Genomic DNA, 56,667 nt, shown 5'->3' with positions numbered 1-56,667 from the left:
GTCCGGCGGGGTGGCCGGTGTAGTCCCAGAGGCTGACCACCCCGACGCCGAGCCGGACGGAGAGGTCCTCGGCGAGCGGGACCGACTCGTCGGGCTGCGTCGCCGCCTCCGAGTCCGGACCGAAGACGGCCGCCATCTCCGCGCGGTGGGCCTCGGTGTCGCGCAGCACGTAGCGGACGCCGCCGCCGTCCGCGGGGAACACGACGACGGTGACCTCCTCGTTGAGCACGTAGACGTGCTCGGGGTCGGGCACCTCGTCAGACATCGACCATCACCTGGTCGTGCCGGGCGTAGAACGCCGTCATCTCCTCCGGCGAGGGGCGGCGGCCGCTGCGCCGCAGCTCGGCCATCTCCGCGAAGAACTCCTCCCGGGCGATGCCGGGGGTGAACAGGATGAGGAAGGTCGCCGGCTCGTCGGAGTCGTTGCGGAAGCCGTGCACCCCCCTCTCGTGCGCCAGCGCGAAGTCACCGGCGCGGCACGGCTGCCAGCGGTCCCCGGCGAAGAGCGTCAGTTCCCCCGAGACGACGTAGAACGACTCGGAGAACGTCTGGTGGTAGTGCGGAGCCGCGCCACCGGTGCGCGGGGCGAGGCGGTACTCGACCAGTCCGAAGCGGCCGGCCGTCACCGCGCCGGGGGCGACCATGCGCAGCGCCGCCGAGCCGGCCTCGACCATCGGGTGGTCGGCCAGGGTGCGGACGTCGACGAGGGCGGGATCCAGGAGCGTCACGGGTCCACCCTGCCCCCGATCGGGTCCCCCGCCCACCCCTCGGGGCGACATCCGGCGACGGCCGGCCCCCGCGGACCGGGGCCGGTACGGCATCCTCCACACCGTGACGGGGCGGGGGCCGGACGGCGGAGCACGGGATCGGACGACGGCCGGAGCCGGCCTCTGGCGGTCCGACCGCCCGGTCGCGGCGCTGACCATCGCCGTCCTGCTGATGACCGGCGCCGTCATGGGCTCGGTCAACCTCCTGCTGGCCGACGTCATCCGCCCCGCGGCGCGACCGGTGTACGTCGCCACCATGGTGCTGCTGGCCGTCGTCTCCACGGCGCTGTTCCTGCGCCCGCGGATCTCCCGCTGGACGATCTTCGGCCTGGTGATGCTGGGCGACCTCATCTACCTCGTGGTGGCGCTGTCCATCCAGGACCCGCTGCGCTACGCGACGCCGCTGATGATGCTGTTCGCCGCGTTCGTCGCCGCGTGGTTCCTCGACGGCTGGATGTTCGCCCTGCACCTGCTGGTGACGCCGGTGATCGTCGCCGTCGTGCTGGTCGGGAGCTACGACAACGTGCCGGGGCTGATCGTCCAGGTGTGCGTCGACTCCGGCGTGCTGGACCTCGCGGCCGCCGGCGTCTTCCTCCTGCGCCGCCGGATCGAGCGGCTGCTCGCGGCCACCCAGGAGCAGTCCCTGCGCGACCCGCTCACCGGTCTGAGCAACCGCCGGCACCTCGAGGAGCAGGCCGCCCGCGTGTGGCGGCAGGCGCGCCGCGACGGCGTCCGGGTGACGGCGATGGTGCTCGACCTGGACCACTTCAAGCAGCTCAACGACACCCACGGCCACGCCGCCGGCGACGCCGTCCTCCGGGCCGTCTCCCAGGCGCTGGCCACGACCGTGCGTCCCCAGGACGTGCTGGCCCGGCTCGGCGGCGAGGAGCTGGCGGTGCTGGGCATGGTGGGCGACGCCGGCGAGGCACACCGGCTGGCGGAGCGGCTGCGCGCCGCCGTCGCAGGCGCCCGGACCGAGACCGGTCAGGCGGTGACCGCCTCCATCGGGATCGCCGTGGCCCGGCCGGTGGACGGCGAGGACCCGGTGGACAGCCTCTGGCGGCTCCTCGACGGCGCCGACGCCGCGATGTACCAGGCGAAGCAGGCCGGGCGCGACCGTGTCGTCGCGGTGCTGACCCCGCGCCCCCGTCCGGCGCCGGCGGTGGAGGCCGCGGCCGAGCCGGAGACACGGGCCGGATAGGCCGGACTCCCGGTTCGCCGGGTGCCGCGGGCGGTTCTCTGCTTCCCTGTCCGTGTGGTCCGTGACCTCCTGCCCGCCCGGAGCGGGGACGTCGCACGCACGGTGCCCCTGCCGTTGCGCGAGCAGGCCGACGTCCGGGACCGCTGGCTGACCGAGCGGCTGCTGGAGCTGCTGCCCGACCTGATGGACGAGGCCGGCATCGACCTCTGGCTGGTCTCCGGGCGCGAGAACGCAGAGGACCCCGTGCTCGGCACGTTGCTGCCCGCGACCTGGCTCTCCGCCCGGCGCCGCACGATCCTCGTCCTGCACCGCAGCGACGACGGGGTCACGCCGGTCGCGGTCTCGCGCTACCCGGTGGGCCAGTTCCTGCCCGCCTGGTCTGCCGACGAGGTGCCGGGGCAGTCCGCCGAGCAGTCGCAGTGGGCCGCGGTGCGGCGCTTCGTCGACCAGGCCGCGCCCCGGGCGATCGGGATCGACGTCTCCCCCGGCTGCGCCGCAGCCGACGGCCTCTCCCACTCCGACCACGGGCAGCTGGTCGAGGCCCTCGGCCCGTGGGCCGACCGGCTGGTGTCGGCCGAGACGCTCGTCGTCCGCTGGCTGGAGACCCGGTTGCCGGAGGAGGTGACGGCCCTGCGGGCGCTGGACGCCCGGATCCAGGACGTCGTCGCGGAGGCCTACTCCCCCGCCGTCCTCCGGGTCGGCGAGACCTCGGCGGCGGATCTGGCCTGGTGGCTGCGGCAGCGCCTCACCGATCTGGGGCTGGCGCCCTGGTTCCACCCGGTCGTGGACCTGCAGCGGGCCGGCGTGCCACCGGTGGCCGCACGCGGCACGCTGCTCCCGGCCGTGCCCTACGACGAGCCGGTGCAGCCCGGTGACCTGGTGCACTGCGACGTCGGTGCGTCCACCCTCGGCCTCACCGGGGACCTGCAGCGGTCGGCGTACGTGTTGCGGCCCGGGGAGACGGCGGCCCCCGCCGGGCTGGCCGACGCCTTCGCGCTGGGCACGCGGCTGCAGGACCTCACCACCGGGCAGATGCGGCCCGGCCGCACCGGCGACGAGGTCCTCGCCGCCACCCGCGCCGCCGCCGCCGCCGAGTGCATCGACGGCGAGGTCTACTCGCACCCCATCGGCGTGCACGGCCACGGCGCGGGTCCGGAGATCGGCCTGTGGGACGAGCAGGACGGCGTCCCCGGTCCGGGCGGGCACCCGCTGCGCCCGGACACGGCGTTCGCGCTCGAGCTGTGCGTGCGCGCGCCGATCCCCGAGTGGGGCGGGCAGTGCGTCCGCATGGGACTGGAGGAGGGCGTGCTCCTCACCGCCGACGGGGTGGAGTACCTGGGCGGCCGGCAGGAGGAGCTGCTGCTCCTCCCCGCCGGCTGAGCGCCCGGGCTACTTCTTCTTCGCGGAGGACTTCGCGGAGGACTTCGACGACTTCTTCTTCCGCGCCGCCGCCGTCTCCTTGGTGTTGGCCTTCTGGATGGCGTCGACCAGTTCCTTCTTCTTCATGTCCGAGCGGCCGCGGATGTCCAGCTTCTTGGCCAGCTTCAGCAGGTGCTCCTTGGTGGCGTTGGCGTCGACGCCGCCCTTGGTCTTCTTGCCGGTGCCGCGACCGCCGGCGGCCTGGGCGTCGGAGGGGCCCTTCTTGCCGCCCTCCTTGGGCTCCCAGTGGTCGCCGACCTTCTCGTGGGTGTGCTTGACCGCCGACCACGCCGTCCGGTTGGCCCGCTCCTCGTCGCCGTAGGAGTCCAGCGCGGAGTCGTGCGCCTTGGCGAAGGTCCGCTGCGCCTTCTGGTCCGACCGCTTCAGGGTGCTCGGGATCTCGCTCTTCTTCGCGGTCCCGCTCTTCGTCGTCTTCGGCATGCGCGTTCCCTACCCCGCCCGGCCCGCGGGGATCACATGTCACCCAGGAAGGGGACCAGCGCCGCGACCAGCTCGTCGGGCGCCTCCTCGGCCACGTGGTGGCCGCTGTCGATCGCGTGCCCGCCACGGAGGTCGTCGGTCCAGTCCCGCCAGATCGCGCGGGGGTCGCCGTGCAGGTCCTCGAGGTCGTCGCGGGCCGACCACAGCACCAGGGTGGGGCAGCGCACCCGACGGCCCTCGGCCCGGTCCGCCTCCTCGTGCTCCCGGTCGACGGTGAGGCCGGCGCGGTAGTCCTCGAGCATCGCCCGGACGGTGTCCGGGTCCCGGATGGCGGCGAGGAAGTCGGCGTGGTTCTGGGGTCCCATCGCCTCGGCCTTCCCGGGCGCGTGTGCGCCGTACCAGGCCTCGGGATCGGCGCCGATCGCCTGCTCGGGCTTGCCCGGCTGGGCGAAGAAGAACCAGTGCCACCACGCCGTCGCGAAGCGTGCGTCGGCGCGGTCGAGGTGCTCGACGATCGGGACGCAGTCGACGACGGCGAGGTGGGTGACCGCCTCGGGGTGGTCCAGGGCGAGCCGCAGGGCGACGTAGCTGCCCCGGTCGTGCCCGACGACGGCGAACCGCTCGGAGCCCAGCTCCCGCATGAGGGTCACCACGTCCGCGGCCATCGCTCGCTTGGACGCCTGCGCGTGGTCCGGCCGCGGCGCGGGCGCGCTCGACCGGCCGTAGCCGCGCAGGTCGGGGCAGACGACGGTGTGCCCGGCCGCCACGAGCAGCGGCGCGACCCGGTGCCAGGTCGTGTGCGTGCGCGGGTGACCGTGCAGCAGCACGACGGGCGGGCCGTCGCCGCCGACCCGCACCCTGAGGGTGACGTCGTCGGCGACGGCGACCCGCCGCTCGTCGAACTCCGCGGAGAAGCTCACGCCTGGAAGCCGCTCCAGTACGCACGTTCGGCCTCCGTGAGGGGCCGGCTGGCGTCGGTGGCGAAGTCGAACAGCACCATCACGGCGTCGGCCCGGATGGCCACCTCGCCGTCCTGGGTCAGCTCCTGGCGCACGGTGAACGACTTCGTGCCCAGCCGGAGCACCCGGGTGCGCACGCACAACCGCTCCCCCACCCGGTAGCGCAGCTGGCGGAGGTAGTCGACCTCCAGCCGCGCCAGGATGATGTCCGGCTCGCGGCCGGCCACCGTCCCCGGGCTGCCCTGTGCCATGGCCAGCCGCGCGTCCTCGAGCGGGCCCAGCGCGCGGGCGTGGTTGACGTGCCCGTAGGCGTCGGCGTCACCCCAGCGCAGCTGGACCTCGTGCTCGTGGACGCGGTGCTCGGACGGCCCGCTCAGGGCAGGTCCGCCGTCTCCTCGGAGGTGCGGTGTGCGCCCTGGGCGTCGTCGGGGTCGGCGTGCACGGTGCGCTCCTCCGACTCGGCGAGGATGACCTCGGCGGCCACCTCCTCCATGCCGCTGCCCTTCAGCGCCTCCTCCTCGGGCAGCAACTGGGCGCGGGTCTCGACGTTGTGCTCGGTGACGTTCGCCAGCGCCTCGGGGCTGGGCTCCTTCATGGTGACCACGGCGTCCTCCTCAGAAGCGCTGCTGCTCGGTGCCCAGGCCCAGGGCCTCGGCGACCTCCTGCACGTTCTCGAACGTGCGGCCGGCGGGGAGTCGCTGCAGGTCGGCGAGCACCCGGTCGGAAGGAGTGCCCTCCTGGGCCTTGGCCACCAGGGCGTCGCGGTCGGCCGGCCACACCTCCTTGCCGAGTGCCTCGGCGATGGCGGCGCGGCGATCGATGCTGCCCTGGTCGGTGCCGGGGGACGTGGCGGCCTGGTGCGGGTCGGTCACGGGGTTCCTCTCGTTCGTGGGGACGGGGGTCACTGAGCCGACGGCGTGGAGTCGTCGGTGTAGCGCAGGATGGCGGCGACCGGGATGTCGCCGGGCATGGCCGCACGCGGGACGACGACGACCGCGGCGGCCGACGCCACGGCCGCGGCGATGAGCGCGCGGTCGGCCGGGACGGCGGTCCCGTGCGTGCCGAGGGCGTCCATGTCGGTCTGGCCGACGCCGAGGACGGTGGGCGAGTCGCCGACGAGGAGCTGCTCGTCGTCGGGCCGGTCGGCCAGCACGAGCGTCTCCACCTGGCCCTTGCGCAGTGCCTCGACGACCGACGCCGTCCCGGTCACCGCGAGGCCGTGGGCGCCCGCGGAGGCGATCTTCTCCACGGTCTCGGCCTCCTCGTGGGCCTCGTGCTCGGCGACCAGCTCGGCGGCGCGGCGGTCGACCGGCTCGCGGTCGGCGCCGGCAGCGCGGCCGCCCTCGTCGATCGAGACGACGAGGTCCTTCCACGAGTCACCGGCCAGGTCGGTGAGGATCTGCCGGGCCCGGACGTCGCCGGCGACCAGCACGAAACGGGCGCCGGTACGCCGGGCGAGGGACGTGACCTCGTCGGCGACCTTGCCGGCGTTCTCCTCCCACTGGTTCTCGGCGGTGTGCATGTACGTGTTGTGGGCCCAGCCGCCGACCTTGACCTTCCGCATGTGGAAGCTGTCGCCGTCCACCTGCTCCTCCTCGTCGGGGAGGCCGCGCAGGCCGGAGACCGTGATGTCCGCACCCACCCGGTCGGCCACGACGACGAGGTGGGGCACCCGGCCGGAGGACTGCCGGAGCACCGGCAGCAGGTCCGGGGACGGCGCGTACTCGGCGACCTCCTGGCGCGGGGAGTCGGCCAGGGCCTGGTCCAGCACCACGCTGCCGTCCGCGGCCACGACCAGCGCCCGGCCCCGCAGGGTGGCGACGTCGCCGCCGTCGTTGGCCTCGAGCAGCCGGCTCCGGACCACCTCGACGACCGATTCCGGCGCGCCCTGCTCCGTGAGCCGCTCGGCGATGGCCCGGACGCGGAGGCCGAGCTCGGTGTCGGCGTTCTCGGTCGTGTGCGTGACGTCGGCGCAGACCGTGGCGAAGGGCCCGGCGGCGGTGATCACCGGCTGCAGGAAGGACACGTCCATGACGGTGGGGCAACTCCTCGGTAGCACGAGTCCGGGCGGCCGCAGGGGCTGAGCGGCGCATCCCTCGTACGAGCCGCCTACCCACCGACCTGGGCCTCACACCCCGGTGTCGTCCCCGCCGGGCCGGGGTAGGCGCCGGACATGCCGCAGCACGACGAACTGCCGATCCCCGACTACGACCACCTGCAGACCGGAGCGCTGGTCTCCCGCATCCGCACGCTGGACGCGGCGGGTCTGCAGACCCTGCTGACCTACGAGCAGGGTCACGCCAACCGCATCCAGGTGGTCCAGGCCATGAAGCACCGGCTGTCGTCGCTCGAGGCCGGAGTGCAGCCCTCCGGTGGCGACCCGGCCGCGACCGGCGCCGACGATCCGGTCGCGGCCAGCACCGGCTCGAAGGTCTCGGAGGCCACGAGTGGGCCGCCGGTCAACCCGCCGTCCCACGGCGACCCGACCAACCCCGCGCAGCCCCGCTGACCGCACCTCTCTCCCACCGACGCGTTCGAGCGCCCGGCTCAGGCGGCGCGCGTCTCCCGAAGGGAGGCGAAGACGACGACGTTGTCCTCGTAGCTCCGGGCCGAGTTGTCGAAGTCGCCGCCGCAGGTGATCAGGCGCAGCTGCGGGTCCGGGGTGTTGCCGTAGACCTCGATGGTCGGGAACTCGTCCTTGGGGTGGACCTCGACCCGGTCCACCGTGAAGACCGCCACGGTCCCGTCGGCGCGCGAGACCTCGATCGGGTCACCGGGGGTCAGCGCCCCGAGGTCGTAGAAGACGCCCGGTCCGTACTCGGCGGAGTCGACGTGACCGAGGATCACGGCCGGGCCGACGGCGCCGGGCTCCGGGCCGGGCTCGTACCAGCCGGCGCGGTCGTCCCGCTCCAGCGGGGGGACCTCGACGGTGCCGTCGGGGTTCAGGCCGAGGTCCATCAGGTCGCTGGTGACGCCGATGGTCGGGACCGCCACCGACACTGGCGCCGCGACCGGTGCGGCCTCCGCGGTCGGCGTGCCGTCGGGTGACGGCGGAGGGGGCGCGGGGTCGTCCTCGCCCGGGGATGCCGCCGAGGAGCTCGTGCCGCCCGCCGCCGGCGACGGCTGCGGCGGGGACTGCTGCCCGGTGACCAGCACGACCAGGGCGACGACCCCGATCACCGCCAGGGCGAGAGCGGCGAGGAGCCAGGTGCGAGACGAACGGCGTGCGGTCACGGGGTCCTCCGGAGGCTGGGGAGCCGGCCGGGCCGTGCCGCGCGGGAGGAGGCTCCGCGCGACACGGCGTCCGGATCAGGCCTGGTCGGTGGCCTGGCGACGGCGGTAGGCGACGGCACCGGCCGCAGCCGCGCCGACGAGCGCGGCGGCACCGACGCCCATGGCGACCTGCTGCTCCATGCCGGCGGTGCTGCCGCCACCGGTCTCCGCGCCACCCGTGGGCGCGGTGCCCATCTGGGCGGCGTCGAAGGACCCGCAGGCGGCCGGAGCGGTGGCCTCCATGGGCAGCGACGGGTCGAGGTCGCTCATGACGTCGCCGTCGTAGGTGCCGCTGCCGTCCTTGTCGACGCCGTGCAGGACCAGCACCGCGGTGCCGGCCTCGAACGACGCGGCGACGTCGGGGGTGACCTCGAAGGTGCGCTCGTAGGCGATGGTGCCGTCGGTCGGGAACCGGTCGATCGCCAGGCCGCTGTCGGGGCTGGTGTCACCCGTGGTGGTCAGCGACGAGCCGATGGCCCCGTAGTAGGGCACGCCCTCGGAGACGCTGACGAAGCCGTCGCCGTTGGTGTCGTCGGCCTCGGTCGGACACGCGCCCTGGGCACCGATGTGGAAGTGCTGCGCGTGCGGCGCACCGGCCAGCAGACCGGAGGCGTTGATCATGACCGTGGCGGTGGTGCCGTCGATGGTCACCATGCCGGTGCCGCTGACGCCGGACTCGTTGAGCGCACCGAGGTCCGCCTGGTAGCTGTGCGCGCCCTCGTGGGCGGAGGCGCCGGTCATCGTCAGGAGCGGGAACGCCGCCGCGGCCAGGGCGACGGTGGGGAGTGCGAGTGCCTTGCGCATGGACTTCTCCTGGGGTTGAGAGGTGTGCACCGACGTCGCAGGGACGAGGGCGGTCCCGGCGCGGGCTGTTGCCGCGACCGGTCGGTCCGGCCGGCGCGTGGGGTGCGTCGACCGCGGTTCGGGCCCGGGGAAGGGGCCGGACGGCGACTCCGGCCCGGGGGCTCGACTGCCGTCTCTGCGGGGTCTTCGGCGACCGGGTCGGGATCGGTTCACCGCGACGTGTCCCCTGGTCCCCGCAGCACCGCCGAACCGGCGGGCCGTCGGCGTGCGAAGGCCGGACATGAGCCGACGACCCCCCGCCCCGGGAACACCTCTCCGGCGACTGCTGTCGACGCTCGCGCTCGGCACCGCGCTCTCCGTGGTGCTGGTCGGACTCGGCATCCCCGCCGCCTCGGCGCACGACGCGCTCACCGGCGCCACGCCGGCGGACGGCTCGTCGGTGACCACCGCGCCGGCGGAGGTGGCGCTGGAGTTCTCCGGTGTCGTCCAGGAGCTGGGCGCGGAGGTGGCCGTGACCGGACCGGACGGCACGGATGCGACCCGGGGAGCGGCCGAGGTCGTCGGCACGACCCTGACCCAGCCCCTCACCGCCGACCTGCCCGCCGGCGCCTACTCCGTCGCCTGGCGGGTGACCTCCGCCGACGGTCACCCCGTCTCCGGGACGCTGTCCTTCACCGTGGCCGGGGACCCGACCGGCACCCCGGCGCCGGTCAGCGAGGCCTCGGCCGGGCAGCCGGCCGGCTCGTCGTCGTCCGGCCTGGTCATCGGCCTCGGCGCCGCGGCGGTGCTCCTGCTCGCCCTCGTCCTGGGCGCCCGGCAGCTGCGCGGCCGCCGGTGACCGCCCTCCTCCCCGCGCCCGTCGTCGAGGGGACGGCGCCGGCGCGGCGGTCGACCGCGGGGCTGGGTGCCGCCGCCGGGCTCGGCCTGGGTGCCGTCCTGGTCCTCGCGCTCGTCGTGGGCGGCGCCGCCCCCACCTCGCCCGCCCCCGGCCTCTCCGCGCCCGGGCCGCTGGTCGACTGGGGTCTGCCGGTCGTGACGCTCGCCGTCCGGATCGCCGCGCTGGGCACGGTCGGCGCGCTGCTGTTCGCCGCCGTGCTGCTGCCCGGCCGGGTGCTGCCGGGCGCGTCGCGGCGCGCCGTCCGCGCCGCCTCCTGGTGGGCCGCCGCCTGGGGCGTGGCCGCCGTCGTGCAGGCCGTCCTGGCCCTCGCCCGGCTGGTGGGGGTGCCGCCGGGCCGGCTGACCGCGGAGTCGGCCCGGGTGTTCCTGGCCTCCGCGCCGGCCGGTGACGCCCTGTTCGGCTCGGTCGCCGCGGCCGTCGTCGTCGCGGTCGGGGCCCGGCGGTGCACCGGCTCCGGGACCGCCGGGGTGCTGCTGGTCGTCGCCGCCGCGGCGGGCCTGGTCTTCCCGACCGTGCTGACCGGTCACTCCGCCGCGGCCGAGGACCACCTGCTGACGACGGCCACGCTCGCCGTGCACGTGGTGGCCGCCTGCGTCTGGGTCAGCGGGCTGCTGGCCGTCCTGCTCCACGGGCGCGACGGCGCGGTCCTCCCCCGCGTCGCCGGCCGGTTCAGCGCCGTGGCGCTGGTCGCCGCGACCGCCGTCGGCGGCTCGGGCCTGCTCGCCGGCTGGCTGGTTCTCGCCGAGGGTGCCGGCCTCCTGGCCGGGCTCGCCTCGGGCTACGGCGTGCTGCTCGTCGGCAAGACGCTCGCCCTGGCGGCGCTGCTCGCCCTCGGCCGGCACCACCGCCGGCGCACGCTGCCCCGGCTCGCGGGGGGCGCGACCGGGAGCTTCCGCCGGTTCGCCGCCGTCGAGGTCGCCGTCATGCTGGCGACGGTCGCGCTGGCCGTCGCGCTCGCGGCCTCCCCGCCCCCTGCCGCGGCCGCGCCGCCGGCGGGGACCGCCGCGGCGGCGACCGGTCCGGCGCCGGCCGCGGACCCGGCGGAGGAGTTCAGCCCGCCGCCCGGGCACGACCACGGCGACCTGGTCGTGCCGGTCCTGGTCGACCCCGGTGGCTTCACCGTGACCGAGCCGGTGACGGCCGGCGCCGTGGTGACCGTGCACAACCCGACCGACACCGACGTCACCCTCACCGCCGAGGACGGCTCGTTCGACGCCGTCATCCCCTCCGGGTCCCTGACCTCGTTCCCGGCACCGGGGACACCGGGCAGCTACCCCTTCACCAGCCGGCACTCGGCGGAGTTCACCGGCGTCCTCGAGGTCCGCTGACGCCGGTCAGCCGACCGGCACGCCGGCGAGTCCGGCGGCGAGGCCGACGAGGGCGCAGACGCCGAGGGTGCGCAGCACCGACCAGCGCAGCCGGAACAGCAGCACCGCGGCCAGGACGGCGATCGCGACGGCCAGCCACCGCACCGAACCGGGCTCCGGCAGCTCCAGGCCCAGCGGGCCCCACTCGAGGCGCGAGCTGTCGCCGAAGAGCGTGTGGACGGCGAAGTAGACGCCGAGGTTCGCGATGACCCCGACGACGGCGGCGGTGATGCCGGTCAGCGCCGCCGACAGCGACCGGTTGCCCCGGAGCCGCTCCATGTAGGGGGCGCCGAGCAGCACGAACAGGAAGCTCGGCACGAACGTCACCCAGGTGACCAGCAGCGAGGCCAGGACGGCGGCCGCCCACGGGTCGAGCGAGCCCGGATCCCGGTAGGCACCCAGGAACGCGACGAACTGGACGACCATGATCAGCGGCCCCGGCGTGGTCTCCGCCAGCGCGAGACCGCGGACCATCTCCCCCGGCGCCAGCCAGCCGTACACCGACACCGCCTGCTGGGCGACGTAGGCGAGCACCGCGTAGGCACCGCCGAAGGTCACCACCGCCGTGCCCGAGAAGAACAGCGCCTGCTCGGTGAGGACGCCGCCGGTGCCGAGCAGCGCGACGAGCCCGATCGGCAGGCCCCACAGCAGCAGCCCGGCGAGCAGCACGCGCAGGGTCCGGCGGGTCGAGGGCGCCTCGGTGTGCAGGACGTCGTCCGAGACGACCGGCGGCGGACCGGAGTCGGTGGCCTCCGCCGCCCGCTCGGGCAGCGCGTCCGGCCGGAGCCGGCCCAGCGTCCAGCCGGCGAGCCCGGCCACCGCGACGACGACCGGGAAGGGCACCCCGAACAGAGCCAGCGCGAGGAAGGACGCGACGGCGATGGCGACGAGCGCTGGGCCGTTCAGCGCCTTCTTCGCCACCCGGACCACCGCCTGGACGACGATCGCGACCACGGCGGGCGCGAGGCCGGCGAAGAGCGCGAGGACCGCGGTCGTCGTCCCGAAGGCGACGTAGACCGCCGAGAGGGCGAGCAGGGCGACCACACCGGGGAGCACGAACAGTCCGCCGGCGACCAGCCCGCCCCGGGTGCCGTGCAGCAGCCAGCCGACGTAGGTGGCCAGCTGCTGGGCCTCCGGGCCGGGCAGCAGCATGCAGTAGTTCATGGCGTGCAGGAACCGGCGCTGCCCGATCCAGCGCTTCTCGTCGACGAGCGTGCGCTGCATGACCGCGATCTGGCCGGCCGGTCCGCCGAAGGTCTGCAGCGAGATCAGGAACCAGGCGCGGACGGCGGTGCGGAAGGGGATCACCGGTGCGGGCACCACCTGGTCGCTCATCGCGGGCAGCGTAGGCAGCGGAGGTGAACGGAGGGTGGCCGCCCCCGCGCGGGCAGCGCCGGGCCGGGGAGCGGAGCTCTGAACCCGGACCGGTGCCTGGCCGAGGAGTTCCCCCTCCACCCGGTCAGGCGTGGCGCTGCGCCACCGCGGTGACGTCCCGTCGATGGTCCACCCGGCGCGCGGAGCGCGCATCCCGAGGGCCGGCGCGCGGACCCCGGCGGGGGCGACGGACGAGTCGGCCTGTACGCCGGGAACGGTACGTCGACGTTCTGCCGAATATGGAGATCGACGGATTTGTGCGCTGAGCTGCGGTTTTCCAGTTGGACGCCGTTGGCGGGGGATGGTCTGAGTCGGAGAAGTTGCGGACAATCTGCGGACTGGCTGCGGGCTCAGGACTCCTGGGCGAGGGGCGATCCCGACGGCGTTGGTGACGGCGACCCCGCTCCACAGCCGGCCGAGGATGCCGGCTTCGACGGGTCGCCGGAAGGGCGCTGCGCGTCCCTGCGGGATGGGCCTGCGGCCCACCCTTCCCCCGACCCGTCGCAGCCGGATGAGAGCCGGTTGTGGGGAACGGCCAGGAGACTGTGGACTGTGATGACCTGACCGGTTACTCCGGGTCACTCAAAGCTCCGGGATCACCAGTCAGGTCATCACCACCCGGGGATCGCCGCGCGGGACGCGTACAAGGGGATCCCCAACTGGCAATGGCGGAACTCGGCCGCAAGCTGGTCAGCAAGAGCCAGCGGTCACCGATGGCCGTTCGCCTAGCGGACGGCGGTTCAAGTCGCCGACCGCGTCGAATCGCCCACCAAAGACGCAGCGGCTGATCACGCGGTCGTCGTCGGCGGGGCAACTCTGCACAATCCGCTTTCCCGGAGACTGTCGGAGGCCTGCGACAAGATGGATGACATGGACAGCGAGGACGCTCCGGAGGTCGCGGACCCCGTGGAAGCCCTGAATGCCTCGGTCGACCGGCCCGAGGGGCCGTGGGTCATGCCACGCGAGTACGACATCGGCGGGGTGCGCTGGTTCAGCGACGCTTCGCGGGAACTGGCCCGCGCTCTCCACCCGCTGCTGGCGCAGGTGACCCGCGAGGAATTGGCTGAGGGGCCACCGCCGCAGACCGAGGGCGCTCCGCTCCCGGAAGAGGCGTCGTCGCTCTACCGCCCGATGGCCATCCGGCACGAGTGGACGGTGTCGATCGAGGACGTGGCGGCGTTCAACCGGGACCAGTTTCTGGCAGACCTGTACGCGCTTGCCGACTCGATGGGCGGGCAGATGGTCCGCGGCATGCTGAGCACATCTCCGCCGTGACCGAGGAGCACGGCAACACCATCGACGCCGGGGGCCGTGACTTCTTCGACGTGGTCGCCGAAACCCTGGAGACGATTGAAATGACCTTCGATGACGAGGGTCGCCCCAACCTCACGATCGTCATGCACCCGGATCAGGCCGAGAAGTTGCGCGACAAGCAACCCACGCCCGAGCAGGAAGCGCGCCTCGACGCGATCCTGGAACGACGAAAGGAGGAGTGGCTTGCTTCGCGACGTCGTCGGGACCTTCCTTGACACCCTCACCGAGCGCGAGTTCGACGGCCCTCTGCTGGCACTCCTCCACGCTCGCGGCTTCACCGACATCCACTTCATCCACGGTGCCTTTGAGTTTGGGAAGGACGTCCTGGCCAAGAAGACCGACCCGGAAACGGGCGAGACACGGCAGTACGTCATCCAGTCCAAGGCCGGGGACATCGGCCAGCCGGAGTGGCGCGCGGTCCGCCCGCAGTTGGAGGAGTGCGAGTACAACACCGTCGGGCACCCGTCCTTCGATCCTGACCTCCCGCGCGTCGCGGTGCTGGTCACGACTGGCCGCCTGAAGGGCGCAGCCCCAACCGACGTCACCGAGTACCGCAAGTCGGTGGAGGCCAGGGGTCTCGCAGACCTGGAGATCTGGGAGAAGCCCGACCTCGTTGAGTGCCTGTGCGACGACCCGATCGTTGACGTGGCCGGAGACGAGGTACAGGCCGACCTCATGGGGATGCTGACGTCCGTGCGGGACGGCGGAGTCACCGACCGGCGCATCGAGATGTACACGCGGCGCTGGCTCCCGCCGACGGGCGCCGCCCCGCGCGCGTCGGTTGAGGCCGCGATCCTCGTCAATGCGCTGCTGCGGACCAAGCGGCTCGACCTAGCGATGAGCGTCGGCCTCCAGCTCGTCCGCGCGACCGAGCACGATCCTGCTGCTTCCGGCGACGCGAAATCGGCGGCGAAGCGGTTGGTTCTCGGACTGGCCTTGCAGATCTGCGACCAGACCGAGCCCTTGCTAAAGGACCCGCTCGACTTCGTTCGTTCAACGGTGAGCCAGTTGGCCATGTTGACGTACCCGGTGATCTGCTGCCGGGTGGCGGAAGCCCTCGCCCTCGGGCTGGCGCTGGCTCGAGAGGACGGGGACGGCGACGCGGCTACCCGGTTCGAGGAGGCGCTGCGCGGCTTGGCCAAGCAGCCCGGCGCCGCCCGGCCAGTTGGTGACCTCTTCGCGCCCTCGGTCGTCGCCGTCACCGTGATGCTCGCAACCTTCGACCCCATGGCGGCCAAGGCGTACCTCGGTCGGGTGGCGCGCTGGTTACTCGATCGATACGACGAGGATCTGGCCGGCCTCGGGTTGGCGTCTCTCGCTGAGGATGAGGAAAAGACCGCAGAGCGTCTGCTTGCGGGCTCGCTCGCGAGCACGACGATGGAGCGCCGGACGTCGAGTTACCTCGCCACCGTCGTCCTGGACCTCGCTCGCCACCTTGGAGACAAGGACTTGTACGAGGGTGTGCGCGACAACATCAACGCACTTCGCGTCGTTCCGCAGGCGACGAGCGCCGACGAGGGCAAGGCCCGGTGGAAACGGGGTGGCACAGACGTGTGGCCGCTGCCACGGGTCGAGTTCGAGCCGTGGGGTGTGCAGAGCGCGAGGTCACTCTTGAGCGCGCCAGTAGAGCCGGTGTTGTCCCTGATATTGGCATCAGCCTGTCGCTCGCGACACTACCCCGGTGGCTGGAGTGGCTTGACGTGATTGCCGCCGCGGGTTGGCAACAAGGATGTGCCCCCGGTCATCTCACACCTACGTTGACGCTCAATCTCGCGGAGGGAGTCTTCTTTGAGTTCGGAGGAGTCCGACATCGATCCGTCATGGTGGGCGGAAGCGTTTGCCAACTCGGACGATGACGGTCCCCGTCGCGTCGTTGAGCTTGCGAGCATGCGAATCGCAGACCTGGCGAAGGCCGCGCCTGCCGACAGCCTCCAGCGTGCCGTCCTAATCGCCTTGCACTTGGCAACCTCATCGATGCTCCGCCCCGAAGACTGGGATGAGCCGTTCAAGCCGATGATGGTGTGGGATGGCAAGCGCTCAGCGCTGCCAGACGATCTAGACGAGGCGCAACTCGACTTGCTGCGCCGCACCCTCCCGCTAGTCGAACAGCGGCCCATGCGAGCAAGGCTCGCCGATATCCTTTGGATGGCCGATCGCTCGGATCACGCCATGCTCGGACTGGCGATTGACACGTACCGCGCCGCTTCCCTTGATCCGGACGAGTGGCACCGAAACGGACACGCCGAATGGCAACGCGCGATTGAGCTCGCACGCCGCCGCGGTCGAGCAGAATTGGCGAGACTCCAGGAAATAAGCGCAGCCCTACACGCCCGCATCCTGAGCGGCGACCGCAGCGACGGGTTCGTGCTGTGCGACATGTCCGACATGCTGAAGCGATGTGCCAGCATGGATCCGCCTGAGCGCACCGCCTTGGCCGCAAAGTTCGTCGAACTTGCCGCAGCCGCCGCCGACGACGACAAGGCTCGTCTGGCACGACACCTGGAGCGTGCAGCCCAGCAGTGGCTGGCGTCCGTGGATGACCAACAGGGAGTGCACGCTTCATTAGAGCGCGTCGCCGATCTCTACGTCGCGGAGGCCGACGAACGACTGGCATCCGACAGTGGGGCAGCGATCGCCGCCGACCACTTCCTGGAGAAGGCGATCGCGACACTACGTACACTTCCCCGCAGCTACCGGATTGAGCATGGACACGACCATCGGCTCAGGGAACTCCGACAGCGCTTAGAGGACAGCCGCGAACTGGCACTCGAGTCCATGATGCGGATATCGACCGGCCCCATCGATCTCACCGAAGCGGTCATCGAGACCCGGCGCCGCGTATCAGGTCTCGCAGAGCTCGAGGCGTTGGTCGCGATGGCAACGATTTACCCGCTCACGGACGTCGCACGAGCCCGCGCGCACGCCGAAGAACTTGCCGAAGGCTCGCTCCGACACCTCCTCGGCAACGTCACCTACAGCTCCGACGGTCGGAAGGTCGCCTCCTCCGACGGCGCGGTCGACCATGCGGAGGCTGCCATTCAGTCCGACATGAGTCGGACGCTCCAGATATCGACCGGAATCGCGGTCACCGGCTTCATCATCCCTGCACACGAGGTTGTGACTTTCGAGCACCGGTACAACTTCGGTTTCCTGCAACGCGTATGCGCCGAGTCCCCCCTCGTACCGTCGGGACACGAGGATCTCTGGGCCCGCGGCCTCCGCCACGGCCTGAACGGCGACTTCGCCTCCGCCGCGGCCGTCCTAGTCCCTCAGATCGAACAACTGATCCGGGGCGTCCTCAAGCGCCGAGGGGTGCACACGCTGTTCGTTGACGCATACGGCGTGGAGTCGGAGAAGAGCCTGCCCTCGCTGCTTTCCATGCCGGAGACAGCGCAGATCCTCGGTGAGTCGCTCCAGTTCGAACTCCAGGCGATGCTGGTTGAACAGAATGGCCCCAATTTGCGACACAACGCCGCTCATGGACTGTTGGACGACGCCCAAGCGTGGAGCGCATCTTCGGTTTACGTTTGGTGGCTATGTCTGAAGTTGGTGGTCGTGCCCCTCTGGAACATGACGCAGCCAGCCAAGGACGAGGCGTCTGACGTAGGGGACTCCCCAGCTACGTCGGGCAGTGGCTCCGACACTCCGCCTGGCTCGTAGCGTCCCAGATTCGTTGCCACCACGCCGTCTCTACACCGCGACAGCGCACCAATCCTGTTGCTCAGTCGCGCCTCATGATCCCTGAAAGGCTCCAGTGGGGGGTGACACTCCTTGCAATGGCTGGGAGACCATTGGGGAGCCCTAGTACGCGCGGTAGCCCGACCGACCCGAGCAAGGATAACCCCAGCGATCCTTATGCGGATTCAGTCTGGTGCTGCTCGTCTTACGGGTGAAGCGCTTCCCGCAGTACGGACACTCGACCGTAAACGTCACACCCCCAGAACTCCGCGCGGCTCTGCCAGCAGCGGGAAACCGAGAGGAACTGCGCCCGGCGAAGGTGCTGACCCCTCCGCGCGTAGGCGCCTTGGACAACTCAACTTGGAATCGCGGCTGGAAGGCGATATCCGTATTAGCCATACCTTGGATACCGCTCCGAATGAACGACTTAATCCCAGGGCCAGTTCGTCCACCGGTGCGGTCGTACGCCCAGAAGTACTCTTGCGCGATACCGTCGCTCCGCCTGAGGGTGTAGGCGAGCGAATACGGCTCCACCAGCCGCTCGCGCCCTTGGTAAACCAGGCGCAGAAGGGTGAGGTCAGTGGCCGCCTGCAGGATGGCGTTACGGAGCTGGGGCGGGAAGTAGGCAGGCGCGTGTCCCGCGCCGTATCTGAACGGAGCAAACAGACTGGCGACGCCGGCCTTGAGTGTCTCGAGAGCATGGTCGAAAGAGAACAGAGATGCCTTCGGACAAACGATCTTTGACCAGTATTGACTCAACAGGTCGAGCGGCGTGTTGATCAGGACGTCCCGGGCCGTAACGGGGCTCCGCTCGAAGGCGCTCTTCCGAAGGAAGGTATGCACAACCTCGCCTCGATTCACGGGCAGATCCGACCGTACGAAGAGTCCATATACGAGGTCGAAGAGGTCATAGGCGTACCTGCGCGAGATGAGACACGCCAGCTTATCTGCCAGCGCCTCCTCCAGTTTCACGACCTTGACGTCGACGGCACAGTCGGCGGCATCGGAGTACGGGTGGATAAGGCTGCGGGTTTGAACGGGCAAGTGCAGGCGGTCGCCCTCAGTGACATCCAGGCGGACCTTGAGCGTCAGGTGGTCCGCATGGCCGCTGAAGTCGTTGAAGTACAAGCGCATCTTGTAGACGCGCTTGCTTGCGTCGATGAGCTGCTCTTTGACGATGGCGTTGCGGTCAAGATCGAACCGGACGCCTGTCCTGGCGTGCACGAGGGTGCAAACAGAGTTGAACCGAGTGAGTAGCTGCTCAGGATCAAGGACCCCTCGCGTCGAGAAGTCGAGGTCGTCCGAGAACCGAGTCTCAGGCAGCCAGGCCTTGCGGAGTGCGTTTCCGCCCTTGAGTACGAGTCCGTCGCTGGAGTCTTGGAAGAGACCGCTGAGGAGCCAGCCGAAGACGTAGTCACGCTGTACGTCGCTGATATGGAGTCCGAACTCCTCGGACTTCTCAACCAGCTCCTCCCGCTCGATCATGGTTCGCTCCGGGGTGGTCGGCACATTCTCTTGACATCAGCGTCGCACCGGACGCCTCCTCTGGACGCCGCGGCTCGCGGGCGCCGAGGGGCCGAGGCCGAAGGCCGGCCAAATACTGCTCTGGTGGCACCGGCGCCAGAGGCAGGCTGGGGTCACGAAGTCGGCATGCATCCATAGTTCAGCGGCGAACTCGTGCGCTTGCACGGTGGCAGGGGTACCCCCCGCGCCAAGGCGACCACCCGCCGCCTTCGGCAGGCGGCGCGCCCAGCGAGGCCCGCTGACCCCAGTCGCCTACCGTCAAGGTCGCATCCTGTGGGCACCCCACGACGAGAGGCGCACCCATGACCCAGCAGGGCCCCAACTTCCACGGCGACGCCGGCCGTCAGTTCGGCGCCATGGCAGCCCTCGAAGAGAGCATCGCCCAGGTCCGCCGGGACTACGCCGGGCAACCCGAGACCGAGGTTCTCGCCGAACTGCGACGCGTCCACGACGACATGGGTCTGCAGCTGGACCCGGACGGCGGGCGGGCGCTCGCCCGGGACATCGCGGCCGGCTAACACCGACACGGCGGAGGGGACGCCGTGGCCCGCATGGGGCGGATAACCGGGACATCCCGCCGGCCACTGGCAGCCTCGTCATCCGGCTGTCGCTCAACGTCCACGCCCCCGGGTCGCAGGCGGCCCCGTGACGCGAGCCGGCACATAGGCGGAGCTGATCGTCGTCTGCACCTATAGCCCCCAGCCACAGACGAGTTGCCTAATCAGCAATCGGCATCAATAGCCAACGACATGACGGCATCGAAGAGTTGCCGCCCACCACTGAAGCCATTCCCGCGCAAGCTCTCGTATTTACCGCAGAACGGCACGCATGCTACCAATAGAGGTAGTCCGGGCCCCGCTTCACGGGGCCCATCGCCGTTTCTAGGGGTGACCTATTGGTCATTATTGGGTGGCGTTGAGAATGCGCGGTGGGATGAAGGTGTACGCCGGGTCGGCGGCGGCGGCCCGGGCGTATCTGGAGGCCGACCGGGGCCGGGCCGATGACTACTACCTGACCGAGGGCACCGGACTGGCCCGCCGCTTCGTGGCCCGCGACGGACGCGTGGCCGAGCGGGCGCCGCTTACAGGGGAGACCTACGAAACCTGGGTGGCCGGCCGCGATCCGGACACCGGCGACCCGCGGGGGCGGCTGCGCACCGACGAGCGTGCGGTGCGGTTCGTCGAGGTGGTGGTCAACGGCCCGAAGTCCTGGTCGCTGGCCGCCGCGATGCATGACGACGTCGCGGCCGCCTACGACGCCGCCCAGGACCGCGCCGCCACCCAGATCATCGGCTGGCTCGCCGCCCACGCCACCACCCGGGTCGGCCCGCGCGGCGGCCAGGTGCAGGTGCGGGTGGGGATGCTAGAGGCGGTGACGGTGCGGCACTACACCTCCCGTGCCGGAGACCCGCACCGGCATCTGCACCTGCAGATCGGCGCCCGGGTGTTCGCCGCCGAACAATGGCGCGGGCTGCACACCGTTGGCATCCGCGACTTCCTCGCCGCGCTCAACGGAATCGGGCACGCTGCCGTCGTTTGCGATCCGCAGTTCCGGGCCGCACTCGCCTCGCACGGCTACACCCTGGATGCGACTGGAGAAATCCTGGAGCTTGCCGCCTACGTCGGCCCGTTCAGCGCAAGGGCGGCCCAGATCGGGCGCAACCTGGACCGTTACGAACGCGACTGGAGAGCGGCGCACCCCGGAGAACGGCCCGGTCCGGCGCTGCGGCGGGCCTGGGACGCCCGCGCCTGGGCCGAGGGGCGCCCGGACAAGGTCATCCCCCGCTCCGAGGCCGACCTCGTGGCGCGCTGGCGTGCCGAGCTGGGGTCGCTGGGCTATCGCGATCCCGCCCAGCCAGTCTCGCTGGCGCCGACGCCGATCGGCGCGCTCGACCGCGAGGCTGCCGTCGACACCGTGCTGACCCGGCTGGGCGCCGGCCGCTCGGCCTGGAACGGCGCCGACGTCCGCGGCGAGGTCGAGCGGCTGCTCGCCGCCGAGCAGATCGTCGCCGAGGCGGCGGTGCGCCTCGAGCTGGCCGAGGACCTCACCGCCCGCGCTCTCGGCCGGTGCGTTCCCCTGGTCGACCGGGAGGGAGTGCCGGAACACGTCCGGTCCTGGACCTCGCTGCCGGTGCTCGACGTGGAGGCCGACCTGCGCATCCGGTTCGCCGCCCGCGCCGGCCAGGCACCGCTGGGTGCACAGCGGCTGGCGCCGCTGCCGGCCGGCGTTGTCCGGGGCCTGGACGCCGGTCAGGCCGCCGCGGTCGCCGCCCTGACCGGCGACCGGCGTTTGATGGTCGTCGAGGGCGCGGCCGGCGCGGGCAAGACCACCACACTGGCCACCACCCGCGCCCTGCTCGAACGGCAGGGACGGCGGCTGGTCGTGGTCACCCCGACGCTAAAGGCCGCCCAGGTCGCCCGCGCCGAGGTCGGGGCGACCACCGGGTCGACGGCGTCCCTCATCTTCGCCCACGGCTGGCGCTGGAACGAGCACGGCCAGTGGACCCGACTCGCCCTCGGCGAGGTCGACCCGGTCACGCGCCGCATCCACACCGGGCCGACGGAAGGGACCCGGCTACGGCCCGACGATCTACTGATCGTCGACGAGGCCGGCATGCTCGACCAGGACACCGCCCGCGCTCTGCTCACCGTCGCCGACGAGGCCGGGGCCCGGCTGGCGCTGCTCGGCGACCGCCACCAGCTCGCCGCGGTCGGCCGCGGCGGTGTCCTGGACCTGGCCGCCGATCAGGTCGGCCCGGCCGCCCACGTGACTCTGGAAACGGTGCACCGCTTCCTGCGCACCGACGGCACCGGCCAGTCGGTTCCGGACGCCGAGTACGCCGAGCTGACGATGGCGATGCGGCGGGGTGACAACCCGGGTGTGGTGTTCGACGCCCTCCTCGCCCGCGGCCGGATCCACCTGCATCCCGACCACGCAGCGCTGCAGGACGCCCTGGCCGCGATCGCCGCCCGCGACCCCCAGGCGGCCGACGTCGCAGTGGTGGCGGACACCCGCGAACAGGTCAACGAACTCAACGCCGCTATCCGCCACCGGCTGGTCGCCGACGGCCGGGTCGACGACGCCCGGGCCGTGACCACGCGGGCGGGTCAGCGGATCGGCGCCGGCGACCGGATCGCCACCCGGCGCAACGACCGCGACCTGGAGGTGGCCAACCGAGACACGTGGACCGTCACCGCGGTCGGCCGGCGCGGTGGGCTGCTGGTCACCGCCGGCACGACCACCGGTGACGTCTCCCGGGGCGATGTCACCCCGGCCGGCGCACGGGTCCGGGTGCTGCCCGCCGACTACGTTACCGAGCACGTGGAGCTGGCCTACGCCAGCACCGCGCACGGCGTGCAGGGTGACAGCGTTCCCGCCGCGCACGTGGTGATCGGTGAGGCGACCGGCGCGGCCTCGGCCTACGTCGGCATGACCCGCGGGCGGTTGTCCAACACCGCGCACCTCGTCGCGGCCGACGTGGCCGAGGCCCGGGCGCAGTGGATCGCCGTCTTCGGCCGCGACCGGGCCGACCTCGGCCCCGGCCACGCGGCCCAGATGACCGCTCGAGAGGCCGCCCGCGACCGCCAGGACCGGCCGCGCCACCGGACGGCAGCCGCTCCCCCGCGGCCGATCGCACCCCCGCCCAGCGTCCCCCGGCCCGAGGCGGAGCGGCGGGGATCATCCCTCTCCCGCGGCGGCGCGACACCGGGCATCGGTCGATGACCAGGGCCGCCACCACCGGCCAGCCGCAAGCGGCCAGCAACAGGAGGAGAACCGGAGGATTTCGGAAGCCATCGGCGGTCGGCTGTCACCAATCGCGCCCGAATGGCGCCTTCTCTAGTGACGGAGCACATCCCACCCGAGCCCACCGGAGCCAGCGATGTCCGACGATCCCGCCCGCCGCGAGCCCGAACTGCTCACCATCACCGAGGCCGCCGAGCTGCTCCGCGCCCCGGTGGCCACCCTCCGGTACTGGCGCCACCTGGGCACAGGTCCGCGCAGCTTCCGGCTCGGCCGCCGCGTCATCTACCGCTCCGACGACCTGCACAGTTGGATCGACGATCAGCGTCGGCAGGCCACCACCGGCCGCTCTTGACCGGAGACATTGTGTCGGACAATACTAGCGCGTGGGAGATCCGGTTCACCCAGTCGGCGAGGAGGCACCGCATCGGCCGGGCCTCCGCCCGGCACGTGCTGGCCACGACCGACCCCACGCAGGTCACGACCAGCAGCGGCGCCGACGCCTGGCTCTACATCGGACCCGATGAACGGGGGCGAGAGCTGGAGATCATCGCGCTCGAGGTGGCCGACGCCGGGCAGCCGTACCTGCTCGTCATCCACGTCATGCCCACCCAGCTCCGAGGATGAGCCCCATGGCCGATCGAGTCCCGCCCACCGTCACTTCCAGCACGCCCATCGGTCCCGACGTCGACCTCGACGCCGAGGACGTCCGACTGGCCGACGGAAGCCGACTGACCGAGGACCGAGCAGCGGAGATCGTCGAGGAGGTCCGCCGTCGCGCCGGGCGACCGTCCCTGACCGGCGAGGCTGCCGCCTCACCACGCATCACCTTCCGCATCGCTCCCAGCACCCGCGACCGGGCCGCCGAGATCGCGGCCCAGGAGGGCAAGACGGTCTCCCAGCTGGCCCGCGAGGCACTCGAGGAGCGGGTCGCCGCAGGAGAACGACGAGCATGAGAGCGAGGCGATGAAGCGATGGCGTCGATCGCCAGACGTCCCGACGGCACGTACCGGCCGCGGTTCCGCGATGCCGCCGGTAAGGAGCACGCCCGGCACTTCAAGCGGAAAGTCGACGCGCAGCGGTGGCTCGACGAGATGACCGCCGCGATGGTCACCGGGCAGTACGTCGACCCCGCGGCCGGCCGGGTGACCTTCCGCGAGTACGCCGAGCGGTGGCGTGCCACCCAGGTGCACCGGCCCACCACCGCCGCCCACGTCGAGACGATGCTGCGCCGCCACGTCTATCCCAAGCTCGGCGACAAGCGGCTCGGCTCGGTGCTGCCCAGCGACATCCAGTCCCTCGTCAAGCATCTGTCCCTGGACCTCGCCCCAGCGACCGTGGGTGTGGTCCACCGGATTCTCGCGGGGATCTTCAAGGCCGCGGTCCGCGACCGCCGGATCGTCGCCTCGCCTTGCGAGGGCACCAAGCTGCCGAAGGTCCACCGGCAACGGATCGAACCGATGACGCTCGAGGCGGTCGAGACGCTGACCGACGCCATACCGGACAGATACCGTGCATTGGTCACCCTCGCGGCGGGCACGGGACTCCGGCAGGGCGAGGCCCTCGGACTCACCGTCGACCGCGTCGACTTCCTCCGTCGACAGCTCACCGTCGACCGCCAGCTCGTGACCATGCCGGACCGGGCGCCCTATCTCGCGCCGCCGAAGACGCAGGCGTCGATCCGGATGGTCCCACTGCCCCAGGTCGTCATCGACGCCCTGGCGGTCCACCTCGCCACGTGGCCGGCCGCCGAGTTCGTCTTCACCACCGAACTCGGCGACCCGATCCGCCGCACGGCGTTCTCCGCGGCCGTGTGGCGACCCGCGGTGCGACGTGCCGGGCTCAGCGGCGTGACGATGCACTCGCTGCGGCACTTCTACGCGAGCCTGCTCATCCGACACGGGGAGTCGGTGAAGACGGTCCAAGCCCGGCTGGGGCACGCGAGCGCCGCCGAAACGCTCGACACATACAGCCATCTCTGGCCCGACTCCGACGACCGGACCAGGGCCGCCGTCGACTCCGTCCTCGGCCGAGTTGCGGACTCCCTGCGGACTGACGCCGTCCGCTGAACCCATAAGCCCAGGTCAGCGACGGGCGACGGACGAGTCGGCCTGTACGCCGGGTTCTGTCCCCGGGTGCCTCGCGGCCTCCCGGTGTGCGGTCATCCATCTAGGCCTGTCGTTGCCGGCAGGCTCGAGCGGTCCACCCGCAGGCTCGGGCGGGCAGCCCTCGAACGCCTGCGCAGGACGACGTTCCCGCCGTCCCTCTCGACCTTGCTCCGGGTGGGGTTTACCGAGCCACACCGGTCACCCGGTGTGCGGTGGTCTCTTACACCGCCGTTTCACCCTTACCAGCCGTGTCTCCGGAGAGGCACCGCTGGCGGTCTGTTTTCTGTGGCACTGTCCCGCGGGTCACCCCGGGTCGCCGTTAACGACCACCCTGCCCTGTGGAGCCCGGACGTTCCTCGGCGACGGGGTCTCCCCCGCCGACGCGACCGCCCGGCCGACTCGTCCGTCGTGCCGTCAGTCTAGGCACCGCCGCCCGGCGGCGTCAGCCCGCGTAGAGGGCGAACCCGGCGTGCCGGCGACCGTCGGGACCCTCCGGCGCCGACATCTCCACCTGGCGGCGCGCCTGCTCCTCGACCGGATCGTCGGACAGCGCCGCCAGGTAGCGCCGGTGCTCGGTCAGGGAGGCCACTGCCGGCTCGACGCCGTCGGTGACGTCGACCGTGTGCGTGACGCCGGTCGGGGTGCTGACGGCGATCCAGCGCACGCCGCGCCACGGCTCGGGGTCGGCCAGCTCGGCGAAGATCCACTCGTTGGCCGCGTCGCCGACCGCGTCGACCGCGCAGCGTCCCAGCGCCCGGTGGTCGGCGCTGTTCCAGTACCCCGGGGCCACGCCCGGCGGCGTCCACGTCTCGCCCCGGTGCATGGTCACGACCAGCTCGGGCCGGTGCCGGCGGATCGCCGCAGCCAGGGAGCGGCGCAGCTCGAGGCCCTCGACGAGCCGGCCGTCGGGATGGCCCAGGAACTCCACGACGGAGACGCCGACGGCCGCCGCGGCCCGGCGCTGCTCCTCCTCGCGGACCGGCCCGGCGACCTCGGGCGGGCAGCCGGCGATGCCCGCCTCCCCGCTGGTCGCCAGGACGTAGCGGACGTCGCGCCCGGCCGCCGTCCACACCGCGACGGCGGCCGCGCAGCCGTACTCGACGTCGTCGGGATGGGCCACGATCACCAGGGCCCGCTGCCAGTCGTCGGGGAGCGGCTCGACGGAGGTCATGGCCCCGCATCCTGCCCGGTCAGCGGCCGCGCGCCACCCGCAGCGCGATCCCGATCATCGGCACCTGCAGCGGCAGCCGCAGCGCCGCGACGGCCAGCGGCAACGGCTTCTTCGGCACCACCCGGATCGTGTGCAGGTGCGCGGGCACGAAGGCCGCGAGCAGCCCCACCGCGGCCCAGCCACCGGCCCGGCGGGTGGCCGGCGCCGCCATCAGCACCGCCGTCCCGATCTCGGCCACCCCGCTGGCCAGCACCCAGCGCCGGGCGTCGCCCAGCTCCGGCGGCACCAGCCACTCGTAGGTGCGGGGGCGCACCAGGTGGACCACCCCGGACCCACCGAGTGCGGCTGCCAGCACCTTGGCCCTGCCCGGGAGTCCCATGGGCCCACCGTAGGGGCAGGCTCCCGGCTCGATCTCCTCCCCCCGAGGGGTGAACGCCGGTGTGCAACGGTCCACACCGGGCAGCGGCAGGCCGATGACCAGGCCATGCGCCTGCGCCCGCACGACCGGCTGCTGCCCGGTGCCCCCGTCTGGGGACTGGCCGTCACCGGGCTGTCCGCCGCCGTCCAGGTGGTGCTCGCGCTCCTGGGCCGGATGCCGGCGGTCGACACGCCGCTGCGGCTGCTCGTCGCGGTCCTGCCCTACCTGGGCCTCGCCGTCCTGCTGGGCTGGCGGGCCCGGTCCGTGCCGCACGACCGGGACGTGTGGGTGCGGATGTCCCGCGGCTGCCTGGTGCTCGTCGGGGTGATCGGCTGCCTCGGTCTGCTGCACGCCCTCGGTCTGGAGCGGGCCGTCCCCGACGCGTCCACCGTCGGCGTGCTGGTGGCGTTCCCCTTCTTCTACACCGGCCTCGTCCGCTGGAACCGCTACCGCACCAACCTCGCCGACCCCGGCGACCTGCTCAACGGCGCCGGCGGCGTCCTGGCCGTCGTCGCCGTCTGCGCGGTGCTGGCGGAGGGGCCCGCCCGTGGCACCGAGTGGCAGGAGCTCCGTTCCGTCGCCGTCCAGGTCGCCGTCGGGCTCGTCCTCGCGGGGACGGCTCTGTCGGCCGCCTTCCTCGGCGCCATGCGCCGCGACCCCCGCCCGTGGCTGGTCAGCGTCCCCTTCGCCACGATCACCGTCTCCGGCCTCGTCACCCTGTCCACCGGCGACGCACCCGCGTGGGGGTCACCGGCGTCGGCCGTCGGCGTGCTGTGCCTGGCGACGGCCGTCGCCCTGCGACCGACGCCCTCGACGCCGCAGCCGACCGACCCCATCGGCTCCACCGTCGGCGCCTTCGTGGTCATCGTCGCCTCCACCGTCGTCCTCGTCGCCGCCCAGCTGGGCGGCACGCCCACCGCGTCCTGGTGCGCCGCGCTGGCCGTCGCCTGCGCCGGGCTCCGCCTGCTGGTCAACGTGCGGGAACTGGCCGTGCTCGTGGTGACCCGCCGCGAGGCACTGACCGACGAGCTGACCGGGCTGGCCAACCGCCGGGCCGTGCTCCGCCGCACCGCGGAACTGCTCGACGGTGGTGTCCCCACCGCGTTCGCCCTGCTGGACCTGGACCGCTTCAAGGAGGTCAACGACGGCCTCGGCCACGGCGCCGGCGACGAGCTGCTGCAGCTGGTCACCCAGCGGCTCCGAGCGGTCGTGCGCGACAGCGACCTGCTGGGCCGCCTCGGCGGTGACGAGTTCGCCGTCGTGGCCGTCGTCGACCCCGGCGTGGCCCCGGAGGTCGCCGCCACCGCGCTGTGCCGGCGGCTGCAGGTGCAGTTCGCCGAGCCGTTCGCCCTGCACGGCATGTCGGTGCACGTGGGCGCCAGCATCGGCGCCACCACGTGGCGCGCCGACCAGGTCGGGCCCGTCGGCCCCACCCGCCTGCTGCGCGAGGCCGACGCCGCCATGTACGGCGCGAAGCGCTCCGGCAGGGGCACCGCGCTCTACGACGAGAGCGAGCACGCCGAGGGCGGGACGACGCTCGTGCTCGTGGAGGAGCTGCGCGCCGGGCTCCCCGCCGGGGAGCTGGTGCTGCACCACCAGCCGCAGGTCGACATCCGGACCGGGCGGGTCGAGGGAGTGGAGGCCCTCGTCCGGTGGGCGCACCCGACCCGCGGCCTGCTCGGGCCGGGCGAGTTCCTCCCGGTCGCCGAGGCGCACGGCCTGATGGGCGCGCTCACCGACCAGGTGCTGGCCGGTGCGGTCGCCCAGCTCGCCCAGTGGCAGGACCGCGGTTCGGACCTGCGCATGTCGGTGAACCTCTCGGCCAGCAACCTGCTGGACTCGCGCCTGCCGCGGCGGGTCGCCGCGCTGCTGGAGGAGTACGGCGTACCGGCTCGCTGCCTGACGCTGGAGGTCACCGAGACCGTGCTGCTGGCCGACTCCGAACGCAGCACCGCGGTGATCTCCGCCCTGCGCGACCTCGGCGTCGAGATCAGCATCGACGACTTCGGCACCGGCTACTGCTCGCTGGCCTACCTGCGGCAGCTGCCGGTGAACGAGCTCAAGCTCGACCGCTCCTTCACCGCCGACCTGGTCTCCGACGTCCGCACCGAGGCGATCGTCGCCAGCACCGTCGAACTGGCGCACCGGCTCGGCCTGCGCGTGGTCGCCGAGGGGGTCGAGGACGAGTGCACGCTGGCCCGCCTCTCCGCCCTCGGCTGCGACCAGAGCCAGGGCTACCTGCACTCGCCGCCGCTGCCGGCGGCGGAGCTCGAGGCGTGGGTGGCCGACCGCGGCGTCGCCGTCACCCTGGCGGGGCTCCCGTGAGCAGCCGCCCCGCGGCCCGGCTCCTACCCGGCGCCCCGCTGCCCCTGCTGGCCGTCATCGCGACCGGCGTCGCGCTCTCGGCGCTCGTCGCGGCGACGGACCTGTCCGCCGGGCTGGAACGGCACTCGCTGCTCCTCGCCGTGCCCGCCTCCGCCGGCCTCGTCGCCGTCCTCCTGTGGCGCGTCCGCCGGGTCGCGGCCGAGCGCGACGTCTGGTGGCGGCTGGCCCTCGGGGCCATCGCTCTGGGCGCCGTCACCGCGGGAGCGGCGCTGCTGCAGGCCGTCCCCGCCACGCACGACGCCGGTCCGGTCGTCGCCGCGTGGGCGCCGGCGCTGGCCTACGTCTTCCTCTACGGCGGCGTGGTGCGGTGGAACCGGTACGGGACCGAGGTCGCCGACCCGGACAACCTGCTCACCGGCGTCGCGGCCGCGCTCTCCTGGATGGCGCTGACGCAGGCGGCGGTGGACGGCATCGGGCGTCCGGAGTCCCTCACGGGCGCGCAGATCCAGCCGCTCGTGCTGCACATCGCGGTGGGACAGCTGCTCCTCATCACCACGCTGATGCAGCGGGTGCTCGGTGACCTGCGCCGGGACCTGCGGCCGGTGCTCATCGCCCTCGGCTTCGGCGGCATCGAGCTGACGGCCTGCCTCGTGCTGGCCGAACTCACCTCCCCCGCCTGGACGCCGGTGGCCGGCGCGCTCGCCTGCCTGCTCCTCGCCGTCGCGGCGACCCTGACGCCGAAGCCGGCGACGTCGCGGCCCAGCGACGCGGCGACCTCGATGGCCGGCGCCTTCGTCGTGATCGTCATCGGCACCGGAGCGCTCATCGCCTCGGCGGTGGGCACCCCCTCGGCCGTCGCGCTGACGCTCGGTGGGCTGGCCGTCCTCGGGGGCGCCGTGCGCCTCCTGATCGGCGTCCGCGACCTCGCCCAGCTCACCGAGACGCGCGCCGAGGCGCTCACCGACCAGCTCACCGGACTGCCCAACCGCCGCGCGGTGCTGCGCCGCATGGCCGAGGACGGCGCCGCGGGCACGGGCACCGTCTTCGCCCTCATGGACCTCGACCGGTTCAAGGAGGTCAACGACGGACTCGGGCACGCCGCCGGCGACGACCTGCTCCGCCAGGTGGCCCAGCGACTGGCCCCCGTGCTGCGCACCGGTGATCTCCTGGGCCGCCTCGGTGGCGACGAGTTCGCCGTCGTCGCCTCCGCGGAGCCCGGCGCCTCCCCCGAGGAGACCGCCGAGCAGCTGTGCCTGCGCCTGCGGGCCTGCTTCGACGAGCCGTTCCTGCTGGGCGCCCTCGACGTCCACGTCGGCGTGAGCATCGGTGTCACCACCGGCGTCCCCGCCGGCGACGACGAAGGCACCACCCGTCTCCTGCGCGAGGCCGACACCGCCATGTACGACGCCAAACGGGCCGGTGGCGGGCACGCCCTCTACGACGGTGCGCGGCACGCCGGCAACGGCGCGGCGCTGACCCTCGTCGAGGAGCTGCGCGCCGGCATCCGCGACGGCCAGCTCGAGCTGCACCACCAGCCGCAGGTCGACGTCGGGACCGGCCGGGTGCTCGGCGTCGAGGCGCTCGTGCGCTGGGCCCACCCGCGGCTGGGCCTGCTGGAGCCGGCCCGCTTCCTCGGTCTGGCCGAGGCACACGGGCTGATGGGCGCCCTCACCGACGAGGTCCTGGAGCAGGCGGTCCGGCAGCTGGCGGTCTGGCGGGTGCGCGACCCCGAGCTGCGCATGTCGGTCAACCTGTCGGCCAGCGACCTGGTCGACTCCGGGCTGCCGGCCCGCCTCGGCGGGCTGCTGGAGTCGCTCGGCGTCCCCCCGCGGTCCCTGACGCTCGAGGTCACCGAGGAGGTGCTGCTGCGCGACCCCGAGCGCAGCCGCCCGGTGGTGGCGGCCCTGCGGGCCCTCGGGACCGAGATCAGCATCGACGACTTCGGGACCGGCTACTGCTCGCTGGGGTACCTGCGCGAGCTGTCGGTCAGCGAGCTGAAGCTGGACCGCTCGTTCACCGCGGGCCTGCTCGAGGACGCCCCCACGGAGGCGATCGTCGCCAGCGTCATCGACCTGGCCCACCGGCTGGGGCTCCGGGTGGTCGCCGAGGGCGTCGAGGACGAGGTCACCCTCGCCCGGCTGGCCGCGCTCGGCTGCGACCAGTCCCAGGGCCACCTGCACGGCCGCCCGGCACCGGCCGACCTCCTCGACCTCGGTGCCCAGCCCGTCGGGAGCTGACCCCCCGCGGGCCGGCCGTACGCTGGCTCCCCGTGCCCGGCGTGGACCCGATCGCCCTCGCCGTCTCCGGCGCGGTGCTGGCGGCCACCCTGGCCGCCGCGGTCACGCCGCGGCCCCCGGTCCCGGCAGCGGTCGTCGCCGGCGCGGGCGCCGCGCTCCTGCTGGTGACCGGGCTGGTGGGCGCGGCCGATGCCGGGGACGCCGTCCGGGACGTCGCCCCGACGCTGGGCTTCCTCGTGCTGGTGCTCGTGCTGGCCGCGCTCGCGGATGCCGAGGGACTGTTCACCTGGGCCGCGGCGGCGACCGCCGCCCGCGCCGGCCGGTCGTCCCCCGCACTGCTCGGCCGGATCGGCCTGCTCGCCGCCGTCGTGACCGCGGTGCTGAGCCTGGACGCCACGGTCGTCCTGCTGGTCCCCGTCGTCATCGGCACGGCCGCCCGCATGGGCGTGCCGGGCCGCCCGCACGCCGTGCTGACCGGTCACCTGGCCAACAGCGCCTCGCTGCTGCTGCCGGTGTCCAACCTGACGAACCTGCTGGCCTTCGCGGCCACCGGGCTGACCTTCCTGCACTTCGCCGGCCTGATGCTCGGCCCGTGGCTGGTCGCCGGCGCGGTGGAGTACCTGGTGCTGCGATGGCTGTTCCGGGCGGACCTGTCCCGGCCGGCCCGGGCGGCCCAGGGCGCCGTGCCGCCGGTGCCCCGCCTGGCGGTCGTGGTCGTGGCCCTGACCGTGGCCGGGTTCGGGGCGGCCTCGCTGACCGGCGTGCCGCCGGCCTGGCCCGCCGCGCTGGGCGCGGCCGCCCTCGCGGCTCGCCGGCTCGGGGCCGGCACCAGCAGTCCGGCCGACCTGCTGCGGGCGGCCGACCTGCCGTTCGCCGCCTTCGTGACCGGGCTGACCGTCGTCGTGCTCGCGGTGCGGCGCAGCGGACTGGAGGCGGTCGTCGCCCGGATGGTGCCGGACGGGGACCACCTGCCCGCCCTGCTCGCCGTCGCCGCGATCGCCGCGCTGCTGGCGAACGTGCTGAACAACCTGCCGGCGACGCTCGCGCTGCTGCCGGTCGTCGCCGCCTCCGGCCCGCCCGCCGTGCTGGCGGCGTTGATCGGCGTCAACATCGGCCCCAACCTGACCTACGCCGGGTCGCTGGCCAACCTGCTGTGGCGGCGCGTGCTGGGCGCCGGGGCCCCGGCCGCCGGGCGGTTCACGCTGATCGGGCTGGCGACCGTCCCCCTGACGCTGGCGGCGGCGACGGCCGCGCTCTGGCTGGCGCTGCGGCTCTGACGGTCACTCGCCGCCGCGGCCGGGCTCGCCGATCGCGATCATCGCCTCGACCGCGCGGCGGGCACGGGCGGCGGTGTCCGGGTCGACGTCCACGACGCCGCGGCCGGTGCGCAGCGTGTCCAGCAGCTTGGCCGGCGTGATCATCTTCATGTAGCGGCAGGCGGCGCGGTCGTTCATCGGGATGAACTCGGTGCCGCTGTTGAGCGCCCGGAGCTGGTGCAGGATGCCGACCTCGGTCGCCACCAGCACCTGCCCGGCGGTGGTGTTCTTCGCCGCGTCGGCCATGCCGCCGGTGGACAGCACCCGGGTGCGCTCGGCCGGCAGGTCGCCGTGGCTGACCAGGTCGAGCACCGACGTGGTGCAGCCGCACTCGGGGTGCACCAGGATCTCGGCGTCCGGGTGCGCGGCGACCTGTGCGCGCACGTCGGAGGGGCTGATGCCGGCGTGCACGTGGCACTCCCCCGCCCAGACGTGGATGTCCTCCCGGCCGGTGACGCGCTTGACGTGCGCGCCGAGGAACTGGTCGGGGCAGAACAGGATCTCGCGGTCGGCTGGGATCGACCGGATGACGTCGGCGGCGTTGGACGACGTGCAGCAGATGTCGGTCTCCGCCTTCACCGCCGCCGTGGTGTTCACGTAGCTGACGACGACGGCCCCGGGGTGCTCGGCCTTCCACTCGCGGAGCTGCTCGGCGGTGATGCTGTCGGCCAGCGAGCAGCCGGCCTCCAGGTCCGGCAGCAGCACGGTCTTCTCCGGCGAGAGGATCTTCGCCGTCTCGGCCATGAAGTGGACCCCGCAGAACACAATCTCGCGGGCGTCGGTCTGCGCGGCGACCCGGGAGAGGTAGAGCGAGTCACCGGTGTGGTGGGCGACGTCCTGGATCTCGGGCACCTGGTAGTTGTGCGCGAGGATCACCGCGTCGCGCTCGTCGGCGAGCCGCCGGACCTCCGCGGCCCAGCTCTCGTACTCGGCGGGCGACAAGGTCCGCTCGTCCCCGGTCACGGCGGGGGTGGCGGGCGCGATCGTCGAGGTCACACGGTCTCCAGGGGGTCGGGCGGGGGCCACATGATCTCCCGCTCGGCACGGCGCGTCCGAAGCGGGGCACTCACTGCAACACCATCGGCCCACCCGACCTTCCCGGTGTCACCGGCGGACGTCGTAGACCAGGTGGAGCACCCGCCTCCCCCGCACCACCTCGACCGGGTCCTCCAGGAGCACCTCCGGGCCTCCCCCGCTGCCGAAGAAGCGCTTCCCCGACCCCAGGACGACCGGGACCAGGGCGAGGGCCACCTGGTCGACCAGGCCCGCGCGGAGCGCCTGTCCCCCCTTACGTCGCCGGCCGACACCGTGACGTCCCGGTCGCCGGCCAGCTCCCGCGCCCGCTCGATGCCGCTGCGGACGTCGGGCACGAAGGTGAACGGCGCCGTCCCGAGGTGCGGCCAGTCGTCGACCGGCCGGTGGGTGACGACGACGGCGTGCTCGCCGTTCGGTGGCACCCCGCCCCACCCGTTCGTGATGTCGAACAGGTGCCGGCCGCAGACCATGGCGCCCACGCGCCCGGCGAACTCCCGCATGTGCTCGGCCGTCGCCGCCGTCACCCGGAAGGGCCGGTCGGGATCGCTGAAGGTCAGCTCGACGTCGCCGTTGCCGTACCAGTCGAACAGCGGTCCGGGCATGTCGTCGTCCCGGCCCACGTAGCCGTCGAGGGACACCGCCGCGAACAGCACCACCTTGCCCATCGCACACCTCCGGTCGTCCGTTCCCCTCCAGGAGGACGGCCGGTGGCGCGCCGACTCATCGGTGCCGCGGTCAGGCCAGGTGCGACGAGTCGTTGACGAGCCGGACGGAGTGCCGGCCGTCGGTGGACCAGGCGACGGTCGACAGCGACGCCGCCGACAGGAAGATCCGGTGCACCACGGCGTCGTCCACGTCGAGACCGGCGGCGAGCATCAGCTTGATCGGCGTCACGTGGCTGACGAAGAGCACGGTCCGGCCGCGGTGCTCCTTCAGCACCCGGGCCCGCGCGCGAGCGACCCGCCGGGCGACGTCGGCGATCGACTCCCCGCCCGGAGCGGGGACGTCGACCTCGGTGAACAGGCGACGGGTGGCCAGCGGGTGCTTGGCGCGCGCCTCGTCGGCGCTGAGCCCCTCGAGGTCGCCGAAGTCCATCTCGACGAGGTCGTCGTCGAGCAGCACGGGGAGGCCGAGCCGCGCGGCGACCACCTCGGCGGTCTCCCGCGTGCGCCGCAGCGGCGATGCGACGACGACGTCCACGCCGAGCCCCGCCGCCCGCTCCGCCGCGGCCTCGGCCTCGGCGCGGCCGACCGCCGACAGCGGCAGGTCGTTGCGGCCGCTGAACCGGCGCTCCGGGGTGTGCTCGGTCTGCCCGTGCCGCAGCAGGTGCGTGACGGTGGTGACCGCCGGCGCGCGCTCGCCCGGGGCGGGCTGGACGTCGTCCTCGGTGGTGCTGGGCTCGGCGCCGGCGTCCCGGTGCACGGGCTTGCCGTCCATGGCGCTGTTGGCCAGCGCGTCGGCGGCGGAGTTCTGCGCCCTCGGGATCCAGGTGTAGCGGACCCGGCCCAGCTGCCGGGCGATCTGCTGGGCCTGCAGGGCCAGCTTCTTCATGTCGGGGTGCTTGACCTGCCAGCGCCCCGACATCTGCTCGACGACCAGCTTGGAGTCCATGCGGACCTCGACCTCGGCGGTCGGGGCCGCGCCACCGGTCAGGTCGAGCACCGCCTGCAGCCCGGCGACCAGCCCGCCGTACTCGGCGACGTTGTTGGTCGCCCGGCCGACGCTCGCCGCCCGCTCGGCCAGGACCCTGCCGGTTGCGGCATCGCGGACCAGCGCGCCGTAACCGGCCGGCCCCGGGTTGCCCCGTGACCCGCCATCGGCCTCGACGACGAACCGCTGGCTCACAGCCCGGACTCGGCGGTGCGCACCAGGATCCGGCCGCAGTTCTCGCAGCGGACGACCTCGTGCGGGTCGGCGTTGCGCACGGCGGCGAGCTCGCGGCCGTTGAGCTCGATCCGGCAGCCCTGGCACGCCCGCGCCTGGAGCAGCGCCGCGCCGGTCGTGCCGGTCTGGGTGCGGATCCGGTCGTACAGCGCGAGGAGGGCGGCGGGGATGCCACCGGCGGCGGAGAGGCGGGCCGCCTCGTGCTTCGTCGTCCCGTCGGCGATGTCGGCCAGGGCGTCGTCGCGCACCTGCTCGGCGCGGGTGAGCGCCTCCTGCGCGGCGGTGTGCGCCTCCTGCGCCCGGGCGAGCGCCGTCTCGGCTGTCTCGACCTGCTCCATGAGCTCGAGCTCCTGGTCCTCCAGGTCGCCCTGCCGGCGCTTCAACGACTGGAGCTCGTGCTGCAGGTCGGTCATCTGCTTGGCCGAGACGCTGCCGCCGTCCAGCAGCTTCTGGTCCTTGTCCGCGCGGGTCCGGACTGTCTGCACGTCGGCCTCGAGCCGGGCGACCTCGCGCTGGAGGTCGCGCACCTCGGTCTCGGTGCGGACGACGTCGGCGGCGGCGGCGCGCTCGGCCTCGGCCGCGGCCTCGACGGCGGCCGCCTCGGGCAGGGTGCGCCGCCGGTGCGCGAGCTGGGTGAGCGCGACGTCCTCGGCGGCGAGGGCCAGGAGCTTATGCTGGTCGAAGTGGTCGGCCTTCACCGGCTCAACCTACCCGCGGGGAGGCGGCGGTCTGGGCCACGTGCGCCGTCCACGGATCGGTGCGCTCCCGGGAGACGCCCACCGCGACCCGGCCGGCGAGGTCCGCGGCCAGCACCCGGGCCGCGACCGGCAGCCACGGCCACTCGGTGGCCCAGTGCGCGACGTCCACCAGCGCGGGCCCGGGCACCTCCCCCGCCTCGGACACCGGGTGGTGCTTCAGGTCGCTGGTGAGCAGGACGTCGGCCCCCGCCGCGGCGGCCTCGGGCAGCAGCGAGCCGCCGCTGCCACCGCACACCGCCACGGTGGCGACGACCCGGTCGGGGTCGCCGGCCACCCGCACGCCGCCCTCGGTGGCCGGGAGGGCCGTGGCCGCGACGGCGGCGAACTCGCGGAGCGTCACCGGCGACGGCAGGCGGCCGATCCGTCCCAGCCCGGCCGCCGGGTCCCCGCCCGTCGGCTGGAGCGGCACGACGTCGACCAGCCCCAGGACGTCGGCCAGCGCGTCGTTCACCCCGCAGCCGGGGGCACGGTCGGCGTTGGTGTGCGCCACGAACAGGCCCGAGCCGGCGCGGACCAGGCGGTGCACGAGCCGGCCCTTCGGGTCGTCGGCCGGGACGCCGTGCACCCCGGTGAGGAACAGCGGGTGGTGGGTGACCAGCAGCGTCGACCCGGCGGCCACCGCCTCGTCGACGACCGCGGCCACCGGGTCGACGGCGAACAGCACGCGCTCCACCGGGTCGTCGCGGTCGCCGCACACCAGCCCGACCGCGTCCCAGGGCTCGGCCAGGGCCGGGTCGTAGCGGGCCTCGAGCGCGGCGACGACCTCGCCCAGCGTCACGGTCACGGCTGGACGCTAACCGCCATCTCCGCCCGCCGGCCCTGCCGGTGCCGCTCGACCCACCCACGCCCCGGTCACGCGGTTCCCGGACTCCGCCGCTGGGCAGCCCCCCTCCGTGGCGGAGCGGGCACTGCGGGCACCGGCGTGGCTGGAGGAGCTGGTCCGCACCACGCCCCCGCCCGTGCCGTGGGCCGACGTCCTCCGCTTCGCCGTCACGGTGCCGATGCCGCTGGCCGTCGCGGTCCTCGTCGCGGGCGGGGTCTCCCCCGGGCCGGAGCTGGGCGCCGGGGTCTTCGGCACCACCGGCGCCCTGGCCGCGTGCCTGGCGCCGATGGGCGGCCCGCTGCGCGACCGGCTGCGCCGCACCACCGCGGCGACGACGTTCGGGGCCGTCGGCCTCCTCGTCGGGCAGTACGCCATCGGCGGCGGCTGGCTGCCGGTGCTCGTGATCGCCCTGGTGTCCGCGGCGGCCGCGTTCGTCAGCGCGGTGAACGCCGCCCTCTCGCTGGGCGCCCTGCAGCTGCTCGTCTACACCGCCCTGGCCTCCGGACTGGTCACCCCGCTGTCCGCGGCCGCCGAGGTCGGCTTCTTCTTCGCCGGGGCGGGATGGGCGCTGGTGACCACGCTGGTGCAGGCCGCCGTCGAGCGCGGCGACCCCGACCGCGCGGCCGTCGCCGAGGTGTTCACGCGGATCGGCGAGCTGCTCGCCCTGGCCGGCACCGGCGATCCCGACGACCTCGACGAGGCGCGCCGCCGGCTGACCACCGCCCTCAACGCCGCCTACGACCGCGTGATCCGCAGCCGCAGCTCCACCGCCGGCCGCAGCCGCCAGCTGTCCGAGCTGGCCGGCGTCCTCAACGCCGCCGCGCCGCTGGTCGAGGGGACCGTGGCCACCGTCCGGGCCGGGGTCGCCGCCGATCCGGACGACGTCGCCGCGGTGCACGCGCTCGCCGACGCCGTCACCGGCGCGCGCGAGCTGCCCGGCGAGCGGCCGCCGTCCCTGGAGGAGGGACCGCCCACCCGGCGGGCGGTCCGGCACGGCCTGCGGCTGGCGTGGAACGTCGTCGGCGATCCCGAGGAGCGGGCCGGCGCCGCGGTCGAGCTGCCCCGGCTCGACCGGCGCACCCGGCTGCGCGACCTGGGCGACCGCACGGTGGCCAGCCCCGACAGCCGCTCATTCGCCCTGCGCCTGGCGCTGTGCATGACGATCGCGGAGATCGCCCGCCAACTCCTGCCCCTGGAACGTCCCTACTGGGTGCTGCTGACCGTCGCGATCGTGCTCAAGCCGGACTTCGGCTCGGTGTTCACCCGCGCGGTGCAGCGCGGCGCGGGCACCCTCCTCGGGGTCCTCCTCGGCTCGCTGCTGCTGGCCGTCCTCCCCCGCGACGCGTGGGTGCTGGTCGCCCTCGCCGTCGCGGCCGGGCTGCTCCCCTGGGCCCGCGGTGCGAACTTCGGCCTCTTCTCGGTGTTCCAGACGCCGGTGATCATCCTGCTGCTCGACCTCGCACTGGCCGGCGGACCGGGACTGGTCGGCGCCCGGATGGTCGACACCGTCGTCGGCTGCCTGATCGTGCTCGTCGTCGGCTACGCGCTGTGGCCGCAGACCTGGCGGGCTCCGCTCGACGAGGCGCTGCGTGACGCCACCACGGCCCTGGAGGGGTTCGTCGGGACGGCCTTCGGCGGCGACGCGGCCGAGATCCGCCGCGCCCGCCGGCGCACCTACCGGGCGCTCACCGAGGTGCAGACCCAGCTGCAGCGGCGGCTGGCCGAGCCGCCTCCGATCAGCACCCGGGCGGCGGCCTGGTGGCCGGTGATCGTGCAGCTGGAGCGGACGGCGGACGCGGTCACCGAGGCCGTCATCGCCGTCCGCACCGGCGAGCCGGCGCCGGAGCAGGCGCAGGTCGCCGTGCTGTGCCGGGCGCTGCGGCAGCTGGAGGACGACGTCCGCGCCCACCGCGTCCCGGACGACGCGGAGATCCTGGCCGAGGGGGTGCTGGCCCCCGTCGCCCGCGAGGTGGACGCGGCCCGCCGGCTGGTGCGCGACGCCGCACCGGGACGCCGGACCCCCACCGCCTGACGCCGCGGTTGCCGCCCGGCGGGCGCGGGCACCGATGCCCCGTGCCCCTGCCGCCCGGCGTCGACGCGCCCGTCCCCGGTCCCCCCGGCCCACCTCCGCCCGGCTCCCGCACGGTGCGCACCGACGACGGCGTGGACCTGCACGTGGAGGTCGACGGCGACGAGCACGCGGAGCTGACCGTCGTCTTCTCGCACGGGTTCACCGCCCGGCTGGCGGAGTTCGACGTGCACCGGCCGGCCCTGCGCGGCCGTGTCCGGCTGGTGTTCTGGGACCAGCGCGGGCACGGCCGGTCGGGCTGGACCCGGCTGACCGCCGCCACCATCGACCGCACCGGCCGGGACCTCGGGCAGGTGCTCGACGCCGTCGTCCCCGAGGGTCCGGTCGTGCTGGCCGGGCACTCCATGGGCGGGATGAGCATCATGGCGCTGGCCCGGCAGCGCCCCGAGCTGTTCGGCCCCCGTGTGGTCGGCGCCTTCCTGCTGGCCACCTCCTCGGGCGGCCTGGTGAGCACCGGCCTGCTGGGCCGGTGGATCTCGCTGGTCCGCCGGCTGCACCTGCTGGGCCTGTGGCTGCGCGGGCTGCAGCTGGTCGCGCCGCTGCTCGAGCGCTTCCGGCGGCGCGGGACGGCGATCGGCCGGTGGTTCACCCGCCGCTACCTGTTCGGCCGGTCCGACGCCGAACCGGCCGACGTCCGGCTCGTGCAGGACCTGCTGGAGGAGACGCCGTACACGGTCACGCTGGCGTTCTGGGCCACGTTCCTCGACCACGACGAGACCGCGGCCCTGGCGGTGCTCGGCCGGGTGCCGACCACCGTCGTCGCCGCCACCGACGACCGGCTCACCCCGGTCGGGCACGGCCGCCGGCTGGCCGAGCTGCTGGGCGCCGACGCGGAGCTCGTGGTCGTCCCGGGCGCCGGGCACAGCGTCAACCTGACCCGCACCGACGTCGTCGACCGGGCGCTGTCGGACCTCCTCGACCGGGTGGAGGAGCGGCTCCGGGCGACCCCGCGCGCCGGCTGATCGAGGTCACACGGGCGCACCGCAACCCGGACCGCCCGGGCTCGTTCCTCCGATTGCGGCCGAGCAGAGGACGCGGTTGGCTCGCCGCACACCCGACGACGTGTGACGCGCCCCACTGCGGGCGACGAGGAGGCCACCGTGGACCGCTTGAGCCCGACGGACGCCGGCTTCTACTTCGCGGAGAGCGAGAACACCCCACTGCACGTGGGCTCGGTCGCCGTGTTCGAGGGACCGGCACCCACCTACGGGGAGGTCATCCGGCTGCTGCTGAGCAAGCTGCCGCTGGTCCCCCGCTACCGGCAGCGGGTGCGTCCGGTGCCCTTCCAGCTCGGCCGGCCGCTGTGGGTCGACGACCCGCACTTCCAGATCCTGTACCACGTGCGGCACACCGCGGTGCCCGGACCGGGGAACGAGGAGCAGCTGCGCAACCTCGCCGGGCGGGTGCTCGGCCAGCGGCTGGACCTGGCCAAGCCGCTGTGGGAGCTGTGGCTGGTGGAGGGTCTGGAGGAGGGCCGCTGGGCGATCATCTCCAAGGTCCACCACTGCATGATCGACGGCGTCGCCGGCACCGACCTGATGCAGCTGATGTTCGACATCACCCCGGACGCCAAGCACCCGGAGCCGCAGGACTGGACACCGCAGCGCAGCCCCTCCAGCGTCGAGCTCGTCGCCGGCGCGGTGCAGGACGCGCTCACCCAGCCGCTGCGCCACCTCACCGCCGGCGAGGCCGCCGGCGGCGGTGTCACCGGCGTCGCCCGGACCATCGCCTCCGCCGGCCGATCGCTGGTGGGGACCCTCCCGACCGTGGCGCGGCAGCTGGCCACGCCGATCGCCCGCTCGCTGTCCGGCCCGATCGGCCCGCACCGCCGGTGGGCGTGGACCGAGGCGGAGTTCGACGAGCTCAAGCCGATCCGGACGGCGCTGGGCGGCACGGTCAACGACGTCGTCCTCGCCGCGATCACCAACGGGTTCCGGGAGCTGCTGGAACGCCGTGGCTCGCTGACCGACGGCATGGTGGTCCGCTCCATGGTGCCGATCTCGATGCGCCAGGACACCGAGCGCGGGAAGCTCGACAACCGCATCTCGGCGGTGTTCGTCGACCTCCCGGTGGCCGAACCCGACCCGCTGGCGCGCCTGGAGTCGGTCCGCCGCCAGATGGACGAGTACAAGCAGCTGATGCAGCTGGTCGACGCCCGGTCGATCATCGCGATGGGCGACTTCGTGGCGCCCACGCTGCTGTCCCTGGGGGTGAAGGCCGCGCTCGGCGCGAGCCAGTTCTACTCCCAGGCCGTCACCACGAACGTGCCCGGACCGCGGGTGCCGCTGTACGTGCTGGGCCGGCGGATGCGCTCCGCCCACGCCTACGTGCCGATCGCCGGCGGGACCCGCGTCTCCATCGGCATCTTCAGCTACCTCAACACCATGACGTTCGGGATCAACGCCGACTTCGACGGCTTCCCCGACGTCGACGTCCTCTCCGCCGGCATCCGGCACGGGATCGACCAGCTGAAGGAGGCCGCCGGGACGGCGGCGCCGCAGGAGACCCCGGCGCCGGCGAAGCGGGCGGCACCGAAGCGGAAGAAGGCCGCCGCGTCCGGCTGAGGAAGGACCCCCGCCCGTGTGAGGGTGCGGCGGACGGGTAGCGCTGGGACATGGCCGAGACCAACCTGACCGTGGCCGTCACCGGCCCGACCGGCACCTTCGGCGCGGGCCTGGTCCCGCTGCTGCAGGACGACGACCGGGTCGGACGGATCGTGGGCATCGCCCGGCGGCCGTTCGACCCGGTCGAGCGCGGCTGGACGAAGATGGAGTACCGGCGCGGCGACGTCCGCGACCCCGAGGCGCTGGCCGAGGCGTTCGCCGACGCCGACGTCGTCGTCCACCTGGCGTTCCTGATCACCGGCAACGCGTCCCGGCAGACCACCCGGGCGATCAACGTCGACGGGACGCTGAACGTCTTCCGGGCCGCGGCCGCCGCGGGGGCCCGGCGGTTCGTGTACGCGTCGTCGGTCGCCGCGTACGGCTTCCACCCCGACACCCCCGAGCTGGTGGACGAGGACTGGCCGGTCCGCCCGGCCGCGCGGCTGTTCTACGCCCAGGAGAAGGCGGAGCTCGAGCATCTGCTGGCGGAGGAGGCCGAGAAGGCCCCCGACATGGCGCTGTACCTGCTGCGGCCGCCGGTCGTCGTCGGCCCGAACGTCGTCGGCGCCAAGGACGTCCTGCCCGGCCCGCTGGCGCCCCTGGGCCGGGCACTGTTCGGCCGGCCCCGGCGGCTGCCGGTGCCGGTCCCGGTCGCCGTCCCGGCGCTGCCGCTGCAGCTCATCCACGAGGAGGACGTCGGCCAGGCGCTGCAGCTCTGCGTGGTCGCCGCCGGTCCGCCCGGGGCCTACAACATCGCCGGCGACGGGGTCCTCACCGCCGCCGACGTCGCCCGGGAGTTCGGCGCGATCCCGCTGCCGCTGCCGGCCGGACCCGCGCAGGTGGCCGCCCGGGCGGTCGCCGGCCTGCCGTTCCTCCCGCCCGCGGCCGAGTGGGTCGAGGCGGCCAGCCGGCCGGTCATCATGAGCACCGCCCGCGCCCGCGAGCAGCTGGGGTGGCGACCCCGGTTCAGCGGCATCGAGGCGCTCCGGGACACCCTCCGCCCGCGCTGACCGCCCGGGGGCTCAGGAGGTCGGTACGAGCACCTCGCGCAGCACCGGCGCCAGCCCCCGCGAGTACGCGCTGGTCATGTGGAAGCCGTCCGCGTACACCGGCGTCGTCCCCACGAAGGACGGGCACCGCTCGTCCGCGGAGCAGAACCACCGCCTCGTCTGGACGTACTCGACCGCGGACACCGGCCTCCCGAGCGCCGCGACCGCCGCGCTCTCCAGCTCGACCCGTCGCACGTGGTCCCCGGAGGCGGTCGAGTCGCAGTCCGACGGGCTGCTGAACCGGGTCAGGCAGTCGAGCAGCCGCACGCCGCCCGGCGGGTCCGCGAGCACCACCACCCGCCCGGCCAGGTCCGCCAGCTGGTCCACCGTCCGGGCCTGCGCCTGGGTCCACTCCTGCAGTGCCGCCGAGCCGGTCGCGCCCGACCGGAGGCGGTCGACGGTGTTCCCGACGCTGGACATGATCACCAGGGCGGGGCGCAGCCGCTCGACCTCCGACATCGTCCAGCGGTGGTGGGCGTCGCACTCCTCCGGGAACGTCGCGGCGCTGGTCACGTGGACGACGGGCACCACCGCGGCGGGACAGGCGTGGTAGGTCATGACGACGACCTCCCAGCCCGGCAGTGCCGCGCGGATCCCGGTGATCCAGCTGAGCGCGATGGAGTCCCCGAGCAGCACGGCGGTCCGGTCGGGGCCGGCGTCGCCGTACGTGCAGGCGGCGAGGTTGGCCTCCGTGACGTCCAGGCACCCGTCGACCATCCACTCGTCGGGCGCGGCCAGGGGCCCGAGCCCCTCGAGGCCGGGCCGGAGCGCGGGCCACTCGGCGGCGTCGAGCGCGGCGTCGATGCCCGCGGCGAGGGTGTCCTCCGGGGTCTCTCCCGGCGCCGCCGCGAGGGAGGTCGCAGCCGGCATCGGCGACGGGTCCATCGTCCCGGGCCACCGCCAGGTCCCGCCGGTCGCCGCGGTCACCAGGGCGGCGGCGACGAGGGCCGCGACCGCGAGGACGGCGACACCGTGCCGCACGACGCCCGCCCGCGCCGGCGGCCGGTGCCGCCCGCGCCGGGCCGCCGGACCGCCCGGTCGCAGCCAGTTCGACCGCCGGATCGGCTGCTCGACGAGGTGGAACGACGCGACCGCTGCCAGGACGGTGATCCCCAGCGTCGCGGCGTAGTAGGTCGCGCCGGTCTCCGGGAACAGGGCCCGCCCGAGGACGATCACCGGGAAGTGCCACAGGTACAGCGAGTACGACGTCGCCCCGAGGTATCGGGCGACCGGGTTGGTGAGGACCGCCGGCCCGTGGGCGCTGCTCCCGGTGCCCGCGGCGACGACCAGCGCCGCACCCAGCACCGGGAGCAGCGCCCACGGCGCGGGGAACCCGTCGTCCTCGGGTACGACGAACGCGCCGGCCAGCACGGCGATCAGCCCGAGCCACGCCAGCGGGGTGCGCGTGCGGCCGGACAGGCGCGCCAGCCGGCCCGCCGCGACCGCCACCAGGGCGCCCACCCCCAGCTCCCACGCGCGCGTGGCGGTGGAGAAGTAGGCCCAGCTGGGACGGGTCGCGGTGTCCCAGAGCGCGTATCCCAGACCGCCCGCGGTCAGCGCGACCAGGACGACGGCCACGGTGGCCGTCCGCGACCGGGACGACCAGTTCCGCGCCCGGCCCACCCACAAGAGGAGCGCGAGCAGGACCGGCCAGACGACGTAGAACTGCTCCTCGACGGCCAGCGACCAGTAGTGCTGCACCGGCGACGTCGGCCCGTCCGCGGCGAGGTAGTCGGTGCCCTGGACGGCGAACCGCCAGTTCGCTCCGAAGAGGACCGCCCAGCCCACGTCGCCGAGGACCTGCTGTGCGCGGGCGGCGAAGTAGAGGAGCCAGGACGCCCCCGCGGTGACGCCGAGGACGAGTAGCGACGCGGGGACGATCCGCCGCACGCGGCGCCGGTAGAAGTCGGCGAAGGAGATCCGGCCGGTCCGCTCGTGCTCGCGCAGGAGCAGACCGGTGATCAGGAACCCGGAGAGGACGAAGAAGACGTCGACCCCGATGAAGCCCCCGGCCGGCCACCCGGTCAGGTGGTCGGCGACCACCAGCACGACGGCGACGGCGCGCAGCCCCTCGATGTCGGCCCGGAAGTGGTCGCTCCCGTCGGCCGGCAGGACGTCGGCGCGGGACAGCCCAGTGACATGTCCGTCACTGTGCGTGTTCGCGAACACTCGCCCCCCGTGGCGTCCTACCGCCGCGCCGCTGCGGCTCGGCCCAGAATCGTAACGGTCGGTGACCCCGCTCACCCGTCCCGGGAGGACGGGCGCACCCGATCCGGGGAGGTCAGCGGCGGTCGGCCGATCCGCCGTCCGCCGTCAGCAGGCGGGTGTCGCGCAGCCAGTCCAGCAGGTGACCGGCGGTCACCTCGGGCACCTGCAGCTGCGGGACGTGCCCGACGTCGGCGAGCTCGATGTAGCGCCAGTCGGGGTGACGCGCGGCGATGTCCCGTGCCGCCGCCACTGGCACCAGGCGGTCGCGGTCCCCGTGCACCAGCAGCACCGGCCCGGTGATCGAGGCCATGGCCTCCCGGTAGCGGCGCGGATCGGCCAGGACCCAGATGAGCGACCGCGCCGCGGCCAGGAATGCCTTGTCCATGCCGGCGACGTCGCGACGCTCCTCCAACAGCGTCACCGACCGGTCGATCACCTCCGCCGGCACCTGGTCGGGGTCCACGCCGCAGAGCTCCAGCATCTCGCGGACGCGCGCCAGCGGCGTCTTCCGCACCCGGTTCAGCCACAGGAACCGCTCGGCCAGGAACGGCACCGCGTAGACGGCGAACTGCAGCGCGACGGTCGGGTCCAGCGCCCGGCGCGGGCCGGGGACCGCCGGGTCCAGCAGCACGGTGCCGCACACCCGCTGCGGCGACCGCGCCGACGCGAACAGCGAGATCATCCCGCCCATCGAGTTGCCCACCAGCACCGCCGGGCCCTCGACGACCTCGCGCAGGAAGCGGTCCAGCACGAGGACGTTCGCCGGCACGCCGGCCCGGCGCGTACCCGGCTCGCTGCGGCCGAAGCCGGGCAGGTCGAGCGCGAGCACCCGGGCGTGCGGGGTGAGCAGGGGCGCCAGGAGGTCCCAGTTGAGGTGCGAGCCGCCCAGGCCGTGCACCAGCACGACCGTCGGTCCGCTGCGCGCACCACCGAAGTCGATGTAGTGCACCGGCCCGTCGAGGTCGACGGTCAGGGAGCGTCCGGGGACCTGCGTCTCGTCCACGGCCCCACCGTGGCATGCCGTCGTCCGCGGTGCCCGCCCAGGTCGGCGGGACGGATGGGGCGCCTGGGACGACCCTGTGTCGGAGGCCACAGGAGCTGCCGAGAACACGGTTGGGTCGCGGGGGGTGTGCCCGGCGGCCCGCGGTGGGTAGTCGGGTGGACGACCAACGCCGGTCGACGAGGAGGAACTCCGTGGCACGACAGCCCAGCGGCGGCCCTGCGCTCCCGCTCTACCTGAGCGAGCCCGGCCGCGCGGTGGCCGACTTCGGCCTGTACCTGGCGGCCCGCCCCCTCCTCCAGGCCCTCCCCCACGGGGACGGCCACCCGGTCCTCGTGCTGCCCGGTCTGCTGGCCGACGACAACTCGACGCGCACGTTGCGGGCGACGCTGCGGCGGCTGGACTACCGGGTCCACGGCTGGCGGCTGGGTCGCAACATCGGCCCGACCCCGACCTGCGTCGACGGCCTGCGCCGGCGGCTGGACGACCTCGCCGAACGCTACGGCAGCCCGGTGAGCCTGATCGGCTGGTCACTCGGCGGGATCTTCGCCCGCGAGCTGAGCCGGGCGACCCCCGACTCGGTCCGCCAGGTGATCACCCTCGGCAGCCCGTTCCGGCTCACCTGCGAGTCGCAGACCCGCGCCGCGAAGGTGTTCGCCCGGTTCTCCCACCTGCACGTGGACTCGGTGTCGTTCCCGCTGGAGAGCGAGTGCACCCCGCTGCCGGTGCCCGCCACGTCGATCTACTCGCACGCCGACGGGATCGTGCACTGGCAGACCTGCCTGGAGACCCCGGGTCCGCGGGCGGAGAACATCGCCGTGCACGCCAGCCACCTGGGCCTGGGGCACCACCCGGCCGCCATCTACGCGGTGGCCGACCGCCTGGCCCAGGCACAGGGCACCTGGGCACCGTTCCGCGCGCCGACGGTGCTGCGCCCGGTGTTCCCCCGGCCGGACGTCCCCGAGCCGTCGTCCCCCCTGGCGGCGCACGCTGCCTGAGGGCCGCTCACTTCAGGTAGATCTCCTGGACGATCGAGGCGACGTGCCGGCCCGCCGCGTCGAAGGCGGAGCCGAGCGCGACGCCCCGGCCGTGTGCCGTCGACAGCGGCTGCGACGTCAGCACGAACCACTCGTCGGCGCGCAGCGGCCGGTGGAACCACATCGTGTGGTTGACGCTCGTCGTCGCCACGGTGCCCGGGCCGCCCTCGCCGTCCGGCCCGCCGGCGTGCAGCCCGGTGGCGGTGATCGCGATGGTCGGCACCGCCATGTCCGAGACGAGGGTGAGCACCGCCGCGTGCCAGACCGGATCGGCCGGCAGGGGGTCCGCCGCCCGATACCAGGCCTGGACGTCGAGCGAGAGCGTGCCGTTGGCGCTGCCGGTCGCGTCGACGAACTCGATGCCGAAGCCGCCGTCGCGGTGCACCTCCAGCTCGCCGGACCCGACCCGGCCGGCCGGGAACCGCATGTCCGAGGGCACGTGGAAGTCGGCCCCGGCCTCGCGGGTCCGCTGGAACGACGCCTCCAGCGTCACCACCGTGCGCTCGCCCTGCCGGCCGACGACGCGACGGCTGGTCAGCGCACGGCCGTCCTTGACCCGGTCGACGGCGAACTCGATCGGCGAGCCGGCCCGGCCGCGCTGCGGGAACTCCCCGTGCAGGTGGTGCACCGCGTAGTCGTCGGGGACCGTGGCGTCGGCGGCCAGCAGCGCCTGCACCAGGAGCGCTCCGCCGAAGAGGGTCTCCCGCGCGAGCGGCGAGTCGCCGGAGACGGCGAACCGGTCCCCGCCGAGCGGCTCCACGCCCAGCGCACCGACGACCGCGGACACCGCCTGCTCCACCGCACACCTCGCACGTCGACGTCGGAACTGCTCCGGCGCCGACACCGGGTGGTGAGGGCGGGTCCGGGGGTGGGCGCGGCCGGGATCGAACCGGCGACCGCTCGCTTGTAAGGCGAGAGCTCTCCCGCTGAGCTACGCGCCCCGCACGCCCACAGTAGGTGGGCGGAGTGGATTCGTCGGCGTCCCGCCGACGAATCCACTCCGGCTCAGGCGGCGAGCTGCGCGACGGCGTCCTTCCAGCCGGTCTGCGCGCGGGCGTCGCCCGGCTGGTTCACCTCGGCGAAGCGGACGACGCCCTCGGCGTCGACGAGGAAGGTGCCGCGGACCGCCATGCCGGCCTTGTCGTTGAAGACGCCGTAGGCCTGCGCGGTCGCGCCGTGCGGCCAGAAGTCCGACAGCAGCGGGAAGGGCAGACCCTCCTGCGCCTTGAAGGCCTTGAGGCTGAACACCGGGTCGGTGCTGATGGCCACGACCTGGACACCGGCGTCGGTGTAGGTGGCGAGCTCGTCGCGCAGCTGGCAGAGCTCACCGGTGCAGATGCCGGAGAAGGCGAACGGGTAGAAGACGACCAGCACCGGCTTCCCCCGCAGCTCGGCGAGGGAGACGACCTGCTTGTCCTGGTCGGGGAGGCTGAACTCGGGGGCGCGGTCACCGACGGAGAGACTCATGCCCCGATCGTGCCGCACGCCCGTGACGTGCTGGAACGGCCCCCCGGTGAGGTACTGGAACCGGCCCCCTCGCAGGGGCCCGCGCCGAGCGGAGCGAGGCGTGGGGGGCGAGGGGGTCCTTGCTCAGCGGCGGCTGCGGGCAGCCTTCGGCGTGACCAGTCGGATGCCGGACCACTCCTTGGCCGCCGAGATGCTGCTGGTCTGCTGCAGTCCCGCAGTGGGCGCCACCTCGGTGACGTCGCCGGGCTCGACGTGGCCCGGCCGGCCCGACTTGGGGACCAGCAGCCACACCACGCCCTCGTCGGCCAGCGAGGTGAGGGCGTCGGTGAGGGCGTCGAACAGGTCGCCGTCGTCCTCGCGCCACCACAGCAGGACGACGTCGGCCACCTCGTCGGTGTCCTCGTCGACCATGTCGCTGCCGGAGACCTCGACGATGGAGTCGCGCAGGTCCTCGTCGGCGTCCTCGTCCCAGCCGAGCTCCTGCACGACCATGCCCGGCTTGATGCCCAGCCGGGCCGCCATGCTGGCGCTGCCCGAGTCGACGCTCATCCCTGCTGTTCCTCCATGGGTGTGGTGACGGCCCTCCGGCCGCCGGCGAGGTACCGCCCGGCCGTCGGCCGGGTCGGGGAGTGGTGGGTGCCGGGGGCCCGCCGCGCTGCGGGCGGGCGTGACGGGACGGACACGACCGGCGGGAGGGTCACCCGCTGCCTGGTCATGTCACCCCCCGTCGTCCTCCGGTGCTGGTGGTCCCGTCGATGGGGCCACGTGGGCGGAAGCGTAGGGCATGCGATGCCAAGCGCAAGGCCAAGTGCAGGGGCAGCGCGGGGCCGGGCGGGGAGGGCGGGGCCCCGCCACGACACGGGGAGTCCCGACAGATGGGCGCGTGCGTGACGGCGACGGCCGCGCGGCGGGAGGATGGGTCCATGAGCGCACCGCAACAGTCGGGCGGCGACCCCGCCCGTGACGGGGGCCAGCCCCGCTCCATCATCATGAGCGGCCTGCCCAGCCAGCTGATCGACACCGATCCGGAGGAGACCCAGGAGTGGGTCGACTCCCTCGATGCCGTCGTCGACAACGCCGGCCGCACCCGGGCCCGGTACCTGATGCTCCGGATGCTCGAGCGCAGTCGCGAGCAGCAGGTGGGTGTCCCCTCCCTGCGGAGCACGGACTACATCAACACGATCCCGCCGGAGCGCGAGCCGTGGTTCCCCGGCGACGAGCACGTGGAGCGGCGCATCCGCGCCTACATCCGCTGGAACGCCGCCATCATGGTGCACCGGGCGCAGCGCCCCGGGGTCGGCGTCGGCGGGCACATCTCCTCCTACGCCTCCTCCGCCTCGCTGTACGAGGTCGGCTTCAACCACTTCTTCCGCGGCAAGGACCACCCCGGCGGCGGCGACCAGATCTGGTTCCAGGGCCACGCCTCCCCCGGCATCTACGCCCGCGCCTTCCTCGAGGGCCGGCTGTCCGAGCAGCAGCTGGACGGGTTCCGGCAGGAGGTCAGCCACCCCGGCGGCGGCCTGTCGTCCTACCCGCACCCCCGGCTGATGCCGGACTTCTGGGAGTTCCCCACCGTCTCGATGGGTCTGGGGCCCCTCAACGCGATCTACCAGGCGCGGTTCAACCGCTACCTGCACGGCCGCGGCATCAAGGACACCTCCGACCAGCACGTCTGGGCGTTCCTCGGTGACGGCGAGATGGACGAGCCCGAGTCGCTCGGCGCCATCGGTCTGGCCGCCCGCGAGGAGCTGGACAACCTCACCTTCGTCGTCAACTGCAACCTGCAGCGGCTCGACGGTCCGGTGCGCGGCAACGGCAAGGTCATCCAGGAGCTGGAGTCGTTCTTCCGCGGCGCCGGCTGGAACGTCATCAAGGTGGTCTGGGGCCGCGAGTGGGACGCCCTGCTGGCCGCCGACCGCGACGGCGCGCTGGTCAACCTGATGAACACCACGCCCGACGGCGACTACCAGACCTACAAGGCCGAGGACGGCGCCTTCGTCCGCGAGCACTTCTTCGGCCGCGACCCGCGCACCCGCAAGCTCGTGGAGAACATGAGCGACAAGGAGGTCTGGGACCTCTCCCGCGGCGGCCACGACTACCGCAAGGTCTACGCGGCGTTCAAGGCGGCGGTGGAGCACAAGGGCCAGCCCACGGTCATCCTCGCGAAGACCATCAAGGGCTGGACGCTGGGCAGCCACTTCGAGGGCCGCAACTCCACGCACCAGATGAAGAAGCTGACCGCCGAGGACCTCGCGGCCTTCCGCGACCGGCTCTACCTGCCGATCCCCGACGAGGCGCTGGACAAGACCCTGCCGCCCTACTACAAGCCCGACCCGGACTCCGACGAGATGCAGTACATGCTCGAGCGGCGGCGGGCCCTGGGCGGGGCGGTGCCGCGGCGCCGGTCGGAGTTCAAGACGCTCAAGGCCCCCGAGGACAAGGCCCTCGACGTCCTGCGCCGCGGCTCCGGCAAGCAGGAGGTCGCGACGACGATGGCGTTCGTCCGGCTGCTCAAGGAGCTGCTCAAGGACTCCGAGCTGGGCCCGCGCTTCGTGCCGATCATCCCGGACGAGGCCCGCACCTTCGGCCTGGACTCCCTCTTCTCGTCGCACAAGATCTACAACCCCGCGGGGCAGCGGTACACCTCGGTGGACCGCGAGCTGATGCTGGCCTACAAGGAGTCCGAGCAGGGCGTGATCCTCCACGAGGGGATCAACGAGGCCGGGTCGACCGCCTCGTTCACCGCCGTCGGCACCTCGTACTCCACGCACGGCGAGCCGATGATCCCGATCTACATCTTCTACTCGATGTTCGGGTTCCAGCGGACCGGCGACGGGTTCTGGGCCGCGGCCGACCAGATGGCCCGCGGCTTCGTGCTGGGCGCCACCGCCGGGCGGACGACGCTCAACGGCGAGGGACTGCAGCACGAGGACGGCCACTCGCTGCTGCTGGCGCAGACGAACCCGGCGGTGGTCTCCTACGACCCGGCGTTCTCCTACGAGGTCGCGCACATCACCCGGGACGCGCTGCAGCGGATGTACGGCACCGACCCGGGCGCGCCGCTGGGCGGGCACCGCTCGCCGGACGTCATGTACTACCTGACGGTCTACAACGAGCCGTTCGTCCAGCCGGCCGAGCCCGAGGACCTCGACGTGCAGGGCCTGCTGGCCGGCATGTACCGCTACGCCCCCGGCACCGGGGACGGGCCGAAGGCGCAGGTGCTGGCCTCCGGCGTCGCGGTGCCGTGGGCGCTGCGTGCCCAGGAGCTGCTCCGCGAGGACTGGGGGGTGTCGGCCGACGTGTGGTCGGTGACCTCGTGGAACGAGCTGCGCCGGCAGGCGGACGAGTGCGAGGAGTGGAACCTCCTGCACCCGGGCGAGGAGGTGCGGGTCCCGTACGTCACCCACCGCCTGCAGGACGCGCCCGGCCCGGTCGTGGCGGTGTCGGACTGGATGCGGGCGGTCCCGGACCTCATCGCGCCGTACGTGCCCGGCGGCATGTCGACGCTGGGCACCGACGGGTTCGGCCTCTCCGACACCCGGCCGGCGCTGCGCCGGCACTTCCACGTGGACGCCGAGTCGATCGTCGTCCGCACGCTGGCCACGCTGGCCAAGCGCGGCGAGGTGGACGGCGACGTCGTCCGCCAGGCGGTGGAGAAGTACCAGGTCCGCGACGTGCAGGCCGCCCCGGCCGAGGAGCGCAGCGACCCCTCGCCGGCCACCTGAGGCATCGGAGTCGCTCGGTGACGGGATCCGTCACCGAGCGACTCCGCTCACGCCTCGCGGGAGCGCCGGGCGATGTCGCGGTAGACGGCGGCGCTGTGCTTGGGCGTCCGCCGCTGCGTGGCGTAGTCGACGTGGACCAGCCCGAAGCGCTGGGCGTAGCCGCGCGCCCACTCGAAGTTGTCCATGAGCGACCAGGCGAAGTACCCGCGGACGTCGGCTCCCTGCTCCATCGCGGCGGCCACCGCGGCGAGGTGGCGGACCAGGTAGTCGACCCGCTCCGGGTCCTCCACGCGGCCGTCGGCGCCGGGTGCGTCCGCCCAGGCCGAGCCGTTCTCGGTGATCACCATCGGCAGCGTGGGCGCGATGCCGCGCAGCCACAGCAGCAGGTCGGTGAAGGCCTCCGGGGTGACCGCCCAGCCCATCGTGGTCGTCGGTCCGGGGGGCGCGACGTCGTCGATCCGCTCGGCGCCGATGAAGGGCGTGGCCTTGCCCGTCGGCTCGGGCAGCGCGGAGACCACCGATCGGAAGTAGTAGTTGACACCCAGCCAGTCGACGGGGGTGGCGACGACGTCCAGGTCGCCGTCCTCCACGGGCAGGGGCGCGCCGGCCTCGGCGAGGTCGGCGACGACGTCGGCCGGGTACTCCCCCGTGACGACGGGCAGCAGGAACATCCGGTTCTGCTGGCCGTCGAGCCGCCGGGCCGCGTCGACGTCCGCCGGCGAGGCCGACGCCGCGGACATCGGCGTGAAGTTCAGCGTGATCCCGACCGAGTCCGCGCCGGCGGCGCGCAGCTCCCGGGTGGCCAGGCCGTGGCCGAGCAGCAGGTGGTGCACCGCCCGGGCCGCGGCCACCGGGTCGCGCCGGCCCGGGGCGTGCTGACCGGCCATGTACCCCAGCAGCGCGCTGCACATCGGCTCGTTCAGCGTCGACCAGTGCGGCACCCGGTCCCCCAGCGCCGAGTGGACGACGGCGGCGTAGTCGGCGAAGCGCAGGGCGGTGTCGCGGTCGGCCCAGCCGCCGCGGTCCTCCAGGGCCTGGGGCAGGTCCCAGTGGTAGAGGGTCAGCCACGGCGTGATGCCCGTGTCGAGCAGGCCGTCGACCAGCCGCCGGTAGAAGTCCAGGCCACGCTGCTCCACCCGCCCCGCGCCCGACGGCATCACCCGCGGCCAGGCCACGGAGAAGCGGTAGGCGTCCAGTCCGAGGTCGGCCATGAGCGCGATGTCCTCGGGATAGCGGCGGTAGTGGTCGCACGCGACGTCACCGGTGTCCCCCTCGTGGGTCCGGCCCGGCGTGTGGCTGAACGTGTCCCAGATCGAGGGCCCGCGGCCGTCGGCGTCGACGGCGCCTTCGATCTGGTAGGCCGCCGTCGCCGCACCGAAGGAGAAGCCGGGCGGGAAGGTCGGCGCGGCCTCGGCCACGGCACGGGGCTGGGTGGTGGTCATGCGGCAGGACTCCTCTGCGGGAGAGCGGGCGAGCGGAACAGACGCGACGGCCCCTGCAGGGGCCCGCCGCGAGCGAGCGAGTGGTGAGCGGCGGGGGTCAGTCCACGCGGCGCTGCGTCGTGGGGTCGAAGACGTGCAGGCGGCCCTCGCGGACGGTGATGTGCAACTGGTCGCCCTGTGCGGGCGCCGTGCGGGGCTCGGTGCGCACGACGACGTCGGAGGGGTGCAGGACGTCGTCGGTGTGCTCGGCGGCGAGCTTGGTGTAGAGGAAGGCGTCCGACCCGAGCTGCTCGACGACGTTGACCACCACGGGGACACCGGCGCCCGGGCCGACCAGCTGCACGTCCTCCGGGCGGAACCCGACGGTGACCCGGCCGGTGCCGGCGGCGGCGCGCGCCAGCTGGTCGCGGGGCACCGGCAGGACCGCGCCGCCCAGCCGGACCCCGCCCTCGACGGCCGGGCCGGTGACGACGTTCATCGCCGGTGAGCCGATGAACCCGGCGACGAAGACGTTGGCCGGGCGGTCGTAGAGGACGCCGGGGGCGTCGCACTGCTGGAGGACGCCGTCGCGGAGGACCGCGACCCGGTCGCCCAGGGTCATCGCCTCGACCTGGTCGTGGGTGACGTAGACCGTCGTCGTCCCCAGGCGCTGGACCAGCCGGGCGATCTGCGTGCGGGTCTGCACGCGCAGCTTGGCGTCGAGGTTGGACAGCGGCTCGTCCATCAGGAAGACCTGGGGGTCGCGGACGATCGCCCGCCCCATGGCGACCCGCTGGCGCTGTCCGCCGGAGAGCGCCTTGGGACGGCGGTGCAGGTAGTCCTCGAGGTCGAGGATCTTCGCCGCCTCGGCGACCCGCCGGGCGGTCTCGGCCCGACCCACTCCGGCGAGCTTGAGCGCGAAGCCCATGTTCGCCTCGACCGTCATGTGCGGGTAGAGGGCGTAGTTCTGGAAGACCATGGCGATGTCGCGGCTCTTGGGCGGGAGGTCGGTGACGTCGCGGTCGCCGATCAGGACCGCGCCCGAGTCGACCTCCTCCAGGCCGGCGAGCATCCGCAGCGAGGTGGACTTGCCGCAGCCGGACGGGCCGACGAGGACGAGGAACTCGCCGTCGCCGATGTGCAGGTCCAGGGCGTCGACGGCCGGTCGGTCGCTCTTGGGGTAGACGCGCGTCGCCTGCGCGAAGGTCACGGTCGACATGGGGAGGACACCTCTCCGGTGTGGGGGGACGGGACGGGGGTGGGTGGCGTCATCCCTTGACCGCGCCCTGCATGATCCCGCCGACGATGTGGCGGCCGAGGACGGTGAAGACGACGAGGATCGGCAGGGTCCCGATCAGCGTCCCGGCCATGATCACGGCCCGGTCGGGGACGTAGCCGCCGCCGAGACCGGCGAGGGCGACCTGGACGGTGGGGTTGTCGCTGGTCAGTGCGATGAGCGGCCAGAAGAAGTCGTTCCACGCGGTGAGGAAGGTCAGCATCGCGAGGACGGCCATCGCCGGGCGCGCGACGGGGACGACGATCGACCAGAAGATCCGGGTGGTCGAGGCGCCGTCCATCCGGCCGGCCTCGAGCAGCTCGTCGGGCAGCGCGGAGCTCAGGTACTGGCGCATGAAGAACACGCCGAAGGCGGTGACCAGGGTCGGCAGCACGACCGCCTGCAGCTGGTTCACCCACTCCAGCTCGGCGATCAGCAGGAACAGCGGGATGATCGCCAGCTGGGTCGGCACCATCATCGTGCCGATCACCAGGCCCAGCAGCACCTTGTTGCCGCGGAAGCGCAGCTTGGCGAAGGCGAAGCCGGCCAGGGTGCAGCAGAGGACGGTGCCCACGGTGATGCAGCCGGCGACGACGACCGTGTTCACCAGCGCCAGGGCTATGGGCGCCTCGTCCATGGCCCGGCCGATGTTGGTGAACAGGTCGGCGTCGGGCAGGAACGGCGGCGGGGTCGCCGCGATCTCGGCGTTGGTGTGCGAGCCGGCGACGGCGGTCCAGTACAGCGGGAAGACCGACACGAGGGCCGCGAGGACGAGCAGCACGTAGGTCAGCGGGCCGGCCTTCGTCACCCGCCCGACGCGGTGGCGGCGCCGGGGACGGGGCGGGACCGGTGCCGGCCGGCTGTCCGGGCCGGCGTCGTCGACGGGGGGTGGGGCGGTCACGGTCACGGAGCGCTCCTACCGCTCGGCCCGGGCGCGACAGCGGGCGAGCAGGGCCCAGCCGCCGACGACCACGAGGATGATCAGGAACATGGCCCACGCCGTGGCGGCCGCCTGGCCGAGGTGGAAGTTCGTCCACCCCTGGTCGTACATGAGCAGCCCGAGGGTCTGGTACTGGTTCGACGAGCCACCGTTGGTGGTCCCGTTGCCGCTGAACAGCAGCGGTTCGCCGAACAGCTGCACCGCGCCGATCGTGGAGACCACGATGGTGAACAGGATGGTCGGGCGCAGCCCCGGCACGGTCACGTGGAGGAACTGCTTCCACTTGCTGGCCCCGTCCAGAGCCGCCGCCTCGTAGAGGTCCTCGGGGATGGCCTGCATGGCCGCGAGGTAGATCAGCGCGTTGTACCCCGTCCAGCGCCAGATGACGATCACGGAGATGGCCAGCTGGCTGCTCCAGCTGCCGCCCTCCCAGTCGACCCGGTCGAACCCGACGGCCTCCAGGCCGGCGTTGATCAGGCCGTAGTCGCGGCCGAACAGCTGGCCGAACACCAGCGTCGCGGCGGCGATGCTCGTCGCGTAGGGCAGGAGCATCGCGACCCGGAAGAAGGTCCGGCCGCGCAGCGAGTAGTTCAGCAGGTGCGCCAGGCCGAGGGCCATCGCCAGCTGCGGGACGGTGGAGAGGACGCCGATCGTCAGGGTGTTGCGCGCGGCGTTCCAGAAGAACTCGTTGCTGAGCAGGTCGCTGTAGTTGGCCAAGCCCACCCACTGGGCGCCGTCCACGTCGCCCAGGTCGACGTCGTGCAGGGAGATCCAGGCCGTGTAGAGGAAGGGGTAGAGGCTGAAGCAGGCGAAGAGGACGAAGAACGGGGCGACGTAGGCGTAGCCCCAGCGGTTGCGGGTCAGCCGCGACGTGCGTCGTCGCTTGCCGGGGAGGACGGACGGGGCGGCGATCGACGCCACCTGCGGCTCGTCGCTGGCGATGGTCATGCGCTGGTCCTCGCTGGTGGGGCGGAGCCGGGGAGCGGGCAGAGGAGGGTGCGGCCGGCGGTGCCCGGG

General features: G+C 73.5%; 52 protein-coding genes, 1 tRNA gene and 1 other RNA gene (1 of these 54 only partly in view). 24 read left to right on the top strand and 30 right to left on the bottom strand.

What is annotated here, in order from left to right; translation table 11 throughout:
* Nucleotides 1-265, bottom strand: the 5' portion of a protein-coding gene (locus DQ240_RS11390; RefSeq protein WP_147261979.1) for a hypothetical protein. It extends 29 nt beyond the left edge of the window; only the first 265 of its 294 coding nucleotides appear in the window; its start codon is at nucleotides 263-265; the stop codon falls past the left edge of the window.
* Nucleotides 258-728, bottom strand: a complete 471-nt coding sequence (locus DQ240_RS11385) for a cupin domain-containing protein (RefSeq protein ID WP_113839716.1) — start codon at nucleotides 726-728, stop codon at nucleotides 258-260. The genes DQ240_RS11390 and DQ240_RS11385 overlap by 8 nt, the downstream gene beginning before the upstream one ends.
* 103 nt (nucleotides 729-831) lie before the next feature.
* Here DQ240_RS11385 and DQ240_RS11380 point away from each other — a divergent pair, with 103 nt between their 5' ends.
* A complete protein-coding gene (locus tag DQ240_RS11380) occupies nucleotides 832-1,968 on the top strand; it encodes a diguanylate cyclase (protein ID WP_233498644.1) in 1,137 nt (378 codons plus the stop codon).
* Nucleotides 1,969-2,022: 54 nt separating this feature from the next.
* On the top strand, nucleotides 2,023-3,348 hold the full coding sequence (locus DQ240_RS11375; protein ID WP_233498643.1) for a M24 family metallopeptidase: 1,326 nt from the start codon (nucleotides 2,023-2,025) through the stop codon (nucleotides 3,346-3,348).
* 9 nt (nucleotides 3,349-3,357) lie between these two features.
* Here the strand turns inward: DQ240_RS11375 and DQ240_RS11370 are convergent, their stop codons facing one another.
* From DQ240_RS11370 to DQ240_RS11345, 6 genes are read right to left on the bottom strand one after another with little or no spacing between them, the layout of a single operon-like run.
* On the bottom strand, nucleotides 3,358-3,828 hold the full coding sequence (locus DQ240_RS11370) for a ChaB family protein (RefSeq protein WP_113839715.1): 471 nt from the start codon (nucleotides 3,826-3,828) through the stop codon (nucleotides 3,358-3,360).
* Between the two features lie 32 nt (nucleotides 3,829-3,860).
* Nucleotides 3,861-4,748 carry an alpha/beta fold hydrolase gene (locus DQ240_RS11365; RefSeq protein WP_113839714.1) on the bottom strand — a complete coding sequence of 296 codons (888 nt, stop codon included), beginning with the start codon at nucleotides 4,746-4,748 and terminating at the stop codon, nucleotides 3,861-3,863.
* Nucleotides 4,745-5,119, bottom strand: a complete 375-nt coding sequence (locus tag DQ240_RS11360; protein WP_255410895.1) for a thioesterase family protein — start codon at nucleotides 5,117-5,119, stop codon at nucleotides 4,745-4,747. Before DQ240_RS11360 ends, DQ240_RS11365 begins: the two co-directional genes overlap by 4 nt.
* Before the next feature lie 41 nt (nucleotides 5,120-5,160).
* A complete protein-coding gene (locus tag DQ240_RS11355) occupies nucleotides 5,161-5,382 on the bottom strand; it encodes a hypothetical protein (RefSeq protein WP_233498650.1) in 222 nt (73 codons plus the stop codon).
* Between the two features lie 19 nt (nucleotides 5,383-5,401).
* A complete protein-coding gene (locus DQ240_RS11350; protein WP_113839711.1) occupies nucleotides 5,402-5,659 on the bottom strand; it encodes a DUF2795 domain-containing protein in 258 nt (85 codons plus the stop codon).
* 29 nt (nucleotides 5,660-5,688) lie between these two features.
* Nucleotides 5,689-6,819 (bottom strand): Vms1/Ankzf1 family peptidyl-tRNA hydrolase, encoded by a 1,131-nt coding sequence (locus DQ240_RS11345; RefSeq protein ID WP_113839710.1) that lies wholly within the window; start codon nucleotides 6,817-6,819, stop codon nucleotides 5,689-5,691.
* Nucleotides 6,820-6,960: 141 nt separating this feature from the next.
* On the opposite strand from DQ240_RS11345, the gene DQ240_RS11340 reads away from it, so the two are divergent.
* Nucleotides 6,961-7,296, top strand: coding sequence for a hypothetical protein (locus tag DQ240_RS11340; RefSeq protein ID WP_113839709.1), 336 nt, complete (start codon nucleotides 6,961-6,963; stop codon nucleotides 7,294-7,296).
* 38 nt (nucleotides 7,297-7,334) lie between these two features.
* On the opposite strand, the gene DQ240_RS23125 is transcribed toward DQ240_RS11340, so the two are convergent.
* Complete coding sequence (locus DQ240_RS23125; RefSeq protein ID WP_233498642.1) at nucleotides 7,335-8,021, bottom strand: class F sortase; 687 nt, start codon at nucleotides 8,019-8,021, stop codon at nucleotides 7,335-7,337.
* A gap of 75 nt (nucleotides 8,022-8,096) precedes the next feature.
* Nucleotides 8,097-8,864, bottom strand: a complete 768-nt coding sequence (locus tag DQ240_RS11330; RefSeq protein ID WP_113839708.1) for a hypothetical protein — start codon at nucleotides 8,862-8,864, stop codon at nucleotides 8,097-8,099.
* A gap of 280 nt (nucleotides 8,865-9,144) precedes the next feature.
* Here DQ240_RS11330 and DQ240_RS11325 point away from each other — a divergent pair, with 280 nt between their 5' ends.
* Nucleotides 9,145-9,702, top strand: a complete 558-nt coding sequence (locus DQ240_RS11325; protein ID WP_113839707.1) for a copper resistance CopC family protein — start codon at nucleotides 9,145-9,147, stop codon at nucleotides 9,700-9,702.
* Nucleotides 9,699-11,090: a CopD family protein gene (locus DQ240_RS11320; protein ID WP_113839706.1), complete on the top strand. Its 1,392-nt coding sequence runs from the start codon at nucleotides 9,699-9,701 to the stop codon at nucleotides 11,088-11,090. The genes DQ240_RS11325 and DQ240_RS11320 overlap by 4 nt, the downstream gene beginning before the upstream one ends.
* A 6-nt stretch (nucleotides 11,091-11,096) precedes the next feature.
* On the opposite strand, the gene chrA is transcribed toward DQ240_RS11320, so the two are convergent.
* Nucleotides 11,097-12,464, bottom strand: a complete 1,368-nt coding sequence (gene chrA / locus DQ240_RS11315; protein WP_113839705.1) for a chromate efflux transporter — start codon at nucleotides 12,462-12,464, stop codon at nucleotides 11,097-11,099.
* Between the two features lie 909 nt (nucleotides 12,465-13,373).
* Here chrA and DQ240_RS11310 point away from each other — a divergent pair.
* From DQ240_RS11310 to DQ240_RS11295, 4 genes are all read left to right on the top strand, one after another.
* On the top strand, nucleotides 13,374-13,778 hold the full coding sequence (locus DQ240_RS11310) for a hypothetical protein (RefSeq protein WP_147261978.1): 405 nt from the start codon (nucleotides 13,374-13,376) through the stop codon (nucleotides 13,776-13,778).
* A complete protein-coding gene (locus DQ240_RS11305; RefSeq protein WP_113839703.1) occupies nucleotides 13,775-14,032 on the top strand; it encodes a hypothetical protein in 258 nt (85 codons plus the stop codon). The genes DQ240_RS11310 and DQ240_RS11305 overlap by 4 nt, the downstream gene beginning before the upstream one ends.
* The gene (locus DQ240_RS11300) at nucleotides 14,001-15,521 is read left to right on the top strand and encodes a hypothetical protein (protein ID WP_113839702.1); all 1,521 of its coding nucleotides are present in this window, start codon (nucleotides 14,001-14,003) and stop codon (nucleotides 15,519-15,521) included. The genes DQ240_RS11305 and DQ240_RS11300 overlap by 32 nt, the downstream gene beginning before the upstream one ends.
* Nucleotides 15,522-15,605: 84 nt before the next feature.
* Nucleotides 15,606-17,477, top strand: a complete 1,872-nt coding sequence (locus DQ240_RS11295) for a DUF4209 domain-containing protein (protein ID WP_158548644.1) — start codon at nucleotides 15,606-15,608, stop codon at nucleotides 17,475-17,477.
* 141 nt (nucleotides 17,478-17,618) lie between these two features.
* Here DQ240_RS11295 and DQ240_RS11290 read toward each other — a convergent pair whose 3' ends face one another.
* Nucleotides 17,619-18,980, bottom strand: coding sequence for a nucleotidyl transferase AbiEii/AbiGii toxin family protein (locus DQ240_RS11290; protein ID WP_147261977.1), 1,362 nt, complete (start codon nucleotides 18,978-18,980; stop codon nucleotides 17,619-17,621).
* Nucleotides 18,981-19,321: 341 nt separating this feature from the next.
* Here DQ240_RS11290 and DQ240_RS11285 point away from each other — a divergent pair, with 341 nt between their 5' ends.
* The 6 genes from DQ240_RS11285 to DQ240_RS11260 all read left to right on the top strand — a co-directional run bounded on the left by DQ240_RS11285 (nucleotide 19,322) and on the right by DQ240_RS11260 (nucleotide 24,829).
* Complete coding sequence (locus tag DQ240_RS11285) at nucleotides 19,322-19,537, top strand: hypothetical protein (RefSeq protein ID WP_113839699.1); 216 nt, start codon at nucleotides 19,322-19,324, stop codon at nucleotides 19,535-19,537.
* Between the two features lie 415 nt (nucleotides 19,538-19,952).
* Entirely contained in the window at nucleotides 19,953-22,742 is a 2,790-nt protein-coding gene (mobF, locus tag DQ240_RS11280; RefSeq protein WP_369832006.1) for a MobF family relaxase, read from the top strand.
* Between the two features lie 157 nt (nucleotides 22,743-22,899).
* Entirely contained in the window at nucleotides 22,900-23,115 is a 216-nt protein-coding gene (locus DQ240_RS11275; RefSeq protein ID WP_113839697.1) for an AlpA family transcriptional regulator, read from the top strand.
* 11 nt (nucleotides 23,116-23,126) lie between these two features.
* The gene (locus tag DQ240_RS11270; RefSeq protein WP_113839696.1) at nucleotides 23,127-23,387 is read left to right on the top strand and encodes a hypothetical protein; all 261 of its coding nucleotides are present in this window, start codon (nucleotides 23,127-23,129) and stop codon (nucleotides 23,385-23,387) included.
* Between the two features lie 5 nt (nucleotides 23,388-23,392).
* Entirely contained in the window at nucleotides 23,393-23,716 is a 324-nt protein-coding gene (locus DQ240_RS11265; RefSeq protein WP_113839695.1) for a CopG family transcriptional regulator, read from the top strand.
* Nucleotides 23,717-23,734: 18 nt separating this feature from the next.
* Nucleotides 23,735-24,829 carry a site-specific integrase gene (locus DQ240_RS11260; protein ID WP_113839694.1) on the top strand — a complete coding sequence of 365 codons (1,095 nt, stop codon included), beginning with the start codon at nucleotides 23,735-23,737 and terminating at the stop codon, nucleotides 24,827-24,829.
* Nucleotides 24,830-24,858: 29 nt separating this feature from the next.
* On the opposite strand, the gene rnpB is transcribed toward DQ240_RS11260, so the two are convergent.
* From rnpB to DQ240_RS11245, 3 genes are all read right to left on the bottom strand, one after another.
* Nucleotides 24,859-25,270: RNase P RNA component class A (rnpB, locus tag DQ240_RS11255), an RNA gene on the bottom strand.
* A gap of 40 nt (nucleotides 25,271-25,310) precedes the next feature.
* The gene (locus tag DQ240_RS11250; protein WP_113839693.1) at nucleotides 25,311-26,039 is read right to left on the bottom strand and encodes a PIG-L deacetylase family protein; all 729 of its coding nucleotides are present in this window, start codon (nucleotides 26,037-26,039) and stop codon (nucleotides 25,311-25,313) included.
* A 19-nt stretch (nucleotides 26,040-26,058) separates the two neighbouring features.
* Nucleotides 26,059-26,418, bottom strand: coding sequence for a hypothetical protein (locus DQ240_RS11245; RefSeq protein WP_113839692.1), 360 nt, complete (start codon nucleotides 26,416-26,418; stop codon nucleotides 26,059-26,061).
* A gap of 105 nt (nucleotides 26,419-26,523) precedes the next feature.
* Between DQ240_RS11245 and DQ240_RS11240 the strand changes: the two genes are divergently transcribed.
* From DQ240_RS11240 to DQ240_RS11230, 3 genes are read left to right on the top strand one after another with little or no spacing between them, the layout of a single operon-like run.
* Nucleotides 26,524-28,782, top strand: coding sequence for a bifunctional diguanylate cyclase/phosphodiesterase (locus DQ240_RS11240; protein ID WP_113839691.1), 2,259 nt, complete (start codon nucleotides 26,524-26,526; stop codon nucleotides 28,780-28,782).
* Nucleotides 28,779-31,019, top strand: coding sequence for a bifunctional diguanylate cyclase/phosphodiesterase (locus DQ240_RS11235; protein WP_113839690.1), 2,241 nt, complete (start codon nucleotides 28,779-28,781; stop codon nucleotides 31,017-31,019). Before DQ240_RS11240 ends, DQ240_RS11235 begins: the two co-directional genes overlap by 4 nt.
* Nucleotides 31,020-31,051: 32 nt before the next feature.
* The gene (locus DQ240_RS11230) at nucleotides 31,052-32,296 is read left to right on the top strand and encodes an SLC13 family permease (RefSeq protein WP_199589246.1); all 1,245 of its coding nucleotides are present in this window, start codon (nucleotides 31,052-31,054) and stop codon (nucleotides 32,294-32,296) included.
* 3 nt (nucleotides 32,297-32,299) lie between these two features.
* Here DQ240_RS11230 and nadA read toward each other — a convergent pair whose 3' ends face one another.
* The 5 genes from nadA to DQ240_RS11205 all read right to left on the bottom strand — a co-directional run bounded on the left by nadA (nucleotide 32,300) and on the right by DQ240_RS11205 (nucleotide 36,796).
* On the bottom strand, nucleotides 32,300-33,331 hold the full coding sequence (nadA, locus tag DQ240_RS11225) for a quinolinate synthase NadA (protein ID WP_113839689.1): 1,032 nt from the start codon (nucleotides 33,329-33,331) through the stop codon (nucleotides 32,300-32,302).
* A complete protein-coding gene (locus DQ240_RS11220) occupies nucleotides 33,328-34,035 on the bottom strand; it encodes a dihydrofolate reductase family protein (RefSeq protein ID WP_233498641.1) in 708 nt (235 codons plus the stop codon). Before DQ240_RS11220 ends, nadA begins: the two co-directional genes overlap by 4 nt.
* 70 nt (nucleotides 34,036-34,105) lie before the next feature.
* Nucleotides 34,106-35,215 (bottom strand): bifunctional RNase H/acid phosphatase, encoded by a 1,110-nt coding sequence (locus tag DQ240_RS11215; protein WP_113839688.1) that lies wholly within the window; start codon nucleotides 35,213-35,215, stop codon nucleotides 34,106-34,108.
* Entirely contained in the window at nucleotides 35,212-35,952 is a 741-nt protein-coding gene (locus tag DQ240_RS11210) for a zinc ribbon domain-containing protein (RefSeq protein ID WP_113839687.1), read from the bottom strand. The genes DQ240_RS11215 and DQ240_RS11210 overlap by 4 nt, the downstream gene beginning before the upstream one ends.
* A gap of 4 nt (nucleotides 35,953-35,956) precedes the next feature.
* A complete protein-coding gene (locus DQ240_RS11205; RefSeq protein WP_113839686.1) occupies nucleotides 35,957-36,796 on the bottom strand; it encodes a Nif3-like dinuclear metal center hexameric protein in 840 nt (279 codons plus the stop codon).
* Between the two features lie 109 nt (nucleotides 36,797-36,905).
* On the opposite strand from DQ240_RS11205, the gene DQ240_RS11200 reads away from it, so the two are divergent.
* The 4 genes from DQ240_RS11200 (at nucleotide 36,906) to DQ240_RS11185 (ending at nucleotide 42,537) form a co-directional block, all read left to right on the top strand.
* The gene (locus DQ240_RS11200) at nucleotides 36,906-38,867 is read left to right on the top strand and encodes an FUSC family protein (protein WP_113839685.1); all 1,962 of its coding nucleotides are present in this window, start codon (nucleotides 36,906-36,908) and stop codon (nucleotides 38,865-38,867) included.
* Nucleotides 38,868-38,908: 41 nt separating this feature from the next.
* Complete coding sequence (locus tag DQ240_RS11195) at nucleotides 38,909-39,886, top strand: alpha/beta fold hydrolase (protein ID WP_233498640.1); 978 nt, start codon at nucleotides 38,909-38,911, stop codon at nucleotides 39,884-39,886.
* Nucleotides 39,887-40,024: 138 nt separating this feature from the next.
* The gene (locus DQ240_RS11190) at nucleotides 40,025-41,488 is read left to right on the top strand and encodes a wax ester/triacylglycerol synthase family O-acyltransferase (RefSeq protein ID WP_113839762.1); all 1,464 of its coding nucleotides are present in this window, start codon (nucleotides 40,025-40,027) and stop codon (nucleotides 41,486-41,488) included.
* A 50-nt stretch (nucleotides 41,489-41,538) separates the two neighbouring features.
* Nucleotides 41,539-42,537: an NAD-dependent epimerase/dehydratase family protein gene (locus tag DQ240_RS11185; protein ID WP_113839684.1), complete on the top strand. Its 999-nt coding sequence runs from the start codon at nucleotides 41,539-41,541 to the stop codon at nucleotides 42,535-42,537.
* Between the two features lie 12 nt (nucleotides 42,538-42,549).
* On the opposite strand, the gene DQ240_RS11180 is transcribed toward DQ240_RS11185, so the two are convergent.
* Both DQ240_RS11180 and DQ240_RS11175 read right to left on the bottom strand, forming a co-directional pair.
* Nucleotides 42,550-44,745 (bottom strand): acyltransferase family protein, encoded by a 2,196-nt coding sequence (locus tag DQ240_RS11180; protein ID WP_158548642.1) that lies wholly within the window; start codon nucleotides 44,743-44,745, stop codon nucleotides 42,550-42,552.
* A gap of 112 nt (nucleotides 44,746-44,857) precedes the next feature.
* Nucleotides 44,858-45,787, bottom strand: coding sequence for an alpha/beta fold hydrolase (locus DQ240_RS11175; RefSeq protein WP_113839682.1), 930 nt, complete (start codon nucleotides 45,785-45,787; stop codon nucleotides 44,858-44,860).
* Between the two features lie 191 nt (nucleotides 45,788-45,978).
* Here DQ240_RS11175 and DQ240_RS11170 point away from each other — a divergent pair, with 191 nt between their 5' ends.
* Nucleotides 45,979-46,782 carry a triacylglycerol lipase gene (locus DQ240_RS11170; protein ID WP_113839681.1) on the top strand — a complete coding sequence of 268 codons (804 nt, stop codon included), beginning with the start codon at nucleotides 45,979-45,981 and terminating at the stop codon, nucleotides 46,780-46,782.
* A 7-nt stretch (nucleotides 46,783-46,789) separates the two neighbouring features.
* Here the strand turns inward: DQ240_RS11170 and DQ240_RS11165 are convergent, their stop codons facing one another.
* The 4 genes from DQ240_RS11165 to DQ240_RS11150 all read right to left on the bottom strand — a co-directional run bounded on the left by DQ240_RS11165 (nucleotide 46,790) and on the right by DQ240_RS11150 (nucleotide 48,837).
* On the bottom strand, nucleotides 46,790-47,608 hold the full coding sequence (locus tag DQ240_RS11165; protein ID WP_158548640.1) for an acyl-CoA thioesterase II: 819 nt from the start codon (nucleotides 47,606-47,608) through the stop codon (nucleotides 46,790-46,792).
* A gap of 82 nt (nucleotides 47,609-47,690) precedes the next feature.
* Nucleotides 47,691-47,762 (bottom strand) — tRNA-Val (locus DQ240_RS11160).
* A 64-nt stretch (nucleotides 47,763-47,826) separates the two neighbouring features.
* On the bottom strand, nucleotides 47,827-48,288 hold the full coding sequence (locus DQ240_RS11155) for a peroxiredoxin (RefSeq protein ID WP_113839679.1): 462 nt from the start codon (nucleotides 48,286-48,288) through the stop codon (nucleotides 47,827-47,829).
* 123 nt (nucleotides 48,289-48,411) lie between these two features.
* Nucleotides 48,412-48,837: a DUF3052 domain-containing protein gene (locus DQ240_RS11150; RefSeq protein WP_113839678.1), complete on the bottom strand. Its 426-nt coding sequence runs from the start codon at nucleotides 48,835-48,837 to the stop codon at nucleotides 48,412-48,414.
* 374 nt (nucleotides 48,838-49,211) lie between these two features.
* Between DQ240_RS11150 and aceE the strand changes: the two genes are divergently transcribed.
* The gene (gene aceE / locus DQ240_RS11145) at nucleotides 49,212-52,013 is read left to right on the top strand and encodes a pyruvate dehydrogenase (acetyl-transferring), homodimeric type (RefSeq protein WP_113839677.1); all 2,802 of its coding nucleotides are present in this window, start codon (nucleotides 49,212-49,214) and stop codon (nucleotides 52,011-52,013) included.
* Between the two features lie 47 nt (nucleotides 52,014-52,060).
* Here the strand turns inward: aceE and DQ240_RS11140 are convergent, their stop codons facing one another.
* The 4 genes from DQ240_RS11140 to DQ240_RS11125 all read right to left on the bottom strand — a co-directional run bounded on the left by DQ240_RS11140 (nucleotide 52,061) and on the right by DQ240_RS11125 (nucleotide 56,598).
* Nucleotides 52,061-53,455 carry a GH1 family beta-glucosidase gene (locus DQ240_RS11140; protein ID WP_113839676.1) on the bottom strand — a complete coding sequence of 465 codons (1,395 nt, stop codon included), beginning with the start codon at nucleotides 53,453-53,455 and terminating at the stop codon, nucleotides 52,061-52,063.
* 97 nt (nucleotides 53,456-53,552) lie between these two features.
* A complete protein-coding gene (locus DQ240_RS11135) occupies nucleotides 53,553-54,653 on the bottom strand; it encodes an ABC transporter ATP-binding protein (RefSeq protein ID WP_113839675.1) in 1,101 nt (366 codons plus the stop codon).
* Between the two features lie 49 nt (nucleotides 54,654-54,702).
* Nucleotides 54,703-55,617, bottom strand: coding sequence for a carbohydrate ABC transporter permease (locus DQ240_RS11130; protein WP_233498639.1), 915 nt, complete (start codon nucleotides 55,615-55,617; stop codon nucleotides 54,703-54,705).
* Between the two features lie 9 nt (nucleotides 55,618-55,626).
* Nucleotides 55,627-56,598 (bottom strand): carbohydrate ABC transporter permease, encoded by a 972-nt coding sequence (locus DQ240_RS11125; RefSeq protein WP_113839674.1) that lies wholly within the window; start codon nucleotides 56,596-56,598, stop codon nucleotides 55,627-55,629.
* Nucleotides 56,599-56,667 lie beyond the last annotated feature (69 nt).

The organism is Blastococcus sp. TF02A-26, assembly GCF_003319125.1.
Lineage (GTDB): Bacteria > Actinomycetota > Actinomycetes > Mycobacteriales > Geodermatophilaceae > Trujillonella.
The sequence above is the reverse complement of the archived record's forward strand: the minus strand, read 5'-3'. Positions and strand labels throughout refer to the sequence as shown.

Coding starts and splice junctions, on each gene's coding strand:
- DQ240_RS11370 (WP_113839715.1), bottom strand. CDS start 3,828: ATGCCGAAGACGACGAAGAGCGGGACCGCGAAGAAGAGCGAGATCCCG.
- DQ240_RS11355 (WP_233498650.1), bottom strand. CDS start 5,382: ATGAAGGAGCCCAGCCCCGAGGCGCTGGCGAACGTCACCGAGCACAAC.
- DQ240_RS11345 (WP_113839710.1), bottom strand. CDS start 6,819: ATGGACGTGTCCTTCCTGCAGCCGGTGATCACCGCCGCCGGGCCCTTC.
- DQ240_RS11340 (WP_113839709.1), top strand. CDS start 6,961: ATGCCGCAGCACGACGAACTGCCGATCCCCGACTACGACCACCTGCAG.
- DQ240_RS11330 (WP_113839708.1), bottom strand. CDS start 8,864: ATGCGCAAGGCACTCGCACTCCCCACCGTCGCCCTGGCCGCGGCGGCG.
- DQ240_RS11325 (WP_113839707.1), top strand. CDS start 9,145: ATGAGCCGACGACCCCCCGCCCCGGGAACACCTCTCCGGCGACTGCTG.
- chrA (WP_113839705.1), bottom strand. CDS start 12,464: ATGAGCGACCAGGTGGTGCCCGCACCGGTGATCCCCTTCCGCACCGCC.
- DQ240_RS11310 (WP_147261978.1), top strand. CDS start 13,374: ATGGACAGCGAGGACGCTCCGGAGGTCGCGGACCCCGTGGAAGCCCTG.
- DQ240_RS11290 (WP_147261977.1), bottom strand. CDS start 18,980: ATGATCGAGCGGGAGGAGCTGGTTGAGAAGTCCGAGGAGTTCGGACTC.
- DQ240_RS11285 (WP_113839699.1), top strand. CDS start 19,322: ATGACCCAGCAGGGCCCCAACTTCCACGGCGACGCCGGCCGTCAGTTC.
- mobF (WP_369832006.1), top strand. CDS start 19,953: ATGAAGGTGTACGCCGGGTCGGCGGCGGCGGCCCGGGCGTATCTGGAG.
- DQ240_RS11275 (WP_113839697.1), top strand. CDS start 22,900: ATGTCCGACGATCCCGCCCGCCGCGAGCCCGAACTGCTCACCATCACC.
- DQ240_RS11265 (WP_113839695.1), top strand. CDS start 23,393: ATGGCCGATCGAGTCCCGCCCACCGTCACTTCCAGCACGCCCATCGGT.
- DQ240_RS11260 (WP_113839694.1), top strand. CDS start 23,735: ATGGCGTCGATCGCCAGACGTCCCGACGGCACGTACCGGCCGCGGTTC.
- DQ240_RS11250 (WP_113839693.1), bottom strand. CDS start 26,039: ATGACCTCCGTCGAGCCGCTCCCCGACGACTGGCAGCGGGCCCTGGTG.
- DQ240_RS11245 (WP_113839692.1), bottom strand. CDS start 26,418: ATGGGACTCCCGGGCAGGGCCAAGGTGCTGGCAGCCGCACTCGGTGGG.
- DQ240_RS11240 (WP_113839691.1), top strand. CDS start 26,524: ATGCGCCTGCGCCCGCACGACCGGCTGCTGCCCGGTGCCCCCGTCTGG.
- DQ240_RS11220 (WP_233498641.1), bottom strand. CDS start 34,035: ATGGGCAAGGTGGTGCTGTTCGCGGCGGTGTCCCTCGACGGCTACGTG.
- DQ240_RS11185 (WP_113839684.1), top strand. CDS start 41,539: ATGGCCGAGACCAACCTGACCGTGGCCGTCACCGGCCCGACCGGCACC.
- DQ240_RS11155 (WP_113839679.1), bottom strand. CDS start 48,288: ATGAGTCTCTCCGTCGGTGACCGCGCCCCCGAGTTCAGCCTCCCCGAC.
- DQ240_RS11150 (WP_113839678.1), bottom strand. CDS start 48,837: ATGAGCGTCGACTCGGGCAGCGCCAGCATGGCGGCCCGGCTGGGCATC.
- aceE (WP_113839677.1), top strand. CDS start 49,212: ATGAGCGCACCGCAACAGTCGGGCGGCGACCCCGCCCGTGACGGGGGC.
- DQ240_RS11140 (WP_113839676.1), bottom strand. CDS start 53,455: ATGACCACCACCCAGCCCCGTGCCGTGGCCGAGGCCGCGCCGACCTTC.
- DQ240_RS11135 (WP_113839675.1), bottom strand. CDS start 54,653: ATGTCGACCGTGACCTTCGCGCAGGCGACGCGCGTCTACCCCAAGAGC.
- DQ240_RS11125 (WP_113839674.1), bottom strand. CDS start 56,598: ATGACCATCGCCAGCGACGAGCCGCAGGTGGCGTCGATCGCCGCCCCG.